The 57,671-nt window shown below is 64.0% G+C and carries 50 protein-coding genes (2 of these 50 only partly in view); 30 read left to right on the forward strand and 20 right to left on the reverse strand.

All coding sequences use genetic code 11. The features are described from left to right. Window positions 1–1,741, reverse strand: partial view of a bifunctional [glutamate--ammonia ligase]-adenylyl-L-tyrosine phosphorylase/[glutamate--ammonia-ligase] adenylyltransferase gene (gene glnE / locus B0G77_RS03740; protein ID WP_133660898.1) — the 5' portion only. Its footprint begins 1,052 nt before the window's first position; only the first 1,741 of its 2,793 coding nucleotides appear in the window; its start codon is at window positions 1,739–1,741; the stop codon falls past the left edge of the window. 205 nt (window positions 1,742–1,946) lie between these two features. On the opposite strand from glnE, the gene B0G77_RS03745 reads away from it, so the two are divergent. From B0G77_RS03745 to B0G77_RS03770, 6 genes are all read left to right on the forward strand, one after another. Further along, a complete protein-coding gene (locus B0G77_RS03745; protein ID WP_133660899.1) occupies window positions 1,947–6,125 on the forward strand; it encodes a YhdP family protein in 4,179 nt (1,392 codons plus the stop codon). Between the two features lie 123 nt (window positions 6,126–6,248). Beyond that, window positions 6,249–7,076, forward strand: coding sequence for a carbon-nitrogen hydrolase family protein (locus B0G77_RS03750; RefSeq protein ID WP_133660900.1), 828 nt, complete (start codon window positions 6,249–6,251; stop codon window positions 7,074–7,076). Window positions 7,077–7,263: 187 nt separating this feature from the next. Next, on the forward strand, window positions 7,264–8,730 hold the full coding sequence (tldD, locus tag B0G77_RS03755; protein WP_133660901.1) for a metalloprotease TldD: 1,467 nt from the start codon (window positions 7,264–7,266) through the stop codon (window positions 8,728–8,730). A 431-nt stretch (window positions 8,731–9,161) separates the two neighbouring features. After that, window positions 9,162–10,235, forward strand: a complete 1,074-nt coding sequence (gene aroG, locus B0G77_RS03760; RefSeq protein ID WP_133660902.1) for a 3-deoxy-7-phosphoheptulonate synthase AroG — start codon at window positions 9,162–9,164, stop codon at window positions 10,233–10,235. Window positions 10,236–10,414: 179 nt separating this feature from the next. Further along, window positions 10,415–10,759, forward strand: a complete 345-nt coding sequence (locus B0G77_RS03765) for a type II toxin-antitoxin system RelE/ParE family toxin (RefSeq protein ID WP_133660903.1) — start codon at window positions 10,415–10,417, stop codon at window positions 10,757–10,759. Then, window positions 10,756–11,088: an XRE family transcriptional regulator gene (locus B0G77_RS03770; protein WP_133660904.1), complete on the forward strand. Its 333-nt coding sequence runs from the start codon at window positions 10,756–10,758 to the stop codon at window positions 11,086–11,088. Before B0G77_RS03765 ends, B0G77_RS03770 begins: the two co-directional genes overlap by 4 nt. Before the next feature lie 97 nt (window positions 11,089–11,185). Here the strand turns inward: B0G77_RS03770 and B0G77_RS03775 are convergent, their stop codons facing one another. After that, entirely contained in the window at window positions 11,186–11,740 is a 555-nt protein-coding gene (locus B0G77_RS03775) for a cob(I)yrinic acid a,c-diamide adenosyltransferase (RefSeq protein WP_133660905.1), read from the reverse strand. A gap of 166 nt (window positions 11,741–11,906) precedes the next feature. On the opposite strand from B0G77_RS03775, the gene B0G77_RS03780 reads away from it, so the two are divergent. From B0G77_RS03780 to proC, 6 genes are all read left to right on the forward strand, one after another. After that, window positions 11,907–13,322 (forward strand): FAD-linked oxidase C-terminal domain-containing protein, encoded by a 1,416-nt coding sequence (locus B0G77_RS03780; protein ID WP_133660906.1) that lies wholly within the window; start codon window positions 11,907–11,909, stop codon window positions 13,320–13,322. Between the two features lie 52 nt (window positions 13,323–13,374). Next, entirely contained in the window at window positions 13,375–14,868 is a 1,494-nt protein-coding gene (locus B0G77_RS03785; RefSeq protein ID WP_133660907.1) for an FAD-linked oxidase C-terminal domain-containing protein, read from the forward strand. A gap of 256 nt (window positions 14,869–15,124) precedes the next feature. Further along, complete coding sequence (glcE, locus tag B0G77_RS03790) at window positions 15,125–16,213, forward strand: glycolate oxidase subunit GlcE (protein WP_133660908.1); 1,089 nt, start codon at window positions 15,125–15,127, stop codon at window positions 16,211–16,213. 8 nt (window positions 16,214–16,221) lie between these two features. After that, window positions 16,222–17,448, forward strand: a complete 1,227-nt coding sequence (glcF, locus tag B0G77_RS03795; RefSeq protein ID WP_133660909.1) for a glycolate oxidase subunit GlcF — start codon at window positions 16,222–16,224, stop codon at window positions 17,446–17,448. Between the two features lie 92 nt (window positions 17,449–17,540). After that, window positions 17,541–18,239 carry a YggS family pyridoxal phosphate-dependent enzyme gene (locus tag B0G77_RS03800; protein WP_133660910.1) on the forward strand — a complete coding sequence of 233 codons (699 nt, stop codon included), beginning with the start codon at window positions 17,541–17,543 and terminating at the stop codon, window positions 18,237–18,239. A 17-nt stretch (window positions 18,240–18,256) separates the two neighbouring features. Then, complete coding sequence (proC, locus tag B0G77_RS03805; protein WP_133660911.1) at window positions 18,257–19,072, forward strand: pyrroline-5-carboxylate reductase; 816 nt, start codon at window positions 18,257–18,259, stop codon at window positions 19,070–19,072. A gap of 86 nt (window positions 19,073–19,158) precedes the next feature. Here proC and ubiA read toward each other — a convergent pair whose 3' ends face one another. The 7 genes from ubiA to recG form a co-directional block, all read right to left on the reverse strand. Next, window positions 19,159–20,022 carry a 4-hydroxybenzoate octaprenyltransferase gene (gene ubiA, locus B0G77_RS03810; protein ID WP_133660912.1) on the reverse strand — a complete coding sequence of 288 codons (864 nt, stop codon included), beginning with the start codon at window positions 20,020–20,022 and terminating at the stop codon, window positions 19,159–19,161. A 218-nt stretch (window positions 20,023–20,240) separates the two neighbouring features. Continuing rightward, complete coding sequence (locus B0G77_RS03815) at window positions 20,241–20,729, reverse strand: Dps family protein (RefSeq protein ID WP_133660913.1); 489 nt, start codon at window positions 20,727–20,729, stop codon at window positions 20,241–20,243. A gap of 136 nt (window positions 20,730–20,865) precedes the next feature. Next, window positions 20,866–21,024 carry a hypothetical protein gene (locus B0G77_RS43075; RefSeq protein WP_166656117.1) on the reverse strand — a complete coding sequence of 53 codons (159 nt, stop codon included), beginning with the start codon at window positions 21,022–21,024 and terminating at the stop codon, window positions 20,866–20,868. Window positions 21,025–21,085: 61 nt separating this feature from the next. Next, window positions 21,086–22,570 carry a catalase gene (locus tag B0G77_RS03820; protein ID WP_133660914.1) on the reverse strand — a complete coding sequence of 495 codons (1,485 nt, stop codon included), beginning with the start codon at window positions 22,568–22,570 and terminating at the stop codon, window positions 21,086–21,088. 86 nt (window positions 22,571–22,656) lie between these two features. Continuing rightward, window positions 22,657–22,785 (reverse strand): hypothetical protein, encoded by a 129-nt coding sequence (locus B0G77_RS45230; protein ID WP_279571272.1) that lies wholly within the window; start codon window positions 22,783–22,785, stop codon window positions 22,657–22,659. 171 nt (window positions 22,786–22,956) lie between these two features. Next, window positions 22,957–23,916: a hydrogen peroxide-inducible genes activator gene (locus B0G77_RS03825; RefSeq protein WP_133660915.1), complete on the reverse strand. Its 960-nt coding sequence runs from the start codon at window positions 23,914–23,916 to the stop codon at window positions 22,957–22,959. Between the two features lie 145 nt (window positions 23,917–24,061). Next, a complete protein-coding gene (recG, locus tag B0G77_RS03830; RefSeq protein WP_133660916.1) occupies window positions 24,062–26,293 on the reverse strand; it encodes an ATP-dependent DNA helicase RecG in 2,232 nt (743 codons plus the stop codon). 177 nt (window positions 26,294–26,470) lie between these two features. Between recG and queA the strand changes: the two genes are divergently transcribed. The 5 genes from queA to secF all read left to right on the forward strand — a co-directional run bounded on the left by queA (window position 26,471) and on the right by secF (window position 32,546). Continuing rightward, a complete protein-coding gene (queA, locus tag B0G77_RS03835; RefSeq protein WP_133660917.1) occupies window positions 26,471–27,520 on the forward strand; it encodes a tRNA preQ1(34) S-adenosylmethionine ribosyltransferase-isomerase QueA in 1,050 nt (349 codons plus the stop codon). Between the two features lie 99 nt (window positions 27,521–27,619). After that, window positions 27,620–28,837: a tRNA guanosine(34) transglycosylase Tgt gene (gene tgt / locus B0G77_RS03840; RefSeq protein ID WP_133660918.1), complete on the forward strand. Its 1,218-nt coding sequence runs from the start codon at window positions 27,620–27,622 to the stop codon at window positions 28,835–28,837. A gap of 233 nt (window positions 28,838–29,070) precedes the next feature. Then, window positions 29,071–29,394, forward strand: a complete 324-nt coding sequence (yajC, locus tag B0G77_RS03845; protein WP_133660919.1) for a preprotein translocase subunit YajC — start codon at window positions 29,071–29,073, stop codon at window positions 29,392–29,394. Between the two features lie 140 nt (window positions 29,395–29,534). Further along, the gene (gene secD, locus B0G77_RS03850) at window positions 29,535–31,577 is read left to right on the forward strand and encodes a protein translocase subunit SecD (RefSeq protein WP_133660920.1); all 2,043 of its coding nucleotides are present in this window, start codon (window positions 29,535–29,537) and stop codon (window positions 31,575–31,577) included. An 18-nt stretch (window positions 31,578–31,595) separates the two neighbouring features. After that, window positions 31,596–32,546 (forward strand): protein translocase subunit SecF, encoded by a 951-nt coding sequence (gene secF / locus B0G77_RS03855; RefSeq protein WP_133660921.1) that lies wholly within the window; start codon window positions 31,596–31,598, stop codon window positions 32,544–32,546. A 141-nt stretch (window positions 32,547–32,687) separates the two neighbouring features. Here the strand turns inward: secF and B0G77_RS03860 are convergent, their stop codons facing one another. The 4 genes from B0G77_RS03860 to B0G77_RS03875 form a co-directional block, all read right to left on the reverse strand. Further along, a complete protein-coding gene (locus tag B0G77_RS03860) occupies window positions 32,688–33,965 on the reverse strand; it encodes an MFS transporter (RefSeq protein WP_133660922.1) in 1,278 nt (425 codons plus the stop codon). 278 nt (window positions 33,966–34,243) lie between these two features. Next, window positions 34,244–34,810, reverse strand: coding sequence for a YceI family protein (locus B0G77_RS03865; RefSeq protein ID WP_133664031.1), 567 nt, complete (start codon window positions 34,808–34,810; stop codon window positions 34,244–34,246). 62 nt (window positions 34,811–34,872) lie between these two features. Beyond that, a complete protein-coding gene (locus B0G77_RS03870; RefSeq protein WP_133660923.1) occupies window positions 34,873–35,436 on the reverse strand; it encodes a YceI family protein in 564 nt (187 codons plus the stop codon). A gap of 8 nt (window positions 35,437–35,444) precedes the next feature. Continuing rightward, the gene (locus B0G77_RS03875) at window positions 35,445–36,005 is read right to left on the reverse strand and encodes a cytochrome b (RefSeq protein WP_133660924.1); all 561 of its coding nucleotides are present in this window, start codon (window positions 36,003–36,005) and stop codon (window positions 35,445–35,447) included. Between the two features lie 423 nt (window positions 36,006–36,428). Here B0G77_RS03875 and B0G77_RS03880 point away from each other — a divergent pair, with 423 nt between their 5' ends. From B0G77_RS03880 to B0G77_RS03915, 8 genes are all read left to right on the forward strand, one after another. Then, complete coding sequence (locus B0G77_RS03880) at window positions 36,429–37,109, forward strand: paraquat-inducible protein A (protein ID WP_133660925.1); 681 nt, start codon at window positions 36,429–36,431, stop codon at window positions 37,107–37,109. A gap of 7 nt (window positions 37,110–37,116) precedes the next feature. Further along, a complete protein-coding gene (locus B0G77_RS03885) occupies window positions 37,117–37,770 on the forward strand; it encodes a paraquat-inducible protein A (protein ID WP_133660926.1) in 654 nt (217 codons plus the stop codon). Then, a complete protein-coding gene (locus tag B0G77_RS03890; RefSeq protein ID WP_133660927.1) occupies window positions 37,763–39,382 on the forward strand; it encodes an MlaD family protein in 1,620 nt (539 codons plus the stop codon). The genes B0G77_RS03885 and B0G77_RS03890 overlap by 8 nt, the downstream gene beginning before the upstream one ends. Next, complete coding sequence (locus tag B0G77_RS03895) at window positions 39,379–40,188, forward strand: PqiC family protein (protein ID WP_133660928.1); 810 nt, start codon at window positions 39,379–39,381, stop codon at window positions 40,186–40,188. Before B0G77_RS03890 ends, B0G77_RS03895 begins: the two co-directional genes overlap by 4 nt. A 319-nt stretch (window positions 40,189–40,507) precedes the next feature. Beyond that, on the forward strand, window positions 40,508–42,604 hold the full coding sequence (locus B0G77_RS03900; RefSeq protein WP_133664032.1) for a site-specific recombinase: 2,097 nt from the start codon (window positions 40,508–40,510) through the stop codon (window positions 42,602–42,604). A 131-nt stretch (window positions 42,605–42,735) separates the two neighbouring features. Further along, window positions 42,736–44,028, forward strand: coding sequence for a class I SAM-dependent RNA methyltransferase (locus B0G77_RS03905; protein ID WP_133660929.1), 1,293 nt, complete (start codon window positions 42,736–42,738; stop codon window positions 44,026–44,028). Between the two features lie 192 nt (window positions 44,029–44,220). Continuing rightward, window positions 44,221–44,604, forward strand: coding sequence for a VOC family protein (locus B0G77_RS03910; RefSeq protein ID WP_133660930.1), 384 nt, complete (start codon window positions 44,221–44,223; stop codon window positions 44,602–44,604). 64 nt (window positions 44,605–44,668) lie between these two features. Beyond that, window positions 44,669–45,415: a YafY family protein gene (locus B0G77_RS03915; protein ID WP_133660931.1), complete on the forward strand. Its 747-nt coding sequence runs from the start codon at window positions 44,669–44,671 to the stop codon at window positions 45,413–45,415. A gap of 60 nt (window positions 45,416–45,475) precedes the next feature. Here B0G77_RS03915 and B0G77_RS03920 read toward each other — a convergent pair whose 3' ends face one another. The 3 genes from B0G77_RS03920 to B0G77_RS03930 are packed head-to-tail and all read right to left on the reverse strand — an operon-like array spanning window position 45,476 to window position 48,434. After that, complete coding sequence (locus B0G77_RS03920) at window positions 45,476–46,930, reverse strand: NAD(P)(+) transhydrogenase (Re/Si-specific) subunit beta (RefSeq protein WP_133660932.1); 1,455 nt, start codon at window positions 46,928–46,930, stop codon at window positions 45,476–45,478. Continuing rightward, window positions 46,931–47,257, reverse strand: a complete 327-nt coding sequence (locus B0G77_RS03925; protein ID WP_133660933.1) for an NAD(P) transhydrogenase subunit alpha — start codon at window positions 47,255–47,257, stop codon at window positions 46,931–46,933. It abuts the gene before it with no gap. Window positions 47,258–47,282: 25 nt separating this feature from the next. Beyond that, complete coding sequence (locus B0G77_RS03930; RefSeq protein ID WP_133660934.1) at window positions 47,283–48,434, reverse strand: Re/Si-specific NAD(P)(+) transhydrogenase subunit alpha; 1,152 nt, start codon at window positions 48,432–48,434, stop codon at window positions 47,283–47,285. A 268-nt stretch (window positions 48,435–48,702) separates the two neighbouring features. On the opposite strand from B0G77_RS03930, the gene B0G77_RS03935 reads away from it, so the two are divergent. The 3 genes from B0G77_RS03935 to B0G77_RS03945 all read left to right on the forward strand — a co-directional run bounded on the left by B0G77_RS03935 (window position 48,703) and on the right by B0G77_RS03945 (window position 52,188). Continuing rightward, window positions 48,703–49,200 carry an NUDIX hydrolase gene (locus tag B0G77_RS03935; protein ID WP_133660935.1) on the forward strand — a complete coding sequence of 166 codons (498 nt, stop codon included), beginning with the start codon at window positions 48,703–48,705 and terminating at the stop codon, window positions 49,198–49,200. 10 nt (window positions 49,201–49,210) lie between these two features. Next, on the forward strand, window positions 49,211–50,383 hold the full coding sequence (mnmA, locus tag B0G77_RS03940; protein WP_133660936.1) for a tRNA 2-thiouridine(34) synthase MnmA: 1,173 nt from the start codon (window positions 49,211–49,213) through the stop codon (window positions 50,381–50,383). A gap of 194 nt (window positions 50,384–50,577) precedes the next feature. After that, window positions 50,578–52,188 carry an FMN-binding glutamate synthase family protein gene (locus tag B0G77_RS03945; RefSeq protein WP_133660937.1) on the forward strand — a complete coding sequence of 537 codons (1,611 nt, stop codon included), beginning with the start codon at window positions 50,578–50,580 and terminating at the stop codon, window positions 52,186–52,188. A gap of 107 nt (window positions 52,189–52,295) precedes the next feature. Here the strand turns inward: B0G77_RS03945 and B0G77_RS03950 are convergent, their stop codons facing one another. Genes B0G77_RS03950 through B0G77_RS03960 form a run of 3 tightly spaced genes read right to left on the reverse strand, consistent with a single transcriptional unit; the run spans window position 52,296 to window position 55,047 of the window. Then, on the reverse strand, window positions 52,296–53,156 hold the full coding sequence (locus B0G77_RS03950) for an ABC transporter permease (protein ID WP_133660938.1): 861 nt from the start codon (window positions 53,154–53,156) through the stop codon (window positions 52,296–52,298). A 25-nt stretch (window positions 53,157–53,181) separates the two neighbouring features. Further along, complete coding sequence (locus tag B0G77_RS03955; RefSeq protein ID WP_133660939.1) at window positions 53,182–53,976, reverse strand: ABC transporter ATP-binding protein; 795 nt, start codon at window positions 53,974–53,976, stop codon at window positions 53,182–53,184. Window positions 53,977–54,024: 48 nt separating this feature from the next. Next, on the reverse strand, window positions 54,025–55,047 hold the full coding sequence (locus B0G77_RS03960) for an ABC transporter substrate-binding protein (RefSeq protein ID WP_133660940.1): 1,023 nt from the start codon (window positions 55,045–55,047) through the stop codon (window positions 54,025–54,027). A gap of 232 nt (window positions 55,048–55,279) precedes the next feature. On the opposite strand from B0G77_RS03960, the gene B0G77_RS03965 reads away from it, so the two are divergent. Further along, the gene (locus B0G77_RS03965; protein ID WP_133660941.1) at window positions 55,280–55,957 is read left to right on the forward strand and encodes a response regulator; all 678 of its coding nucleotides are present in this window, start codon (window positions 55,280–55,282) and stop codon (window positions 55,955–55,957) included. Continuing rightward, a complete protein-coding gene (locus tag B0G77_RS03970; protein WP_133660942.1) occupies window positions 55,947–57,335 on the forward strand; it encodes a sensor histidine kinase in 1,389 nt (462 codons plus the stop codon). The genes B0G77_RS03965 and B0G77_RS03970 overlap by 11 nt, the downstream gene beginning before the upstream one ends. Here B0G77_RS03970 and B0G77_RS03975 read toward each other — a convergent pair. After that, a protein-coding gene (locus tag B0G77_RS03975) for a glutathione S-transferase C-terminal domain-containing protein (protein ID WP_133660943.1) crosses the window boundary here: on the reverse strand, window positions 57,327–57,671 show its 3' portion. The gene runs 267 nt beyond the window's last position; only the last 345 of its 612 coding nucleotides appear in the window; the start codon falls outside the window, past its right edge; its stop codon occupies window positions 57,327–57,329. The genes B0G77_RS03970 and B0G77_RS03975 overlap by 9 nt on opposite strands.

Consider the following 57,671-nt stretch of genomic DNA (forward strand, 5'->3'; position numbering starts at 1 on the left):
CGTCGAGCAGTTCGTCGAGCAGTTGCGGATGCCGGATCAGGTAGCCCGCCGCCCAGCGCGAGCCGCCCAGTACCGACAGCACACGATGCAGCGCGACCGGATATTCGGTCAGCAGCGCGAGATACACGCCCCGCCGGCTCACGGCTTCGAGCAGGTCGAAGAAACGCGCGATCGTATCCGCGCGCCGCCCGGTCGGCTCCAGCGTGCGCGCCGCTTCCAGCGCCCGCTGCGCAACGATGTCGAAGCGCTGCCGGCTCCGCTCGCCGAGCCCCGTGTAGCGCGATGAGCGCCAGACCGCGCGCAGCCGGTCCAGCAGTTCCGCGGGCTCCGCGATACCGAGTTCGACGAGACGCGCCCGCAACGCCTCGTCGGCGCTCTCGTCGTCGAGCGCGCTGCTCCACACCCACACTGCCGCGCCGTCTTCGGGCGCACCGCAGCCGTCTCGGCCGTTTACCTTGTCGGCGAAAATCTGGTCGAACTGCAGCTCGACACGTTCGCGATGGCCGTTGAGTACCGTGATCAGCGCGGCGTAATCGTCAAAGCCCATCGTGTGCGCGAGCTGTTCGCGCTGGCCGGCGTCGACGGGCATCGCGTGCGTCTGCGCGTCGTTGCGGTATTGCAGGCGATGCTCGAGTTCGCGCAGGAATCGATAGGCCTGCGAGAGGTCAGCGCAGACCGAAGGCGCGATCAGCCCCTGCGCGGCTGCATGCCTCAGCACAGCGAGCGTCGGGCGCACGCGAAAGCCGGCATCCTGGCCGCCGCGAATCAGCTGGAACACCTGCGCGCTGAATTCGATCTCGCGGATGCCGCCGCGGCCAAGCTTGATGTCATCGGCCTTGTCCGGCCGCATCGACGCGCGGCGTTGGGCTTCCTGGCGAATCTGCAGGTGCAGTGCCCGGATCGCGGCGATCACTCCGAAATCCAGATACCGCCGATAGATGAATGGCGTGACGATGGAGTCGAGCTGTTTCGACAGACGCTGTGCGGCTTCGCTGCCGCCCTCGGAAACGAGCCGCCCCTTGATCCAGGCGTAACGCTCCCATTCGCGGCCCTGCACATAGAAATACTCCTCGAGCATGCCGAGGCTGCCCACCAGCGGCCCGGAATCGCCGTTCGGACGCAGACGCATGTCGACGCGAAACACGTAGCCATCCGCGGTCACTTCCGCGAGCGCAGCGATCAGCCGCTTGCCGAGACGCGCGAAGAAATCCTGCGTCGCAATCGGCGAGCGCTGGCCGCCGGCCGTCTCGCCGTCGTCTTCGTAGACGAAGATCAGGTCGATGTCCGACGATACGTTCAGTTCGCGCCCACCCAGCTTGCCCATCCCCACCACGCCGAGTGCGAGCCGCTCGCCCTCAGGGCCGCGCGGCTCGCCGTAGAGCACTAGGAGATCGGTAGACAGCACCGCGAGCGCACGCTGGATCGTGGCTTCGGCCAGATCGGTCATCGTACCGGTCACTTCGGCGACATCGGCCTTGCGTGTCAGATCGCGCTCCATCACGGCACAAAAGACCTCCGTGCGCAGCTGGCGCAGGGCTTTTTTAAGCGCCTCCTCGGTAAGCGGGGCATCGGACGCGGCGCGCAACGCGTGACTGAGTTCATCCAGCCGCCCGTCGATCCGCTCGCGCGTAACAGGTGCCTCCGCCAGCGCCGCCACGTGCGACGCGAGTTCGGGACGGCCGGCGAGGACGCGCGCAGCGTATTGTGACCAGGTGGAACTCGTCAGAGTGAAGTCAGTCATCAAAGGTCAGGCTCGCTCGTTGCTTCGGTGGTTGTGACACACGCGAGGCGCAGGCGAAGCGCGAGTCGTGCGGACATAAGTCCCGAACGTCGCGAGCCACGCTGGCCGGACCTTTCAAAGGATTCAAGGATGCCCGTAGGCGCTGGCCCGTGTGTTACATTTCGTCGTCAGACAGCAAAACTACCATACGCCCACCCGTCGCAGCATGTCCGAGCGAAACGATTCCGCCGACCCGCCAGAAGCCGGACGTGCCAGGCCCAGTAGCGGGAGCGACCATGCGGTGCTGCGGCACACGTTGCGAGTGGTGCTGGCGCTCGCACTCGTCCTCTACTTCATCGTGGCGGGGCTTTTCCTCAGCTTGCGCTATGTCGTACTGCCGCGCGCCGACGCGTTCCGCCCGCGCATCGAAGCCGTCGTCTCGGACAAGCTGCACGCGGAACTGAGAATCGGCAGGCTCGCACCGCACTGGACAGGCTTCCAGCCTGGCCTCGACATCACCAATCTCACCATCCGCGACCGCGGCGGCAATACCGCGCTAACGATCCCGCACGCCACGGCCACGCTTTCGTGGCGATCGCTCGCGCAACTCGCGCCAGTGCTATCGAGCCTCGTCGTCGACAAGCCGGACCTGCTGGTTGCACGGTCGAGCGACGGCGCGCTGTCGGTAGCCGGCGTCCTGCTTCCGACCCGGCGCACGGGCAACGCCACGTTCACCACCTGGTTGCTTCAGCAACAGGCGATCATTCTGCGTGGCGGCACGCTCCGCTGGCGCGACGCGCGGCACAACGCCCCGGAGCTTGCGCTGCAGGACATCCGGCTTGCGATCCTCAACGACGGTTACGAACACCGCTTCGCACTCCAGGCCCCCGCCGAGGGTACGGTGCTGCACGGCCCGCTCGACTTCCGGGCGCACTTCCGTCACGCGCCGCTGACTTCCGCCGGCAAGCCGGTCAACTGGAAAGGTGAGGCGTATCTGTCCACCGGCCCCGTCGATCTGCCCACGCTGGCACGCTACGTGGGTTTCCCGTTCGAAGTCTCCGCGGGCCGCATCGACAATTCAATCTGGATTGACTTTGCGCAAGGCAGTATGAGGACCGCGGAGGGCCAGCTTGCAGGCAGCGACGTCGCCTTGCGCGTGCGCGCAACACAACCGAAACTCGACGTGCCCGTTGCAACTTTCACCTGGAAAGTGAATCTGGAGCAGCGCGACTTTAACCTCCAGCTCAGCGACTTCAACGCCGAACTCGGCCAGCCGCCACTCGATGACGGCACGCCGGTCACGCGCAATCTGGCGCTGTCGACGCTGACCGCCCGCTACCGCATGCCGAGCGTGCAGGTTGGCCAGCTGATGAGCGTCAAGGGCGATCGTGTCGACCTTGGTGTGCTCGCGGAATTCAGCCGCGCGCTGCCGCTGCAGGGCAAACTGTTAAGCGAACTCGTGCGTTTCAATCCGCGCGGGCTGGTATCGAACTATGTGATCGAAGTCGAGCGCGAAAAACCCGAATCCGGCGAGGCCATTGCCGAGCAGCGTGCGAAAGGTGGCCAACCGATCTTGCGTTACCGGTTCAAGGGCGATCTGCAGGGCATCAGCATCGCGGCCCAGGAACCGCCGCCCGGCCTGACGAAGCTCAACCACCCGCGTGCGGGCGTTCCGGGGGTCGAAAATCTGTGGGGCAACGTCGACGCCGACGAAAACCACGGCGCGCTGGTGCTCAACTCGGCCAATGTGGCCGTGACGATGCCAGGTGTTTTCGACGATCCGCGCCTCACGTTCGACCGTATGAGCGGCCACGTCAGGTGGGAAATCAAGCCAAAGGCACCGGGCGAGCAGCACCTGTCCGTTGCGATAACCGTGCCCGACTTTCATGTTTCCAACGCCGATACTGCCGCGAAGCTCACCGCCTACTACACGAACCCGGGCCACGGGCGCGGCGCGCTCGAACTGAAGGCCGATTTCGAGCGGGCGGCAGTGCCGCGCATCGTCCGCTACCTGCCGACCAGCATCAGCGAAAAACTGCGCATCTATCTGGGACACGGGCTGCAGGCCGGCACGTCACAAGGCGCGACGATCGAGGTGCATGGCAATCTCGACAAGTTCCCCTACTCGCGCGATCCGACCGCCGGCATCTTCCGCATCGTCGCGCCGTTCAGGAACGCAACGTTCGACCCGTCGCCCTATCCGCCGAGGACACTCAAGAACGGCACGCCGAACGTCTGGCCGGCGCTCGACAACATCAACGGCACGTTCCAGCTGAAGGAAAATGTGCTGCAATTCGACGTCGACAGCGCGCGCTACAAGCGGGTCGCACTCGGGAAGGTGGCAGGGAAGATCGACGATCTCGGAACGAAAGCGTCGAGCCTTGTGATCACGGGCAACGCCCGCGGTCCGCTCGCCGACATGCTGGACTACGCAAACAACAGCGCGCTCGGCGGCCTCTCGAAACACGCCGGCGAAAAGGTCCGCGCCGAAGGCGGTGCATCGCTCGCCCTCAAGCTCACTGTGCCGCGCACGCCGAAACCGCATATCGCTGTCGAAGGCGCGATCGGCTTTCAGAACAACCGGCTGACGATGAATCACGTACCGCCGTTATCGCAACTCAACGGCCGTGTCCGGTTCACGGAGCACACCGCAGCGACCGACCGGCTGTCCGCCCGCTTTCTCGGCGGCGCGGTGCACGCGAACGGAGGCCTGCGAGAGGACGGCACCTATGCATTCGATATCAACGGCCAGATTGCCGTCGAGGCGGCGCGTGGCCTCGACCTGCACGGCCCGGCCGAACAGGCGCTCACGCACATGAGCGGCAGCGCGCCTTATCATCTGAATATGCGCGGCGCCAGAGGCCGCCTGCCCGACATCACCGCGAACTCCGACCTGACCGGCCTCGCGCTCAACTTCCCCGCACCTTTCAACAAGCCGCTCGGCGAGCGGATGCCCCTGCACTTCACGTTCCACCCGCCCACCAGCCCCACCGACGCAGGTCTACAGCACGCCGACCTGACTTTCGGACAGATCAAGGCCGCGTACCTGCTGCGCCACGAGCCGAACCGGCCGTTGACCGTGGTGCGGGGCGCGATCGGCGTGAACAGGCCGGCTGATCCGCCGTCCGAGGGCGTCACCGCAGCGGTCGACCTCGACGAGTTGGACGCCGACGCGTGGCGCGCGCTTTTTGCCCAGATGCGCAGCGGCAGCAAGGACGCGGTACAGCCCGGCATCCCCAACAGCACGGCCGTGCAGTTCATGCCGACGCGCTTCGCGGTCCACATCGGCACACTGACGCTGCTCAAGCGTCACTGGGAAAACCTGATCGTCGGCGCATCGACCGAAGATCACAAGTGGCAGGCGAACATCGCATCGAATCAGGTTTCGGGCCATGCATCGTGGCTGCCGGGCGCCACGCCGGACTCGCCCGGCACACTGCAGGCACGCCTCGCGCGCCTCGTGATTCCCTCGGCGCCAGAGAACGACCTGCTCGGCCGGGCCATGTCCGCGCCCGCGAGAAACATGCCGTCGATCGATCTGATCGTGAACGAGTTGATCGTCCGCGAACACAACTTCGGTCGGCTTGAAGTCGATGCGCACAATTTCGAGGAAGACGGCGTACCCGTCTGGCAACTGGACAAGCTCGACGTCACCAATCCGGATGCGTCGCTGATCGCCACGGCGAACTGGCGCACCGAGCGCAGCCTCGGCGCCAATACCGACGAGGTCCCGCCGCACCACACCGAACTCGATTTCGTCCTTCACGTCAACGACGCTGGCGCGTTGCTCGAGCGCGCCGGCCGCCCGCGGGTGCTCAAGGGCGGCTCCGGCGTGCTGTCGGGCGAGCTCAACTGGCGCGGCAGCCCGAACGTGATCGATTTCCCGACGCTGAACGGCAACCTCGCCGTCGACCTGCGGCACGGACAGATCCTGAAAGTCGACCCGGGTCTCGCGAGGCTGCTCGGCGTGCTGAGCCTGCAAAGCCTCTCGCGCGTGGCGACGCTCAATTTCCGCGATGTGATCGGTGAAGGCCTGCCATTCTCGACTGTGACGGGCACCGTGGGCATCGAAAACGGCATCGGCCGCACGGACAACTTCCAGATGATCATGGCGCCTGCCCGCACCCGGATGGCAGGCACCATCGACCTCGCACAGGAAACGCAGGATCTGCGCGTCCACATCATCCCGACGGTGGACATCGGCGCCGGCGTGGTCGCGGCCGCGATCGTCAACCCGCTGTTCGGACTCGGCGCACTGATCGCGGACTTCGCGCTATATCACTCGGTCAGCAGGATATTCGCCATGGAGTATGCGATCACCGGCTCCTGGGCGCATCCGCACGTCGAGCGGGTCAGCGACGATCGCGGTAATATGACCGCTCCGGCTCCGACGGTCTTCCATTGAGCGCTGATCGGGCCCCTGCTGCACGGTCCTCTCGCGGTGGGCGGGCCGTTCATGACATAGCCATGGTTTGCAGTCCGCGGCGCGCCGTCCGCGTCGCCTTGCCGGGAGTCTTTCAAAACGCTCATGAGCGACCAATACGCCCCAACATCGACCTGTCGCGTCGCTGCGCTGCAGATGGTCAGCACGCCCGAGCGCGACCGGAACCTTGCCGAGGCCGAACGGCTTATCGCGGAAGCCGTCGCGGATGGCGCGCAACTTGTGCTGCTGCCCGAATATTTCTGCTTTATGGGCTTCAAGGACACGGACAAGCTGACAGTCCGCGAAGCATACGGCGATGGCCCGATCCAGCGTTTTCTGACGGATGCGGCGCGGCGCCACGGCGTCTGGATAATCGGCGGCACACTGCCGCTGACGGCGCCGGAAGCTTCGCGCGTACTGAACACGACACTCGTATTCGACCCGCAGGGTAACGAGGTCGCACGCTACGACAAGATCCACCTGTTCAGCTTCGAGAAAGGCGACGAATCGTTCGACGAGGCGCGCACGATCTGTCCCGGTGAAGATGTGCGCACCTTCGAAGCTCCGTTTGGCCGGGTGGGCCTGTCCGTCTGCTACGATCTGCGCTTTCCGGAGCTGTACCGGCGCATGGGCGACTGCGCGCTGATCGTGGTGCCGTCCGCCTTCACCTATACAACCGGCCGCGCGCACTGGGAAACGCTGCTACGCGCGAGAGCGGTCGAAAACCAATGTTATGTGCTCGCCGCCGCACAGGGCGGCAAGCACGAAAACGGTCGCCGTACATGGGGCCACAGCATGCTGATCGACCCCTGGGGCGAAATTGTGGCTGTACGTGACGAAGGTGCGGGCGTCGTCGCCGGCAATCTCGATCGCACCCGCATCGACGAGGTCCGCCAGAGCCTGCCCGCGTGGCGGCACCGCGTCCTCACGTGACCTTTAGCTGACCTTTAGCTGACCTTTAGCTGACCTTTAGCTGACCTTTAGCTGACCTTTAGCTGACCTTGGGCTGACCTTGAAAGCGGCGCGCCAACCATCCATCTAGCGACTGTGAAGTGACCCTGACGTGAACATGAGGCACGCTCCCAACCGAATCCCTCGCATCGAGAAGAACTGACCCCGCATGAATATCATCGAACCCGGTATCCGTAACCTCGCGACCGCCAAGGACGTGCTCCTCACGCCGTATGGCCTCGACGAAGGCGTTTTGACCCGCACGCTCGCGGAAATCTTCACGCATCGCATCGACTACGCCGACCTGTATTTCCAGGCGACCCGCAGCGAAGCGTGGAGCCTCGAGGAAGGCATCGTCAAATCCGGTAGTTTCAGCATCGATCAGGGCGTCGGCGTGCGCGCCGTGTCCGGCGACCGGACGGCGTTCGCCTATTCGGACGACCTGTCGCCCGAAGCGATCCGCCAGGCCGCGATCGCCACCCGCGCGATTGCGAAGGCCGGCGGCGGCAAGCAGAAGGTGAAGGTGGCGTCGTCGCTGACCGGCATCGCCGGGCGCGATCTGTACCTGCCGTCCGACCCTCTGCATTCCCTCGACGCAACCGCCAAGGTCAAACTGCTCGAACGCATCGAACAGATGGCGCGTGGCCGCGATCCGCGCATCAAGCAGGTGATGGCGGGCCTCGCCGGTGAATACGACGTCGTGCTGGTCGCGCGCAGCGACGGTGCGCTGGCCGCCGACATTCGCCCGCTCGTGCGGGTGTCGGTCACGGTCATCGCCGAACAGAACGGCCGCCGCGAAATCGGCAGCGGCGGCGGCGGCGGACGCTTCGACTACGGCTATTTCACCGACGCAGTGCTGTCGCGCTACGTCGACGACGCCGTGCACGCGGCGCTGGTGAACCTCGACGCGCGCCCGGCGCCGGCGGGCGCCATGACCGTTGTGCTCGGACCGGGCTGGCCGGGCGTGCTGCTGCACGAAGCGATCGGCCACGGCCTGGAAGGCGACTTCAACCGCAAGGGATCATCGGCGTTTGCCGGCCGTATCGGCGAGCAGGTCGCAGCGAAGGGCGTCACGGTCGTCGACGACGGCACGCTGCCGAACCGCCGCGGCTCGCTCAACATCGACGACGAAGGCAACCCGACCCAGTGCACGACGCTGATCGAAGACGGCATCCTGAAGGGCTACATCCAGGACACCCTGAACGCGCGCCTGATGAAGATGCCGGTGACCGGCAACGCGCGCCGCGAGTCGTACGCCGCGCTGCCGATGCCGCGCATGACCAACACCTACATGCTCAACGGCGACAAGGATCCGCAGGAGATCATCGGGTCGGTAAAGAACGGCCTGTATGCGGTGAATTTCGGCGGTGGACAGGTCGACATCACGAACGGCAAGTTCGTGTTTTCGGCCTCCGAGGCTTACATGATCGAGAACGGCAAGATCAGCTATCCGGTCAAGGGTGCGACGCTGATCGGCAGCGGGCCGGAATCGCTCAAGTTCGTCAGCATGATCGGCAACGACATGGCGCTGGATACCGGTGTGGGTGTCTGCGGCAAGGAAGGCCAGAGCGTGCCGGTCGGCGTCGGCCAGCCGACGCTGCGCATCGACCGGATGACGGTCGGCGGAACGGTCTGATCGAATGATCACGCACATTTCGCGCAAATTTTGCGCGAAATGTGCGGATTATCCGCATTTTTTGATGCCCTAGCTTGTCACCCGAGCCTGAGCAGGTTATAAAGCCAGTCAACCTTTTTCGATGAGCGACCTTTTTCTCGCCATGTCCGCCACCAGGTTTTACTTTTATTTTTTCTGGCATCTCAGACCGCTGGCGGATCGAGAGGGGTGTTAGTGCACGCAAGACACCGAGAATTCCCGAAAAACCGCCAGCGAGTCTGGCGGTTTTTTTTCGTCACTCACAACCGCTGTTAGCTGATTTTTCGCCAGTTTCCGCTTTTGTTGTCGAACCTTTTTTTGCATTTTTGAACCGAATTTTGAATTGAGTCCGCTGCGGCCGTCCTGCTTGTGTCCGCACGAACACGCTACAAACCAGATCCAGGAGAACGACCATGCCCCCGCACAATACTGACGATGTCCGCATTCGCGAATTGAAAGAACTGACGCCGCCCGCGCATCTGATCCGCGAATTCGCGCTCGACGAAAACGTGTCGAACCTGATCTACAACGCACGTCAGGCGATGCACCGGATCCTGCACGGCATGGACGACCGGCTGATCGTGATCGTCGGGCCGTGCTCGATTCACGATACGAAGGCTGCACTCGAGTACGCGGGCCGTCTGGTCGAGCAACGCAAACGCTTCGCAGGCGAGATGGAAATCGTGATGCGCGTGTACTTCGAAAAGCCGCGCACCACGGTGGGCTGGAAGGGTCTCATCAACGACCCGTACATGGACAACAGCTTCAAGATCAACGACGGCCTGCGCACCGCACGCGAACTGCTGCTGCGTATCAACGAACTCGGCCTGCCGGCCGGCACCGAATACCTCGACATGATCAGCCCGCAATACATCGCCGACCTGATCTCGTGGGGCGCAATCGGCGCACGCACGACCGAGTCACAGGTGCATCGCGAACTTGCTTCGGGACTGTCCTGCCCGGTCGGCTTCAAGAACGGCACCGACGGCAACGTGAAGATCGCCGTCGACGCGATCAAGGCCGCGTCGCAACCGCACCATTTCCTGTCGGTCACGAAGGGGGGCCATTCGGCCATCGTCTCGACGGCCGGCAATGAGGACTGCCATATCATCCTGCGCGGCGGCAAGACGCCGAACTATGACGCGGACAGCGTGAATGCCGCGTGCGCCGACATCGGCAAGGCCGGGCTCGCCGCGCGTCTGATGATCGACGCAAGCCACGCGAACAGCTCGAAGAAGCACGAAAACCAGATTCCGGTGTGCGCGGATATTGGCCGCCAGATCGCGGCGGGCGACGAACGGATCGTCGGCGTGATGGTGGAATCCCATCTTGTCGCGGGTCGCCAGGACCTGCAGGAAGGCTGCGCGCTGACGTACGGTCAGAGCATCACGGACGCCTGCATCGGCTGGGACGAAAGCGTCGGCGTACTGGAAGGGCTCGCCGAAGCGGTAAAACAGCGCCGTGTCGCACGCGGAAGCGGAAACTGAGCGCGGTCAGCGCCTCATCCGGCAGTAACAGGCCCGGCCCCCCGCCGGGCTTTTTGTTGGCCGGATGGGCGAATTGTTGCCCATGCATCGCCCCTTTATCGTGACTGCCAATGGTCGGATCGGATGTTTCTTGACCGTATCCGGAGTCGCGTATAAGATTTTATACATAGAGGGTGTCCATGGAGCAGGAAAAAGAGATTCGCTGGGTGGGCTCCGCTTATGCCGACCTGCTGGCATTCCCCGATGAGCCACGGCGGCAGGCCGGATTCCAGTTGGGTAAGGTGCAGGCGGGTCTGGATCCAGACGACTGGAAGCCTTTCGATGCGGTCGGTGCCGGCACCCGCGAAATACGCATCAGGGAAAGCGACGGCATTTATCGCGTGATGTATGTAGCGAAATTCGTGAAAGCGGTGTACGTCCTGCATTGCTTCAGGAAAACCACGCAGGCAACCAGCAAACAGGACAGGGATATTGCCGCGGTGCGCTATCGCGCCGTGGCCAACTTTAGAGAGGTACAGCAATGACGATCGACACCAAGGTCCGCCACGTCACGAAGCCGGGGACAAATCTGTTCCTGGAGCTCGGCTTCCCGCCGGACGAGGCAGAGCGTCTTCACGCCGCATCGCAGAAGCAGATCAACGACACCCGGCTGTTGAAAGAACAGTTGATGACCGAGCTGTCGAGCTGGATCGAACAGCATCATCTGAAGCAGGCAGAAGCCGCAGAGATTCTCATGGTCTCGCGGCCACGTGTCTCCGATGTGGTCAACAGGAAGACGGCAAAATTCACCATTGACACCCTCGTGGAAATGATGAGCCGCATCGGCAAGCCGGTCACGCTCGCGATCGGTTGATTCGCGCCCTGCGACGCGGCCGATCTGGACTGTTCTAGTACCTTCACTGATGACTCGCCGCTACCTCGCGCCCGCCATGCAGTTGCCGCACGCCTGCCTATGTCGCCCCGCGGTCATGCTGCCAAAGCACATCGGTGCCACCATCCACGCGGTTCAGCACGCGAGCCAGCACGAACAGCAGATCCGACAGACGATTCACATACTGACGCGGCGCCGCGTTGACCGTCTCGACCTGGCCAAGCGCGACAATCGATCGTTCAGCACGACGGCACACGGTCCGGCAGACGTGCGCGAGTGCAGCGCTGCGGGACCCGCCGGGCAGGATGAATTCCTTTAGTGGCGGCAAAGCCGCGTTGTAGTCGGCAAGCCAGGTGTCGAGCTGGGCCAGATGTGTGTCGGCGATCATCGTATGGCCGGGTATGCAAAGTTCGCCGCCCAGATCGAACAGGTCATGCTGGATGGCGATCAATGCGTCACGCACATCCCCTGGCAGCTTTTCGCACAGCAACACGCCGATGTTCGAGTTCAGTTCGTCAACGTCGCCGACGGCGGCAATGCGCGCGTCGTCCTTGCGTACGCGGCGACCGTCGCCAAGACCAGTGGTGCCGTCGTCGCCAGTGCGAGTGGCGATCTTGCTCAAACGGTTGCCCATGATGCCTCCTGTCGATACGCTGCCTGTCGGAAGTCGATGCATTGCGCACACGCATCGTGCCGTCGCCGCCATTATAGGTTCCCCGCCGGCGGCCGCGCCCGCCGCAAGGGTATCGGCGTAAAATGAACCAACCAGCACCATAGCTGCCCGCCTTCAGGAGACATGCGTGAATCATCCCGTGCCGCCGGCATCGCTGCGCCGTCCGTTCCCCGCTGAACTGCTTGCTTCGCTCAAGGCTGCTTTTGCCGAACGCGTTTCGATTTCCGACGCCGTGCGCGCCCATCATGGCCGCGACGAATCACCATTCGATCCGCAGTTACCCGACGCTGTCGTCTTCGCACGCACGACGGAAGAAGTGCAGACCATCGTGAAGCTGTGCGCCCGGTACAACGTGCCGGTCATCCCCTACGGCAATGGGTCTTCGCTCGAAGGGCATCTGCTGGCGGTGCAGGGTGGTGTGTCGGTCGACCTGTCCGGGATGAATCAGGTGCTGTCGATCAATGCGGAAGATCTGACTGTCACCGTCGAACCCGGCATCTCGCGCAAGCAGCTCAATGAAGCGTTACGCGAAACGGGCCTGTTCTTTCCGATCGATCCCGGGGCGGATGCGAGCATCGGCGGCATGTCGGCGACGCGAGCGTCGGGCACCAATGCCGTGCGCTACGGCACGATGCGCGAGAATGTCCTGGGGCTGACGGTCGTGCTTGCGGACGGCCGTGTCATCAAGACCGGCACGCGTGCCCGCAAATCATCGGCGGGCTATGACCTGACGCGCCTTTTCGTCGGCTCCGAAGGCACGCTTGGCATCATCACCGAAATCACCGTGCGGCTCTATCCGCAGCCCGAGGCCGTTTCGGCGGCGGTGTGCACGTTCCCGTCGATGGGCGACGCGGTGCGCGCCGTCATTGAAACAATCCAGATCGGCGTGCCGATTGCACGCGTCGAGTTCGTCGATTCGCTTGCGATCCGCTCGATCAACCGGCATTCGAATCTGACGCTGCGCGAGGCGCCCACGCTCTTCTTCGAGTTTCACGGCACCGAAGCCGGCGTAAAAGAACAGGCCGAACTCGTACAGGAAATCGCCGCGCAGAACGCCGGCGAAGGCTTCGAATGGGCCACGCGCCCCGAAGACCGCAGCCGCCTGTGGAATGCGCGCCACAACGCCTACTTCGCGATGCTGCAGCTCAAGCCTGGCTGCCGCGCGGTCACGACCGACGTCTGCGTGCCGATCTCACGCCTCGCGGAATGCGTCGTCGAGACCGAGCACGACCTGAAGGCGTCGCCTCTGCCCTGCCCGATCGTCGGCCACGTCGGCGATGGCAATTTCCACGTTGCAATCCTGATCGACCCGAACAAGCCCGAGGAACTCGTCGAGGCAGAACGGCTCAATCACCGGATTGTGGAGCGGGCGTTACGGATGGACGGCACCTGTACTGGCGAGCATGGCGTCGGGTTGCACAAGATGGATTTCCTGCTCGAAGAACACGGAGAAGACACGGTTGATACGATGCGCGCCATCAAGCACGCACTCGATCCGCACAACCTGATGAACCCGGGCAAGATTTTTTCCTGGGCGGCATGACCCGACGGGCGAACCGGCTTCACACGACCGCGCGCCCATAGAAGGAGGAGACATGAACGCACCCGGCGAACTCTCACCCGAAGTGCTCGCGCAACGCCAGCGCGACGTCGTGCAGGCGCTGATGGCCGTGCTGCCGACACATTGCCTGCTGTACCGCGAAGAAGACACGGTCGCCTACGATTGCGACGGCCTCGCCGCATACCGGAGGCTGCCGCTCGCGGTCGTGCTGCCGGAAACCGAGTCGCAGGTGCAGCGGATCGTGCAGATCTGCCACCGGCTCGACGTCCCCATCGTGCCACGCGGTGCGGGCACCGGCCTGTCGGGCGGCGCACTGCCGATCCGGCACGGGGTCGTGGTATCGCTCGCGCGTTTTCGTAAGATCGTCGAGGTCGATCCGTATGCACGCACCGCGACAGTCCAGCCCGGCGTGCGCAATCTCGCGATCTCAGAAGCAGCCGCGCCTTACGGGCTGTACTACGCGCCCGACCCCTCGTCGCAGATCGCCTGCACGATCGGCGGCAATGTCTCGGAAAATTCGGGCGGCGTGCACTGCCTGAAGTACGGCCTCACGGTACACAACGTGCTGCGCGTACGCGCCGTCACGATGGAAGGCGAAATCGTCGAATTCGGCTCGCTCGGACCCGATGCGCCGGGGCTGGATCTGCTGGCGGTGCTGATCGGCAGCGAGGGCATGTTCGCGATCGTCACCGAAGTCACGGTCAAGCTGATCCCGAAGCCGCAAACCGCGCAGGTCATCATGGCCAGTTTCGACGACGTCGTGAAAGGCGGCGATGCAGTCGCCGGCATCATCGCGGCAGGCATCATTCCCGCCGGCCTCGAAATGATGGACAAGCCTGCGACGCGCGCCGTCGAGGAATTCGTCAACGCGGGCTACGACCTCGATGCGGCGGCGATCCTGCTATGCGAATCGGATGGCACGCCTGAGGAAGTCGCTGAAGAAATCGTCCGCATGACCGCGGTCCTGCGCGAATGCGGCGCAACGCGAATCCAGATTTCCCGCACGGAAAGCGAGCGGCTCAAGTTCTGGTCGGGACGCAAGAATGCGTTTCCAGCTGCCGGGCGCATCTCACCGGATTATTACTGCATGGACGGCACCGTGCCGCGCCGCGCAATCGGCCCGCTTCTCGCGCGGATAGAAGAGATGGAGCGCAAGTACGGGCTGCGCTGCATCAACGTCTTCCACGCCGGCGACGGCAACATGCACCCGCTGATCCTCTTCAACGGCAACGATCTGGACGAATGGCACCGCGCGGAGGCGTTCGGCTCGGACATTCTCGAGACCTGTGTCGAGCTGGGCGGCACGATCACGGGCGAACACGGCGTCGGTATCGAGAAGATCAATTCGATGTGCGTGCAGTTCTCACCGGAGGAGCGCGACACGTTCCATGCGGTGAAACGCGCGTTCGATCCACCCGGCCTCCTGAATCCGGACAAGGGCATCCCGACGCGCGCCCGCTGTGCCGAATACGGCAAGATGCACGTGCGCGGCGGCTTGCTGCCGCACCCGGAACTGGAGCGCTTCTAGCGGCCGCAGCGGTTTGCAGGAAATACTGTGGCGGGGGTTTCCGCGAGTCCCTTCGTGGGCTCGCGCCAACCCATGCGCGCCGGTTCCGCACCAGACAACCGGCCCGACCCACACGCGGCCCGCGCCGTCGTGACGGCAGCCCCACACGCGTCATCTCTGCCGTTTTGTCGCCTGATTACCCGATGCGGGTCCGCTCCGGCTTGCCAGACCGGCCCCGCCCGGTACAATCGAACGAAACACAACGACGCAGGACGCCATGGAAGAGGACGACATCGTCGCCGTCTGGTCCGAACGGATCCGTTCGGCCAGCGACGAAGGACGCGCGCTGCGCATTCGCGGCGGGGGCACCAAAGACTGGTACGGGCAGACCCTGGAAGGCGATATCCTCGACACGCGCGCGCATCGCGGCATCATTGCGTACGATCCGGCCGAACTGGTCATAACCGCGCGCGCGGGCACGCCGCTCCTCGAGATCGAAGCCGCGCTCGCCGAGCATCATCAGATGCTCGCGTTCGAACCGCCGCACTTCGGCCCGCAGGCCACGCTTGGCGGCTGCATCGCGGCCGGCATCGCCGGGCCGCGCCGGCCGTCTGCGGGGGCTGCGCGCGACTTCGTGCTTGGCGCGGTCGTCATGAATGGCCAGGGCCAGGTGTTGCGCTTCGGCGGGCAGGTCGTGAAGAACGTCGCGGGCTACGACGTCGCGCGGCTGATGGCCGGCTCGCTCGGCACACTTGGTCTGATCCTTGAACTGTCGGTGAAGGTGCTGCCTCGCCCGGTCGCCGAAGCTACGCTCAAGTTCGACATGAACGGCACGGACGCCGTCCGCAAGCTCAACGAATGGGGTGGCCATCCGTTACCCATCACCGCAAGCGCCTGGCGCCACGGAACCCTGGCGCTGCGACTGGGCGGCGCCGAAGCGGCGGTCAAGTCGGCACGATCGGCGCTCGGTGGTGAAGTGGTCGACGCGGTCGAGGCGGAGCGCTTCTGGGCCGGCCTGCGCGAACAGACCGATCCGTTTTTTGCGGCGATCGCGCCGAAAGCCGCGTTATGGCGGCTCGCACTGCCCTCCATCACCGAGCCGTTGCAGCTGCCCGGCGCGCAACTGATGGAATGGGGCGGCTCACAACGCTGGTGGATCACCGACGCCGATGCTCAGACCGTGCGCATCAGTGCCAAACAGGCGGGCGGCCACGCGACGATCTTCCGCGCCGGCCACGGCTTCGATCGCAACGCAGGCGTATTTACCCCGCTGCCCGCTCCGCTGATGAAAATCCACCGCGGCCTGAAGACCGCCTTCGACCCCGCCCGCATCTTCAATCGCGGACGGCTCTACCCCGACTTCTGAGCGACGCGATGCAAACAAACCTCGCGGACTTCATTCGCAACACACCCGACGGCGTCGAAGCCGACGCCATCCTGCGCAAGTGCGTGCATTGCGGTTTCTGCACGGCAACCTGCCCCACCTATCAACTGCTGGGCGATGAACTCGACGGCCCGCGCGGACGCATCTACCTGATCAAGCAGATGGTGGAAGGCGCCCCGGTGACACGCAGCACGCAAACTCACCTCGACCGCTGCCTGACGTGCCGCAACTGCGAATCGACGTGCCCGTCGGGCGTGCAATACGGGCGTCTTGTCGAGATCGGCCGCAAGGTCGTCGAAGAGCAGGTGACGCGACCGCCCGGTCAACGGCTGCTGCGCCGTGTGCTGGCGAGCTTCGTGCCCAACAGCGCGCTCTTCACGCCAGCGATGCGGCTCGGCCAGCGCATCCGTCCGCTGCTGCCAAAGAAGCTGCGCGACAAGGTGCCCGCGCGCCAGCGTCTACTCGAATGGCCGAGCGCAAAGCATCCGCGCAAGATGCTGATGCTGGCCGGCTGCGTGCAACCCTCGATGATGCCGAACATCAACACCGCGACTGCGCGCGTGCTCGATGCGCTGGGTATCGAAACGGTCGTCGCGCCCGAGGCCGGCTGCTGCGGCGCGATCCGACTGCACCTCGGCTACAACGACGAAGCCCTCGACGACATTCGCGCCAACATCGACGCGTGGTGGCCCCACGTCGAGCAAGGCGTGGAAGCGATCGTGATGAACGCGTCCGGTTGCGGCGCAACCGTGAAGGAATACGCCCACCTGTTGCGCGACGACCCCGCATACGCCGACAAGGCGCGCCGCATCGTCGAGCTGACGCGCGACATCTGCGAAATCCTGCCCGACTTCGAGGAATCGCTCACTGCGCTCACGCGCCGCCGCGCGATCCACACCGTTGCGTTCCATCCGCCATGCACGCTGCAACACGGCCAGCAGATTCGCGGCAACGTCGAGCAACTGTTGGGCGCGCTCGGCATCGAAGTGCGCCTGCCCGCCGACAGCCACCTGTGCTGCGGCTCGGCGGGCACCTACTCGCTGACGCAGCCAGCGCTCTCCTACCGGCTACGCAACCAGAAGCTCGAACGGCTGCATGCAGTGGAGCCGCAGATAATCGTGTCGGCGAATGTGGGCTGCATCGCACATCTGCAAAGCGGCACGTCGATACCGGTCACGCACTGGATCGAACTCGTCGAGCATATGCTGTCCGCGTGACGCTTTGCACCTGGCCATCCGGCCAGGTCGGCATGGCGGAGCGGCGTCCGTATAATCCGGTACATCGCTCTCGCCGTCTGTTCTTCTGCTTTATGCCTGATCTCGCACACAATCTCGACGCGGTACATCAGCGCATCGCCCTCGCCGCCCAGGTCGCCAGCCGTGACCCGCGCTCCGTGGTCCTGCTCGCCGTCTCGAAGACGTTTCCCGCCGAAGCCGTACGCGCGGCTCACGCCGCCGGTCAGCGCGCATTCGGCGAAAACTATGTCCAGGAGTCGATCACCAAGATCGAAGCGCTTGCCGATCTGCGCGCCGCGCTCGAATGGCATTTCATCGGTCCTCTGCAATCGAACAAGACGAAGCCGGTTGCACAGCATTTCGACTGGGTTCATTCGGTCGACCGGCTGAAAATCGCCGAGCGTCTTTCGGAACAGCGTCCGCACGACCTGCCGCCGCTCAACGTGTGCCTACAGGTCAATGTCAGCGGCGAAGCGTCGAAAAGCGGCGTCGCGCCCGCTGAGGCCCCGGCACTTGCCCGCGCCATTGCCACGCTGCCAGGGCTGCGCCTGCGCGGGCTGATGTCGATTCCGGAACCGGCCGGCGGCATCGAGGAGCAGCGCGCACCCCATCGCAGGCTGCGCGAACTGTTCGACCAGCTGCGCGCGGACGGACTCGCGCTCGACACGTTGTCGATGGGCATGTCGGGCGACCTCGAAGCCGCCGTACTCGAAGGCGCGACTCTCGTCCGGGTGGGCACGGCGATCTTCGGCGCACGCGACTACTCAAACTGAACTCATCACGGAACATCATGAAAATTGCCTTTATTGGCGGCGGCAATATGGCTGCTGCGCTCATCGGGGGTCTGGTCAAGCGCGGCGTCGCGCCGGCGGACCTGTATGCGATCGACCCGAACGAAGACGTACGCAGGCGCAATGAGCAGCAGTTCGGCATTCGCACCGGTGCCTCCGCAGACACCGCACTGGGGTCGTTCGACGCCGTCCTGCTGGCCGTGAAACCGCAAGTCCTGAAGAGCGTCGCCGAAAGCATCGCACCGCATCTCTCGACCACGCAACTCGTCATCAGCATCGCTGCAGGCATCCGCGTCGAGGACATGTCTCGCTGGTTGAACGGGCACGCGCGCATCGTGCGCACGATGCCCAATACGCCCGCGCTGATCGGCATGGGCGCAACGGGTCTGTTCGCTTCTGCAGGCGTGGATGCAGCGGGCCGTGCGCTGGCGTCGCAGGTGCTCGGCGCAGTGAGCGAAACCGTGTGGTTCGACGATGAAGCGAAGATCGACGCCGTCACTGCCATTTCCGGCAGCGGCCCGGCGTATGTGTTCTATTTCATCGAGGCGCTGGAAGAGGCCGCGCGCCAGCTTGGCATGGACGAGGCGCAAGGCCGTGCGCTCGCTGTCGCAACGTTCACCGGCGCTGCGCAACTCGCCGCGCAGTCGGACGAGCCGCCCGCTGTGTTGCGCGAGCGGGTGACATCGAAGGGCGGAACGACAGCCGCCGCGCTCTCATCGTTCGATGCGTCGGGCGTGAAAGATGCCATCGTGCGTGGCGCACTGGCTGCCGACGCGCGGGCGAGAGAAATGGGCGACGAGTTCGGGCGCCAGTAGGCCGTCATCGGCCCGCCTGATCGGGTCAAAGTCGATCAGGCCCACTGTTCAGATTCCGAAGCACGCTACAAGGCAACAACGAGGCGTCAGAAAGTGGCGGCCGCGTAGTGCGCGGCAATGCCCACGAAAAGCGCGCCGCCAAGCCAGTTGTTATGGCGGAAAGCGGCGAAACACGGCATCCGCTCGCGGTTGCGGATCAGCGTGTAGTGGTAGATCGAACAGCCCAGGGCAGCCGCCCAGCCTAGCCAGTACAGCACGCCGAAGCCGAGCACGATGCCGATGCCGACGTAGATAGCGAGCGTGGCCGCATAACAGAGCATCACGGCAAGCACGTCGAAGCGGCCGAAGGTCAGCGCGGATGTGCGGATACCGATCTTGATATCGTCGTCGCGGTCGACCATCGCGTATTCGGTATCGTACGCAACCGACCAGAACACATTGGCGAGCAGCATCACCCACGCGAGCATCGGCACGTGGTTCTGTATCGCGGCAAACGCCATTGGAATGCCAAAGCCAAATGCGATGCCGAGATACGCCTGTGGAATCGCAAAGAAACGCTTCGTGAACGGATACGTGCCCGCGACGAACAGCGCCGCCACCGAAAGCTCCTTGGTGAGCGTGTTGAGCGGCAGGATCAACAGAAACGCGAGCAGCGACAGTCCCGCCGCCAGCGCGACCGCTTCCCACGCCTTGATCTTGCCCGACGTGATCGGACGGTTTTCGGTGCGCTTCACGTAGCGATCGAAATCGCGATCCGCGTAGTCATTGATCGCGCAGCCCGCCGAACGCATCAGCACGGTACCGACCATGAAAACGACCAGCAGCCACAGCGACGGATGACCATCCGATGCAATCCACAACGCATTGAGCGTCGGCCAGAGCAGTAACAGGCTGCCGATCGGCTTGTCCATGCGGACAAGGCGGAGATAGAGCGGAAGTCGAGCGAACATGGGCATGCAGGTGTAGGCAATCCCGATATTCTAGAGCAGTGCGGATGACGGCGGCTCGCAGCGCGGCAGTCTGGAAATGAAAACGGCCCGACGGACGTCAACCGTCGGGCCACTCTGTTTCGCGCCTCAGGGCCGTGATTCGGCTCTATGACCCAGCGCTATGCCCCAGCGCAACGACCGGCAATCCAGCCACCGGCCGCCACTGCGAAACCTCAAACTCAAGCCAGCATCGAGCGCAGCATCCACGCAGTTTTTTCATGCGTCTGCATACGTTGCGTCAGCAGATCGGCGGTCGGCTCGTCGTTAGCGGCTTCCGTCGACGGGAAAATCCCGCGGGCGGTACGCACCACGGCTTCCTGGCCTTCCACCAGCTGGCGGATCATTTCTTCCGCGGCCGGCACGCCGTCCGCTTCGGGAATCGACGACAGCTTCGCGAATTCCTTGTAGCTCCCCGGGGCATGCACACCCAGCGCACGGATGCGTTCGGCGATCAGGTCGACGGCCATCGAGAGTTCCGTGTACTGCGTCTCGAACATCAAGTGCAGCGTGTTGAACATCGGGCCAGTCACATTCCAGTGGAAGTTGTGGGTCTTGAGGTAGAGCGTGTACGTATCAGCGAGCAAGCGCGACAGCCCTTCCGCGATCTTCTTGCGATCCTTGTCGCTGATACCGATATTGACATGCTGTACGGCTTCTTTCTTGGCCATGACGACTCCTTTTAAGAGTGATACGAACCGTCGGCTGGTTCGGGATTGCGTATGCATCCGGGACGCTGGAACGCCCGTCAGTGTAGCGTAGACGCGTGCTACCCGGGCATTGGCAAACCGTCGCGTGCCTGTCGAGCTAGCCGCCAGACAGGTGCTGCAGACCTTGCGCGGCAAGCACGGCAAAACCGCTGCCGACGATCGAGAGTCCGAACATTTTCCTGACGAGCGTACTCGTGCGTGCGTGGCTGCGCCGTGCAAAGCCTTCGCCACCGATACTCAACATCATCTGGATCATGATCGCTCTCCGTTGATCCATCCTCGTCCGGCGGGGCGCCGATGCACCCCGCCCCGGTACGTTACTTCGCTGCCGCCGCTTCATCGAGCTTCACGAGCGCAGCCACCACTCCGTCCGCATACGCCGGATCGATCCTGCGGAAATGCTCGATCTGACGCGCGACGATCTCATCCGGCACACCATGCATATGCCGCGCGATGTTGCCGAAGAACCGCTCGCGCTGCGCAGCATCGAAGAGGCGAAACAGCGCGGCCGGCTGGCTGTAGTAGTCCTCGTCTTCGCGGTGGTCGTAGCGATCGACTGCGCCGCGCAGGAAGTCCCCTTGGGGAGCGCCAACGGCAAGCGGCGGCTCCGACGCATTGCGATCCTGCGCAAAGTCACCGAAGCGGTTCGGCTCATAGTTCACCGTGCCACCCAGGTTGCCGTCCGTGCGCATCGCGCCGTCGCGATGGAACGAATGCTGGACCTGCACGCGCGACGCGTTCACCGGAATCTGGTGATGGTTGATGCCAAGGCGGTAACGCTGGGTGTCGCCGTAGGAGAACAGACGTCCCTGCAACAGGCGGTCAGGCGAGAAGCCAATCCCCGGCACCACGTTTGCCGGCGTAAACGCAGCCTGCTCGACGTCCGCAAAGTAGTTCTGCGCATTGCGGTTCAACTCGATGACGCCGACGTCGATCAACGGATAGTCCCTGTACGGCCAGACCTTCGTGATGTCGAACGGATTGTAGCGGTAGGTGGCCGCGTCCGCCTCCGGCATCACCTGGATGCAGAAGCGCCATTTCGGAAAGTTGCCGCTGTCGATACTGCCGACGAGATCACGCTGCGCGCTCTCACGGTCGCTCGCGATCACCTGCGCCGCTTCGGCATCGGTGTAGTTTTCGATGCCCTGCATCGACTTGAAGTGGAACTTCACCCAGAATCGCTCGTTGTTCGCGTTGATGAACGAAAACGTGTGCGAACCGAAGCCGTGCATCTTCCGGTAGTTCTTCGGAATGCCGCGATCGCTCATCAGGATGGTCACCTGATGCAGCGACTCCGGATGCCGCGACCAGAAATCCCACGCCGCGATGTTGCTGCGCATGTTCGTGTACGGATCACGCTTCTGCGTGTGAATGAAGTCCGGAAACTTGAGCGGGTCGCGGATAAAGAACACCGGCGTGTTGTTGCCGACCACGTCCCAGTTACCCTCTTCCGTGTAGAACTTGATCGAGAAACCACGCACGTCGCGTTCCGCGTCGGCTGCGCCGCGCTCGCCCGCTACCGTCGAGAAGCGCATGAAAAGCGGCGTTTCCTTGCCGACTTCCGCGAAGACCTTCGCTTTCGTATAACGCGTGATGTCGTGCGTAACCTTGAGGGTGCCGAACGCGCCGGAGCCCTTCGCATGCACGCGCCGCTCCGGAATCACCTCGCGGTCGAAGTGCGCCAGCTTCTCGATCAGCCACACGTCCTGCAAGGCGACCGGGCCGCGCGCCCCGGCCGTCATCGAGTTCTGGTTGTCGGCGACGGGCGCGCCGGCTGCCGTGGTGAGTTTGCGTTCGGACATCTTTGAACTCCTCGGTTTTATGTTTGAAAGAGAATCGCGTAAACGCCGCTGACGACGTCGTGGCAGAAATCGACGGGAGCAGGGAATCAGGCCGCGAGCGCGCGGTCGACGAGCAATGCGAACGCGACCGTGCGCACCGACGCAACGATGCGCGCAGCAGACTGTGCGGGTGGCGAAATGGACTGGTGGAATTGCCGTGGTTCGGCTTGCTTCATGGTTTCCTCCGGCGTTGTCGGATCGGGCGATCCATGGAGGAAACTATATCAATAGCTATCTACTTTTTTAATTTGATTAAATAAATCTATTCGATAGCGCTCACCCGTGTCATGCAAAGCCTTGGGCGAAGCCGGCCGCGGATGCCTCACGGCCACTACTACCGGCCGCGATCAGTTCACCGCGACCGGCAGATCGAGCTTCTTCACGCCGGAAAGATCGCAGGCGGCGATTGCGTCGGAGATGGCATCGATTGCCGGCATCCGGGTAAAACTCTTGCGCCACGCGAGCACGACACGGCGATCCGGCACGGGCTCGTCGAAAGCCACGTAGCTCAGCAAGCCGGAGTCGACCCCGCCCGCGTGCGGCTTGACTTCCTGCACCGACATACGCGGCAGCACGGTAATGCCCACGCCGCTCGCCACCATATGGCGGATCGTTTCGAGCGACGAGCCTTCGAAAGTCTTCTGGATGCCGTCCGCGTTCTGGGAGAAGCGCATCAGTTCGGGGCACACGCCAAGCACGTGATCGCGGAAGCAGTGCCCGCTGCCCAGCAGCAGCATGGTTTCCTGCTTCAGATCGTCCGGATCGATCTTGGGACGCGTTTCCCAGGCATGTCCGGACGGCAGCGCGACAACGAAAGGCTCGTCATACAGCGGACGCAGCATCAGTCCCGTCTCCGGGAACGGCAGCGCCATGATCGCCACGTCGATTTCGCCCTGCTTTAGCAGTTCGATCAGCTTCAGCGTGTAATTTTCCTGCAGCATCAGCGGCATTTGCGGGACGCGCCGGATCATCTGCTTGACGAGCGTCGGCAGCAGGTAGGGCCCGATCGTGTAGATCACGCCGAGGCGCAGCGGTCCGACGAGCGGATCCTTGCCTTGCTTGGCGATTTCCTTGATGGCGAGCGTCTGTTCCAGCACGCGTTGCGCCTGCGTGACGATCTGCTCGCCGATTGGCGTGACGCTGACTTCGCTCGTACCGCGCTCGAAAATCTGCACGTTGAGCTCGTCCTCGAGCTTCTTGATCGCCACCGACAGCGTCGGCTGGCTGACGAAACACGCTTCGGCCGCCCGGCCGAAGTGCCGCTCGCGCGCAACCGCGACGATGTATTTCAATTCAGTGAGCGTCATTGGGGACCAATCAGCGCGATGGATTCGATAGGTTTCTGTTATACACCTATGGGGCCAATTCGCCAACCAGGATTGCCCTCGAATGAGGGGCGGAGCGCCCTGGCGCGCGCTCACTCACCTAACGCCCCAGTCCACCCCGCCAGGGTCAGGCCTTCAGGTACTGCTCGCGCGCGCCGAGCCAGCGCGCCAGATGCTGTGTGACCACCTGCGGATACTCCGCCAGCAGCCGTGCGGCGGCTTCACGTGCCGGCTCGATCAGCCAGCCGTCCTGCTGGAGATCGGCAAAACGCAGCATGGCGGCGCCCGACTGCCGCGCCCCGAGGAATTCGCCCGGTCCACGGATTTCGAGGTCGCGGCGCGCGATCTCGAAACCATCGGTGGTTTCGCGCATCGTCTGGAGGCGCGCACGAGCCGTCTGCGACAGCGGTCCGGTGTACAGCAGCACGCACACCGACGCCGCGCTGCCTCGCCCGACGCGCCCGCGCAACTGGTGCAATTGCGCCAGACCAAAGCGCTCGGCGTGCTCGATCACCATCAGCGATGCGTTCGGCACGTCGACGCCCACTTCGATCACCGTGGTCGCCACAAGCAACTGTACTTCGTTGCGTGTAAACGCCCCCATCACCGCGGCTTTCTCCGCAGGCGCCAGCCGGCCATGTACCAGTCCGACGTTCAGTTCGGGGAGCGTGGCCACCAGCGTTTCCCAGGTTTCGACGGCAGTCTGCAGTTGCAGCGTCTCGCTTTCCTCGATCAGCGGACACACCCAGTACACCTGACGCCCCGTCAGCGCCGCCTCGCGCACGCGACCGATGACCTCTTCACGGCGCGCATCGGATACGAGTTTCGTCAGGATCGGCGTGCGGCCGGGCGGCAGTTCGTCGATGGTCGAGACGTCGAGATCGGCGTAATAGGTCATGGCGAGCGTGCGCGGGATCGGCGTCGCCGACATCATCAACTGGTGAGGCTGAAAATCGCGCGCGCCGTCGGCCGCGTTCTGCGCCTTCGCACGCAACGCGAGCCGCTGCTCGACGCCGAAACGATGCTGTTCGTCGACGATCACGAGCCCGAGCCGCGCGAACTCGACCGCGTCCTGGATGATCGCGTGCGTGCCGATCACGAGGTGGGCGGTGCCAAGCGCCGCCGCCTCCAGCGCGGCGCGCTTCTCCTTCGTTTTCAGACTGCCGGCAAGCCACGCGACGCTCACGCCAAGCGGTTCGAGCCAGCCACGCAGCTTGCGCGCGTGCTGCTCGGCGAGAATTTCAGTGGGCGCCATCAGGGCGGCCTGGTAGCCCGAGTCGATGGCCTGCGCGGCGGCGAGCGCCGCGACGACCGTCTTGCCGCTGCCGACGTCGCCTTGCAACAGACGCTGCATCGGATGCGGCTGGGTCAGATCCCGCGAGATTTCGGCGCAGACGCGCTGCTGCGCGCCGGTCAGCGCAAACGGCAGCGCGGCGAGCAGGCGGGCGACGAGCGAGCCGGAATCCGTCGGCGCACGACGCGGCATCTCAGGCGCTGTGCGCATGCGCCGCTCTTCATGCGCGCGTTTGAGCGACATCTGCTGCGCGAGCAGTTCCTCGAACTTGATGCGCAGCCAGGCCGGGTGCGTGCCATCGATCAGCGCGGTTTCGTCGGAATCGACACTCGGGTGATGCAGCGTGCGCACCGCTTCGGCAAGCGGTGGCAGTCCAAGCGGCTGAACAAAGGCCTGTGCGATCGGCTCCGGCAACAGTTCGGGCAACGCGGTGCGCGACAACGCGTTGTCGATCGACTTGCGCAGATACGCCTGCGTGACGCCCGCGGTGGCGGGATAAACCGGCGTGAGCGCCTGCGGCAGCGGCGTATCCTCTTCGACCACGCGCACCGCCGGATGCACCATTTCCATCCCGAAGAAGCCGCCGCGGACATCGCCGCGCACGCGCAGACGCTGGCCGACGGCCATCTGCTTGACCTGCGAGCCGTAGAAGTTGAGAAAGCGCAGCACGAGTTCATCGCCGGCGTCGTCCCTCAGCTTGACCAGCAACTGGCGGCGCGGCCGGTAGGCGATCTCATTGTCGAACACGACGCCCTCGCTCTGCGCCATGCCGCCCGGCAGCAGTTCGCCGACCGGCGTCAGCATGGTTTCGTCTTCATAGCGCATCGGCAGATGCAGCACGAGATCGATGTCGCGGGTCAGGCCGAGCTTGGCCAACTTGTCGGCGGTTCTGGTCAGCGCCGGGGCGGCCCTTTTCGCGTCGCCGGCTCCGCTCGGTGACGAAGTCGCCGCCTTGCCCCGCGCCGCGCGGCGCTTCGGCTCGGCGCTTGCATCCGCGCTTACTTCCGCGCTTGCATCGTCGGCATCGTCGGCATGGGCTAAGAGGCGGCGGTCGGACAGGGGCATGAGTCGCTTCGCAAGTACAATATCGGCTTTCAGGGGTATCGCAACGATGCCGCGCGCCGCCGGAACAGGGTATTCAACGTCGGCGGCCCGCACAGCAACGTTCCGCAATCATAGCCGCTCGCCGCCAGGCGCCGGTTCAATTCAGCATCGTTTCCAGAGTTGTTACAGCCAGTCCGCATGTTCACGCTTTCCGATTTCGATTTCGCGCTGCCGCCCGAGCTGATCGCGCAAACCGCGTTGCCCGAACGTAGCGCTAGCCGTCTGCTCGAAGTGGACAGCGAGGTGCAGCCCCCGCGTTTCATCGACCGCCGCTTCGCCGAACTGCCGGAGTGCATCGCTCCCGGCGATCTGCTGGTGTTCAACGATACCAAAGTGCTGAAGGCACGCTTCCTCGGCCAGAAGGCCAGTGGCGGCAAGATCGAAGTGCTGGTCGAACGGCTGACTGGCGAGCGCACGGCGCTCGCACAGATCCGCGCCAGCAAGAGCCCCGGTCCGGGCACGAAGCTGCGCCTCGCCGACGCGTTCGACGTCACCGTCGGCGAGCGCGTCGAACCGTTCTACACGCTGCATTTCCCGGCCGACTGCCTGACGCTGATCGAGCAGTACGGCCGTCTGCCGCTGCCGCCCTACATCGAGCACGATCCGGACGCGACCGACGAAACCCGCTATCAAACGGTGTTCGCGCAGAATCCTGGCGCCGTGGCCGCACCGACCGCCGGTCTGCACTTCGACGATTCGCTGCTGGCGAAGCTCGACGCCAAAGGCGTCGAACGCGCGACGCTGACGCTGCACGTGGGTGCAGGCACGTTCCAGCCGGTGCGCGTCGAAAACCTCGCCGAGCACAAGATGCACAGCGAGTGGTATCAGTTGCCGCAGACGCTGGTCGACCGGATCGGGGCAACGCGCTCGCGCGGCAACCGCGTGATCGCGGTGGGCACGACGTCAATGCGCGCGCTCGAAGCCGCGGCGCGCGACGCCGAAGCCGCCGGCCGTCCGCTCGCTGCAACGAGCGCCGAGACGGATATTTTCATCACGCCGGGCTACCGGTTCCGCGTCGTCGACCGGCTGGTGACGAACTTCCATTTGCCGAAGTCGACACTGCTGATGCTGGTCTCGGCGTTCGCCGGCGTCGACACGATCCGCGCCGCTTACCAGCACGCGATCGACGAGCGTTACCGTTTCTTCAGCTACGGCGACGCCATGCTACTGACGCGCCGCGACGCGTAACCCGCTTTACGCTTTAAGCTATCACCTCCGCCGCCGCGCCTCGCGCGACGGCGTTCATCATTTGCGCCGGACTGTTTTCCGGTGGCACAGGAGCCATCCATGACCGACGGTCATACCCACAACCCGAACGATTCGCACACCGCCCACGATAGACAGGCGGGCGAGCGCCCCGCCAACGGCCTCGGATTCGACCTGCTCACCACCGACGGCCAGGCACGCCGCGGACGTCTGACGCTCAATCACGGCGTCGTCGAAACGCCGATCTTCATGCCGGTGGGCACCTACGGCACCGTGAAGGCGATCCAGCCTCGCGAACTCGACGAAATCCACGCGCAGATCATCCTCGGCAACACGTTCCATCTGTGGCTGCGTCCGGGACTCGATACCGTCGCCGCACACGGCGGCCTGCATCGCTTCATGGGCTGGAACAGGCCCATCCTTACCGACTCAGGCGGCTTTCAGGTCTTTTCGCTGGGGGATCTGCGCAAAATCACCGAAGATGGCGTCACGTTCGCATCACCGATCAACGGCGACAAGCTGTTTCTGTCACCGGAGGTGTCGATGCAGATCCAGAAGGTGCTGAACTCGGACATCGTTATGCAATTCGACGAGTGCACGCCGTACGCGACGAACAATGTCCCGACATCGCACCCGGAAGCGGCCGGATCGATGCGCATGTCGATGCGCTGGGCGAAGCGCTCCATCGACGAATTCAACCGGCTCGGCAATCCGAATGCGCTGTTCGGCATCGTCCAGGGCGGCATGTTCGAAGACCTGCGCGACGAATCGCTCGCGGGCCTGTCGGAGATCGACTTCCACGGCTTCGCGATCGGCGGGCTGTCGGTCGGCGAGCCGAAGGAAGACATGATGCGCGTGCTGAACCACATCGGCCCGAAGCTGCCGGCGAACAAGCCGCACTACCTGATGGGCGTCGGCACGCCCGAAGACCTGGTGGCGGGCGTGGCGGCGGGCATCGACATGTTCGACTGTGTGATGCCGACCCGCAATGCACGCAACGGCTGGCTCTTCACCCGTTTCGGCGACATCAAGATCCGCAACGCGACGCACAGGAACTCGCTGCGCCCGCTCGACGAGCATTGCGGCTGCTATACCTGCCGCAACTTTACGCGCGGTTATCTGCACCACCTGCACCGTGTCGGTGAGATTCTGGGCGCGCAACTCAACACGATCCACAACCTGCACTACTACCTCGAACTGATGCAGGAAATGCGCGACGCCATCGAAGCACACCTGTTCGATACGTTCCGCAAGCAGTTCCATGAGAACCGCGCACGCGGCGTCGAAGCGCCCGCGTAACGCCCAGAAATTACGCCGAAGCCCGCCCATGGCGGGCGCCAGCGGATTATCCTGAAGATTCGCGCTGCCCCGGCCAGCATAACCTTACAATTATCTTTCGCGACATCTCGATCAAGCCGTTTCTGTCGCAATAACAGCTTGATCGCAAAGCGCATTTTGCTGTGCCGTCGCGGCCAGGGCAGATGGTAGAATAACCGGCTGCTTTTTTTGATCGTTATAACGGAGAGACCAACGTGTCGTTCATTTCCAACGCCTTCGCGCAAGGCACCGGTGGCGCAGAATCGAGTCTGATGAGCTTTCTGCCGCTGATCCTGATGTTCGGTGTTCTGTACTTCATCATGATCCGCCCGCAAATGAAGCGCCAGAAGGAACATCGCAACATGCTCTCCGCCATGGCGAAGGGCGACGAAGTGGTCACCAACGGCGGCATCGTCGGCAAGGTGACCAAGGTGAGCGATGCCTATGTCGGCGTCGAAATCGCCGAAGGCACGGAAATCACCGTGCAGAAGGCATCGGTTACGCAGATTCTCCCGAAGGGCACGATCAAGTCGCTGTAAGGCCTGCTCTCTCGCGTCCGGCGCGGCCTCGCTGGAACCTGAACGGCTTCCTGAGTCGTCACTGACCTGATACCCACGGTTCCCGCGCTCATCGCCGGACGCATCGCTTCCAAGCCAACCTTCCCGTTGGGCCCATCCCCATGAATCGTTACCCCCTCTGGAAATATGTCGTGATGCTGGTGGCGCTCGTCATCGGCCTCGTGTACACGTTGCCCAACTTCTTCGGTGAAGCGCCGGCGGTCCAGGTGTCGAGCGGCAAGGCTACGGTCAAGCTCGACTCGACCACGCTATCGCAGGTCGAAGCCGCGCTGGCGTCGGCCCAGATCAAGCCCGCCGCCATCACGTTCGACAATTCCCAGACCAACGCGAACATCCGCGTGCGTCTGACGGACACCGACACGCAACTGCGCGTGAAAGACCTGCTGCAGAAGTCGCTGAACGCCGATCCGACGGATCCGCAGTTCATCGTGGCGCTGAACCTGCAAAGCGCGTCGCCCAGCTGGCTCACCGCGCTTCGCGCATTGCCGATGTACCTTGGTCTCGACCTGCGCGGCGGGGTGCACTTCCTGCTGCAGGTGGACATGGCAGGCGCGCTGAACAAGAAGCTCGACTCGGATGCGTCCGACGTCCGCACCTTGCTGCGTGACAAGAACATCCGCGATGGCGGCGTGAACCGCGTCAACCAGTCGGTGGTAGTGAATTTCGCCGATGCGGACACGGCCAATGCGGCGCTCAAGCTCCTGAATACGGGCATCACCGAACTCCAGTGGGCCACGCAGCCGAATCCGGTAGGCGGTGTGCAGGTCGTTGGCACGTTCACGCCGGCGGTGCAGAAAGCCGTTCAGGAAGCCGCAATCAAGCAGAACATCACGACGCTGCATAACCGCGTGAACGAACTCGGCGTGGCCGAACCGGTGATCCAGCAGCAAGGCTCCGACCGTATTGTGGTCGAACTGCCGGGCGTGCAGGACACGGCGAAGGCGAAGGACATCATCGGCCGCACGGCGACGCTCGAAGCGCGCCTTGCCGATCCGGTGAATACCCATCCGAACCCGAACGATCCGGTGCCGCCGGGCGACGAGCTCTTCACCCAGGGCAACCAGACGCCGGTGCTGCTGCGCAAGCAGGTGATCTTCACCGGCGACCGCATCATCGACGCCTCCGCCGGCTTCGACGAACACCAGCGTCCGTCAGTCAACATCCGCCTCGACTCGGCGGGTGGCCGGGCGGTGCGCAGCGTGTCGCGCGACAACATCGGCAAGCCGATGGCGATGGTGCTGTTCGAAAAGGGCAAGGGCGAAGTGTTGACGGTCGCGACGATCCAGTCGGAACTGGGTGACCGCTTCCAGATCACCGGCCAGCCGACGCCGCAAGCCGCCGCCGATCTCGCGCTGCTGCTGCGCGCCGGTTCGCTGGCAGCGCCGATGGAGATCATCGAGGAACGCACGATCGGCCCGAGCCTTGGCGCCGACAACATCAAGAAGGGCTTCCATTCGGTCGTGTGGGGCTTTGCGGCGATCGCCGTGTTCATGATCGCGTACTACATGCTGTTCGGTGTGATCTCGATGATCGGGCTGTCGGTCAACCTGTTGCTGCTGATCGCGATTCTGTCGATGCTGCAGGCCACGCTGACGTTGCCGGGTATCGCCGCTATCGCCCTCGCGCTCGGTATGGCGATCGACGCGAACGTGCTGATCAACGAGCGTGTGCGTGAAGAACTGCGCAACGGCGCACCGCCGCAACTCGCGATCCAGAACGGCTATGCGCACGCATGGGCGACGATTCTCGACTCGAACGTGACGACGCTGATCGCTGGTCTCGCGCTGCTCGCGTTCGGCTCGGGCCCGGTGCGCGGCTTCGCGGTCGTGCACTGTATCGGCATCATGACGTCGATGTTCTCTGCGGTGTTCTTCTCGCGCGGTCTCGTGAACCTGTGGTACGGCGGCAAGAAGAAGCTGAAGTCGCTGGCCATCGGTCAGGTGTGGAAGCCGACGCCGGCAGGTGCGGCCGCCGCGCTCACCGACGACGACGCGGCAACCGACACCGCAAGGGCCATCGTTGCCAACAACGCTGCCGCAGCGAAGGCCAATGCGGCCAAAGCGCCGGCGCGCAGCGGCAAGCCGGTGGTACGTCGCCGAAACGATCCTGGCAGTGCGCCCAGGAAACCGGGTTCATCCCGCTGAGTCCCGGAGAAAAAGATCATGGAATTTTTCCGTATCCGCAAAGACATTCCGTTCATGCAGCGCGCGTTGCTGTTCAACGCGATTTCGCTCCTGACGTTTATCGCTGCCGTGTTTTTCCTCGTGCACCGCGGGCTGCATCTGTCGGTGGAATTCACGGGCGGCACGGTCATCGAAGTGCAGTATCCGACGGCCGTACCGCTCGAACCGGTGCGTAACACGCTCGACAAGCTCGGTTACGCCGACGCGCAGGTGCAGAACTTCGGCACCTCGCGCGACGTGCTGATCCGCCTGCCGCTCAAGCAGGGGCTTACGTCCGCGCAGCAGAGCGACCAGGTGATGAGCGCACTGAAAGCCGAAAACGCGCAGGCGCAGTTGCAGCGCGTCGAGTTCGTCGGCCCGCAGGTCGGCAAGGAACTCGCCACCGACGGTCTGCTCGCGCTTGCCTGCGTGGTCGTCGGCATCGTGATCTACCTGTCGTTCCGCTTCGAATGGAAATATGCCGTCGCCGGCGTGATCGCCAACCTGCACGACGTGGTGATCATTCTCGGTTTCTTCGCGTTCTTCCAGTGGGAGTTCTCGCTGTCGGTGCTGGCTGCCGTGCTCGCGGTGCTCGGTTACTCGGTGAACGAATCGGTCGTTATCTTCGACCGGATTCGCGAAACCTTCCGTCGCGAACGCAAGATGACGGTGATCGAAGTCATCAACCATGCAATCACGAGCACGATGTCGCGAACCATCATCACGCACGGCTGTACGCAGATGATGGTGCTGTCGATGTTCCTGTTCGGCGGCCCGACGCTGCACTACTTCGCGCTGGCCCTGACGGTCGGTATCCTGTTCGGTATCTATTCGTCGGTGTTCGTTGCGGCGGCGCTCGCGATGTGGCTGGGCGTGAAACGCGAAGACCTGATCAAGGACAAGAAGGAACGCCATGATCCAGGCGACCCGAACGCCGGCGCACAGGTTTGATATCCACTGAGCGCTGGACGTAGAAGCACCAAAGACAAAGGCCGGTTCGAAAGAACCGGCCTTTGTCTTTTACCGCGCCTGACATGCTCAACATGGCTGTCGCCGCCTGCAACGGCAACCCACGTTAGCGCTCCCGACGGATTATTTGAAGCCCAGCTTGCGCCGCGCCGCAATCAATGCGCTCAGGCTGATCACGGCGGCGAAGATCATATAGAAGCTCGGAGCCGCTTTCGTACCGGTTGCGCTAATGAGCCACGTAATGATGAACGGTCCGAAGCCGCCGAAGATTGTCACCGCGATGTTATACGCAAGCGACATGCCGGTCGTACGCGTCTGCACGGGAAAGATCTCAGACAGAAGGCCGGGCAGCGCGCCAAAGTATCCGGTCATCAGGAAACCGAACACGATCTGCATGACAATCAAGGTATCAAACGTCGGATGAGCGACGAGCCGGGCGAAGGCCGGATAGATGAGCAATAGTAGAAGCACCGCCGACACCAACATGATTCCGGTTCGCCCATGCCGGTCCGACAGATGACCGACCACCGGCGCGAACACCAGCTGGATCACGCCCACCAGCAGGATCGCCGCGAACGACACCGACTGCTGCAATCCTAACTGCTTCACGCCATAGGTCGGCATGAAAAGCACCAGATAGGTCGACACGGTGCCCAGCACCACGATGCCCATCGCGATGAGAAGCCGCGCCTTCTGGCTTGCGAACGTATCGCGTACCGGCGTCGGGGTAGTTTCGGCGGCGAGGAATTCGGGCGTTTCGTCGAGCTTCGTGCGGATGTACCAGGCTACTGGCCCGATCAGCAGACCAAACAGGAACGGCACGCGCCAGCCCCACGAGACCATCTGCTCCGGCGACAGCTTGTCCGTCAACACGAAGCCAAAGAGCGCGGCGAGCAGCGTGGTGAGGCCCTGACTGGCGATCTGCCAGCTGGCGAAGAAGCCGCGCCGCCCCGGCACGTGCTCGGCGAGAAACGCCGTCGCGCTGCCGAACTCCCCACCTGCCGAAAAGCCCTGCATCAGCCGCGCCGCGACGAGGATCAGCGGCGCCGCAACGCCGATGGTCTCGTACGTGGGCAAGGTCGCGATGATCAGCGTGCCGGCCATCATCAGGAGAATCGAGAGCGTCAGCGCGGCCTTGCGCCCCGCGCGATCGGCGTAAGCGCCGAGCACGACGGCCCCGAGCGGGCGCATGAAGAACGTCAGGCCAAACGTGCCCAGTGTGAGCAATAGCGAAACTGTATCGTTCCCTGCGGGGAAGAACAGCTTCGAGATGAACACTGCGAAGAACCCGTAGACTACAAGATCAAACCACTCCAGCGCGTTACCGATCGACGCGGCGACCACGACACGCCACGGACTGTGGCGCGCCTCCGCGACGCTTGCAGCTGTCGTTGCATTCATTCAGATCTCCGGTGCGCGCTGGATGGTTATGGTCACCCGGCCCGACTGGATGCGCGCACAACCAGTCGGGTTGTAGCGCCACTATGTACCTGAAAAACAATAAATTTGCGAGCGGCAGGATTACGCGCCCGCCGCCGCGATCCACCGCGCGCGCAATAAAAAGCCGCTTCGTCGCAAAGCGAACGAAGCGGCTTTTTTGCCCGGCAGTACCCGCACCACCCCGCTGGCGCAGCTTCCGGGGGCCGAGGAAAGGCCCGGGGCAGCGATCGTCGGGAAGCTTACTGCTTGATGCCTTCCGACTGGATATGAAGCTTCGTGTCCATGCTGAAGCCGTACGACTTTCCGAAGTCCATGCCAAAGGCTGAACGGTCGAATGACGTGCTTGCTTCCACACCGCACACTTCGCGCTTCAACACCGGATGCTGCATGCACTTGAACGATTCGATCTTCAGGTTCACCGGCTTCGTCACACCGCGAATCGTCAGGGCGCCGACCACTTCGACAGGCTTGTCGCCGTCGAACTTGATTTCGGTGCCCCTATAGGTCGCCGCCGGGAATTTCGTGACGTCGAAAAACGTGTCCGACCTCAGGTGATCGTCGAGCTTCGTGTTCCCTGTCTGGATCGATGCCGGATCGATCGTGACGTCGACGGTGCCCGTCTTCGCGGCGCGATCGAGCGTGACCGTGCCCGAGGTCTTCGTGAACTTGCCGCGCCACACCGACAGGCCGCCGAAGTGATCGGCCTCGAAGCTCGGGAACGTGTGGTTCGGGTCGAGTTGATAGGTATCGGCGGCAAACGCGCCGAACGAGAGCGTCGAGGCCACTACGCCTGCGGCGATGAGCAGATGTTTCTTCAAGTCATTCTCCTTCAGATATCCAGTTACATTGCGCGCGACAGCGCAAAAGACTACTTGTGTGCAGCAATGATGTGAAACTTGATAGCCACCTCGTCGGCGACGACCGACGTGTCTTTCCATTCGCCCAGCCCGATATCGAACTGCAGGCGTTTGATCGGCAGTGCGCCGTCAAAGCTCTGTGTGGCGCCCTGCTGCGTGACCGTCACCGGCACGACGACCGTCTGCGACTTGCCCTTGATCGTCAACTTGCCGGTCACCTTGAACTGGTTGCCGCCGGCCGGCGCGATTGCGCTCGATGCGAACGTGGCGTTCGGATACGTCTTCGCGTCGAACCAGTCCTTGCCGCGCACTTCGCTGTTGTAGCTTTCGTCGCCGAGGTCATAGCTGCCGACGTCGACCGAGAACTGCGCATTGCCTTCGGTCGGTTTGGCCGGATCGAACGCAACCTGCGCGGTGAACTTGTTGAACTTGCCCTCGACCGGCACGTTCATCTGCTTCGACGTCGCAGTGATGGTGCTCTTCGCGAGATCGACCTGGGCGAACGCGCTGCCTGCGGCGGTCAGCGTCACGGCCGTGAAGGCGGCGAGCAGGGCGCGGTGAAACGAAACCTTCATGTTTTTCCTTATTTGATGAAAGGGATCATGCGCGACAGCAGGCCGTCGCGATCCACCCATTGATGCTTGATGGCCGCCGCGACATGCAGCACGACCAGCGCGAGAAGTCCATAGTTCAGGGTCACGTGGACGACCTTGAGCACGGCCTTCAGATGCGGATCGGGTGAGATCAGCATCGGCAGGCGCACGAGCCCAAGATAGACCACCGGAATGTTGGACGCCGAGCTGTACAGATAGCCGGAGGCCGGAATCGCGATCATCAGCACATAGAGCAGCACGTGGACGAGCTGCGCTGCCGCCCGTTGCCAGGCGCTCATGTCGCGCGGCAGCGGCGGCGCCGCGTGGGTCGTGCGCCAGAGGATGCGCAGCACGGCCAGTCCGAACACGGTAACGCCGATCCACTTGTGCCAGGAAAAATAGCGCAGCTTGGTGGGCGTGAAGCCCGGAATGTCGGTCATCACCCAGCCAAGCGCAAAGCCGCAAACGATCAGCAAGGCGATCAGCCAGTGAAACGCGATCGCGGTCCGCGAGTACGAATCGGGGCCGGCTAGCGAAGGACGAGTTGCCATGACGGATCAGCGCAAACAGGGTTAACGGAGCGGCCGGGGCAGTTATTCCGGTCCCGCAAATGAAGCATTTGGGCGCGCGAGATGTTCGCCGGAATGCCGCGACATACGCCAAGGCCGCCATGCTACCGCAAGCATCAAAGGCTGGCTCGGCACACCTTCGCAACGCACTGTCGCAGAAATGGAACGAATTGGGGCCGGAAAGCGTCCTATTCCTTTGCCGGCCGGCGTTGCACGGTGGCGTAGACAACCTCAGAAACGCAATGTATGACGCGTTTGGTAACATTGCGCGAAACCTCGCCAAGAGAGGCATGCACCGGCCGCGCAGGCTCCGCCCGCATTTGGGCGCGCTGCCGCAGCCCGTGCGACCGCCAGGCCAGCCGGCACGGCGCGTTCCTGTCCACGTTGTTTTGTCTTTGCTACTCCATGGAACATGACAACCTGATTGCGTGCCACGAGTGCGATGCGCTATTCCGCAAGCCGCGCCTCGAACGTCGCACCGTCGCGCGCTGCCCGCGCTGCAAGGCAACGCTCTACCGGAGCGCTTCGACGCAACTCGACGCCATTGTCGCGATGACGCTCGGCGCGCTGATCACGTTCCTGATCGCGCAGGCATTCCCGATCGTCGAGCTCGAAACGGGCGGCATCACGTCGCAAACCACGCTGTTCGGCGCGATCGTAGCACTGTGGAACGAGCAGATGGAGATCGTCGCGGTCATGGTCTTCTGCTCCACCACCCTCTTCCCGCTGGTCGAGCTTCTTGCGCTTCTCTACGTGCTCGTGCCCGTGCGCGCCGGTTACGTGCCGCCCGCTTTCAACCTCGTGCTGCGTTCGATCCAGTTCGTGCGGCCGTGGGGCATGATCGAAGTATTCATGCTCGGCACGCTGATCACGATCGTCAAGATGTTGAGCCTCGCGCGTGTGATTCCCGAAGCCGCGCTATTCGCGTTCGGCGCGCTCACGCTGATGATCGCGGTAGTCGTCACCTTCGATCCGCGTACGCTGTGGGATGTCGCCGATGCGCTGCCGCGCGAGCGCCTGCGGCGCATCCGGAAGATCTCGGCGGCGCGTGCGGCGGCCCGCGTGAGCGAGCCGCGCCGCGGATGACCGCCCGATGAAATACATCACGGCAAAACGCGCGGGGCTGGTCGCCTGTCACGCGTGCGGACGGGTCGAGCGCTGGCTCGGGTCCGCGCAACCGCAGCACTGCAAGCGTTGCGGCGCCGTGCTGCACCGGCGCAACCCGGACAGCCTGATGCGCACCTGGGCGCTGCTGATCGCGGCGGCGTTGCTGTATATTCCGGCGAACCTGTTGCCGGTGATGCACACCGCCTCGCTGGTAGGCGCCGAAGACGACACGATCATGAGCGGCGTTGTCTACTTCTGGACCTCAGGCGACTGGCCGCTTGCCGTGATCGTGTTCATCGCCAGTATCCTCGTGCCGATGCTCAAGCTGAGCGTGCTCGTGCTGCTCACCGTGAGCGCGCAGCGCCACTCCAGCTGGCGTGTCGAACAGCGCATCAAGCTCTTCCGGATCGTCGAGCGCATCGGCCGCTGGTCCATGCTCGATGTGTTCGTCGTGACCTTGACCGTCGCGCTCGTGCGTTTCAAATCGCTCGCTGTCATCACGGCCGGACCGGGAGCGCTGGCGTTTGGCTCGGTAGTGATACTCACGATGGTGGCTTCGATGCAGTTCGATCCCCGCCTGATCTGGGATTACGTGGACGAAGGCAACACAGAAAAACTTCAGGAATCGAAACATGACTAGCCCGCAAGGACCGACCCTGCCGCCCGATCTGCCCGATCCCGACATCGAGCGCCCGAGCCGTAGCTGGCTGCCGTCGCTCGTCTGGGTGATTCCGCTTATCGCCGCGCTGATCGGGGTGGCGCTCGTCATCAAGTCGGTGTCCGACAAAGGACCGACGATCACGATCAGCTTCGTGAGTGCGGAGGGCCTCGAACCCGGTAAGACCAAGGTCAAGTACAAGGATGTCGACGTCGGCTCCGTGAAGACGATCATGCTGTCGAAGAACCTGTCGCATGTAATCGTCGAAGTCCAGCTGACGAAAGAAGCCGAAGACTTCGCCGTCAAGGGCACGCGCTTCTGGGTCGTGAGGCCGCGCATCGGCGCAAGCGGCGTGTCGGGGCTGACTACCTTGCTTTCGGGCGCGTACATCGGCGTGGACGCCGGGCGCACCGGCGAGACCCGGAAAGACTTCGTCGGCCTCGAAACGCCGCCGCCGGTCACAGGTGACCAGAAAGGCCACCAGTACACGCTGCGCGGCGATTCGCTCGGTTCGATCGACATCGGCTCTCCCGTCTATTACCGGCGCGTGCAGGTCGGCCAGGTCGTCGGCTTTTCGCTCGACAAGGACGGCACCAGCGTGACGATGCAGGTGTTCGTCAGCGCGCCGTATGACCAGTACGTGGGCATCAATTCGCGCTGGTGGAATGCGAGCGGGGTCGACGTCCGGCTCGATTCGAGCGGCTTCAAGCTGAACACGCAGTCGCTTGCGACGGTGATCGTCGGCGGCCTCGCGTTCCAGTCGCCGCCAGGGCAGCCGGTCGGCAAGCAGGCGCCGAACAACACGATCTTCCGCCTCGGCAAGGACGAGGCCGATGCGATGCGCGAGCCGGACGGCGAGCCGTTGCGCGTGGTGATGAGCTTCAACCAGTCGCTGCGCGGGCTCTCGGTCGGCGCGCCGGTCGACTTTCGCGGCATCGTGCTGGGCCAGGTGACGGGCATCGGGATCGACTACGATCCCAAGGAACGCAACTTCACGATGCCGGTGACGATGAACGTGTATCCGGACCGCCTCGGCAAGCGCTTCCGCGAGTCGGTGCGCAAAGAGGATGTGGTCGCCGGACGCGAACTGCTCGAAAACCTCGTCAAGCACGGGCTGCGCGGCCAGTTGCGCACGGGCAACCTGATCACGAGCCAGCTGTACGTCGCGCTCGACATCTTCCCGAAGGCTCCGGCCGCCACGGTGGATGTCGCGAGCGACCCGCTCGAGTTGCCGACGATTCCGAACTCGCTCGAAGAACTGCAGTTGCAGCTGGCCGACATCGCGAAGAAGCTCGATCAGGTGCCGTTCGACCAGATCGGCAACAACCTGAACATCGCGCTGAAGAACGCCGACAAGCTCTTCACGCGACTCGACTCCGAAGTGTTGCCGCAGGCACGCGACACGCTGGCGGCGGCGAAGCAGACCTTCGGATCGGCCGAAGCGACGCTGCAGCAGGATTCGCCGCTGCAATCGGATGTTCATCAGGCGCTGCAGGAACTGACGCGCACGCTGCAATCGTTGAACGCGCTGTCCGACTACCTCGAACGCCATCCCGAATCGTTGGTGCGCGGTAAATCAGGAGACAAACCATGATGTTCGCCCGCCTCCCTTATCCGGCGCACGGGCTGGCACGCGCCGCTCTGCGTCCTCCCATGCGCGCGGCTGCCCGCGCATTCGCCCTGACCGGTCTCGTTGCCGGGGCGGGTTTGATGGCGGCCTGCTCGTCGCCGCCCAGCCACTTCTATACGCTCAATGCGGACGACACAGCGGGCAACTCATCGGGCAACTCAGCGGCAGCCACGCGCACCGCGGCAAGCCCGGCGATGCTGATCGAAGTGCCGCCGGTCGACGTACCGCCACAGGTCGCGAAGAACCAGTTGGTCGTGCAGACCGGGCCGACCCAGGTCCAGGTGCTCGAACAGGAACGGTGGGCCTCGCTGCCGGGTGACGAGATCCGGCGTGCGTTGTCGTCGGATCTCACTGCCCGGCTGGGCGCGATCGACGTGTATGGCACGCCGCATCCGGATGGCGTCCCGCTCTTTCGCGTCAAGGTCACGGTCCAGCGCTTCGAGTCGTGGCCCGGTTCGCACGCGCTGATCGACGCCGTGTGGAGCGTGCGCACCATGCGCACGCAGGCGGTGTTGACCTGCCGCAGCGTCGTCAGCCAACCGGTGGGGGGCGGGTACGATGCGCTTGCCGACGGCCACCGTCGCGCGGTTCAGGCGATCTCGCAGCAAATCGCCGCCGGCGTGCAGGCGCTGGCCGCCGCACCGCAGGCGCGAGTGGCCGCGCCGGCGAAGGGCGTGTCGTCCGGTGCGACGACTGCGCCCGCTGCCATGGTTCCGTGTCCGTCGCCGGTCGAACCGTCCGCTGCTTCGTCCGGTAACGGGAACGGCTGAAGTTTGTACGGCTCTCCGGGAAGCGCGCGTTTCGCTGGCGTGCGTTCCCGGGTTTCGCCGCGCTTACTGCCCTCTTACTGCCCTTAATGCGCTTCTTGCGTTTTCGGATTAGCGCAGTGTACGGGCACGGGCAGTCGCTCGCCACGCAGCGCCAGATTCCGTCATTGGACGATGCGTTTGCCTCGCCGCTGGTCGTCACATGGCACGGGACGCGATCGTCTACCATCGGCCGTCAGGCCAGCTTGCCCTGCTCGCGCCGCCCGGCGATCCTGATCGCATCGCGCTCGTCGCAACGCGCCCGGCATCCCTCTGGAAAAACATGTTTCGTTACCTCTCAACCGTCATCAAGAAGTGGCGCGCCTCGCGCAGCAGCGGGCATCAGCTCGATGCCCTGCTCGCGATTGCCGACGCGAAAGCGCCCTACGCCGAGCGCAGCGAATGGCTGATCGAGCTTGTCCATTGGATTCATCGCCGCGGCGCATTGCAGGCGGAGCCCAGCGAATCTGCCGAAGATGAAGCGCGTTCGGTCCCGGCGCACACCCGTCTGCGCTACGCACTGCATGTGCTCGACCGCAATCCGGCTTGGAAGACCAACGTGGCGGGCATCCTGCGCGCACTGCTGCGCGAAAGCGACGGCATTTCGCTGTTGTGCGATGCCGGTATGCCTGTCCATTCCGGCTTTTTCGGGGCGCTGACGGAGCGCTTCCAGGCATCGCTGATTCCGCCAGCGCCTAACCGCCGTGAACTGGGTGCGCTGTTCAGGCTGATGTTCACGTCGAAAGACGATGTCGACTGGATCGGCAAGTTGCCTGTCGACCTGCTCGAACGCATCCGGGAGCTGTTCGACTACGGCGCCGCCGATGATCAGCGGCCAATCAGCGCGTTCTCGCTCGATCTGCTTGCCGCGCTGCATAACCTGACCTGCCAGATCAGTTCGACAGGCCTGTCGCAGACGGTGCGCACCCGCCTTGGCGACCCCGACGCGCGCACCGCGACCGAATCGCAGCCTTTCTACCGACTCACGCGGGCGATGCTTGCGGTCGAGGCGGCGCATCAGGCGGTCGAAGAAGGCGCGGAGCCGGGCCGGCTACTCCATGAGGTCAACTATCTGCGATTGCTGCTGGACCAGTGCCGCGTCGCCATCGACGATGTGTTCAGCCACCTCTACCGCAACGGCGTCAGTGTCGACATTGTGTTCCAGGTGGAGCGCATGCGCATGCGCATTGCCCGCGCGGAACATCTGCTGGACACATGGATGGCGCCCGATGACCTGCGCGCCGCCGCGCGCCTCCTCGCAGAACTCGTGCAGGCGAACCAGGCAAGTCAAAGCATCTCGCACCTGCTGCACGGCAATTTTTCGCTGCTCGCCCGCAAGGTCGTCGAATACAGCGCCGACACCGGCGAGCACTACATCGCGCGCGATCGTGAGGAGTATCTGAAGATGCTGCGCATGGCCGCGGGCGGCGGCCTCGTCACCGTGATTACCGTGTGCGTGAAATTTGCGATTACCGGCGCACATCTGTATTCGATGCTCGAAGGGCTGCTGGCTGGCATCAACTACGCCACGAGCTTTCTGCTGATGCACTTCCTGCATTTCTCGCTCGCGACCAAGCAGCCCGCCATGACCGCGCCGACGCTCGCCCGCGAACTCGACTCAGCAGGCACGCCGCACGGCGTGGACGCGTTCGTCACGTCGGTGATCGCCTTGATCCGCACGCAGGCGGCAGCGGTGCTCGGCAATGTGCTGGTGGTCTTGCCGGTGTGCCTCGGCGTGCAACTGCTGTGGCGCTTCGTGTTCCATGCGGACATCATTTCTCCGGAGAAGGCGCATGCCACGCTGCGCTCGTTCTCGCTGCTCGGGCCGACGCCGCTCTACGCTGCGCTGACCGGTGTGCTGCTGTGGTCGTCGAGCCTGCTGGCGGGCTGGGCGGACAACTGGTTTGTGCTGCATCGGGTCGGCGACGCGCTCGCGTACAACCGCCGCCTGCGTCTCACGCTCGGCGCGGCCGGCGCTGCCCGGCTGGCCAGGTTCTGCCGCTCGAACATCGCGGGCGTGGCCGGCAACATCTCGCTCGGGCTGATGCTGGGACTGGTCCCGGCGCTTCTCGCCGCCTTCTTCGCCTTCGGCTTCGAGGTACGACACGTGACACTAAGCGCCGGTTCGATCGGCGTGGCGCTCGGCGTGCTGGGCAAGGCGCCACTACGTACCGCGGAGCTGTGGTGGGCGGTCGCCGGCGTATGCAGCATGGCGGTACTGAACGTCGCGGTGAGTTTTGCGCTCGCGTTCCATATGGCCGTGCGCTCTCGCGACTTGCGGCGTACTCACGTCCGCTCCTTGCATCACGCGGTGTGGCGTCGCGTATTCAGCCGTCCGATGGCGCTCGTCTGGCCGGTCGGCACACGCCGCGATGGCTGATCGCATGGGCTGCGGAACAGCGAGCGTCGCCGCGCGTGCGCCGCTATGGCACAGCGAGCGTTGCGGCGCCCGGAATACGGACGCCGACCGCGTACAATGACGCCTTGTCCTCCAGCCTTCCGGCAACCTCAATGTCCTTCGATTTTTTCGTCCCCTGCCCACGCGGCCTTGAAGCCGCCCTGGCGTCCGAACTCGCCGGCATCGGCGCGCGGCATCTGGACGGCGCACCGTTCGAAGCCGGCGCGCAAGTCCCCGGCGGTGTGCATTTCCGCGGGGGATGGGCCGCCGGCATGGCAGCCAACCTGCATTCGCGCATCGCGAGCCGCGTGCTCCTCAAAATCGCCCAGCGTCCATACCGGACCGAACAGGATATCTACGCACTCGCAGTCGAGCAGCGCTGGGAACAGTGGTTCTCCGCGAACGAAACGCTGCGTGTCGACGTCACTGCAATCAAATCGCCGCTTCGCAGCCTCGAATTCACGACGCTGCGCGTGAAGGACGCGATCTGCGATCGTCTGCGCGAAGTCAGCGGCGCACGGCCGAGCATCGATACGGCTGTCCCCGACGTGCGCGTATTCGCATTCCTCACCGCCACCGACTGCACGCTCTACCTCGACACGTCAGGCGACCCGCTCTTCAAGCGCGGCTGGCGGCTCGACAAGGGCGCGGCGCCGCTGCGCGAAAACCTCGCGGCCGGCATCCTGTCCCTCACCGGCTGGACACCCGGCACGCCGCTCTACGATCCGATGTGCGGCAGCGGTACCTTCCTCGCTGAAGCCGCGCAGGTTGCGCTGAACATCGCGCCCGGCGTCGACCGTCGTTTCGGCTTCGAGAAGCTGAAGCAATACGACGTCAAAGTCTGGCAGTCGTTGAAAGCGGCGGCCATCGATGCAAAACGCGCCGCGCGCGCGTCGCGCACCGATCTGCAGATTTTCGGCAGCGACATTTCCGGCGACATGCTTGACAAGGCCCGCGCAAACTTCGAACGCGCCGGCCTGCCGGCCGTGCCGCTCAAGCAGGTGGATGCCCGCGGCATGACGCCGCCGGTCACGACGCCCGGTATCCTCGTTGCCAATCCGCCGTATGGCGAGCGGATCGAAGTGCGTGGCCGCGGTCCGCGCGGCGAGATCCGCAACACGGGCCGCGAAAACCGTGAAGGCCGTGATGACGAAGGGTTCAAACGCGTCCATACCGATACGCCGGACAGCGAGTTCTTCCAGTCGCTGGGCGACGCTCTCAAGCAACGCTTCACTGGCTGGCATGCGTTCATTCTCACGTCGGACCGCAAGCTGCCGGGCCAGTTGCGGCTCAGGGAATCGGCCAAGACGCCGCTCTTCAACGGCGCGCTCGAATGCCGTCTGTTCCGCTTCGATCTGATCGCAGGCAGCGTCCGGCAGCGCCCCGCCGCCGATACGCAGGGCTGATCCGCGTCGACGGGCATCAGTCCCGTCCCGCGTCCGGCTTGTCCGTTCAATCTTCCCGCGCATTCTTCCGCGCATTTTCCATTCACCCATGACAGCTCGTGCTACTGACAGAACGCTGTCAGTAGCCCACCAGCACACTCCAGTTACGCCATCCGGCACATTGCCAGCTGGTAACCCCCACAGGAGAGTGTCATGTCAGCAACTGCTTCCCGCGTCATCGCCTGGTTCGAGATTCCGTCGACCAATTTCGACCGCGCCGTCCGTTTCTACGAAACCATCCTCGGAACCACGTTGCGGCGCGAAGACTTCGGCCAGCCCATGGCGGTTTTCAACTACGGCGAGCAGGCAACCGGTGGCTGCATCGTCGGCGGCGATGCGCTCAAGCCCGCCGCTTTGGGCACGCTCGTTTATCTGAACGCCGAACCCACCGTGGATGCCGTACTGGCGCGGGTCGAAAAGGCAGGCGGCAAGGTGGAAGGACCGGCCATCCAGCTCCCTCAGGATATTGGCTTCATTGGATTCTTTACCGACACCGAGGGCAACCGCGTCGGCCTGCATTCACCGCACAATGGCTGAGGAAAGGCCGCTAGCCGGTAGATAAGCCACTGGCGATTCGTCCAAACGCGTCCAGGGGCGCACCATGCGGCGCTATCATCGCGGCATCGCCCCTGCCCCGCTCAACTTACGCCAGACACCCACGATGTCGCGTCGCGCCGACCGTCTGTTCCAGATTGCCGAACTGCTGCGCGGCCGGCGTCTGACCACCGCGCAGCAACTGGCCGAATGGCTGAACGTCTCGCCACGAACGGTTTATCGCGACGTGCGTGATCTGCAGTTGTCGGGCGTGCCGATCGAAGGTGAAGCGGGAATCGGCTACCGGCTGAGCCGGACCGCAAGCCTGCCGCCGCTCACGTTTACCGCCGACGAACTCACCGCGCTCGCCGCCGGTGCCCGCATGCTCGAAACGTGGGGCGGTGCGAGCTTTGCCTCGGGTGCTCGCGGCGCGCTGGCGAAGATCGCCTCGGCGATGCCCGCCGACAAGCGCGCAACGCTCGAACGTGCGCCCTTCTTCGCGCCGTCGTTTCACGTCAAGGGTGAGTTCCAGGAGAAGGTCGACGCGCTGCATCGGGCGATCGACGGGCGCCGTGTCGTGAGCTTCGCCTACCACGACCGGAACGACGCGCACACGGAGCGGCGCGTGTGGCCGCTCGGCCTCGTGTACTGGGGCGCACGGTGGACGGTGGGCGCGTGGTGCGAACTGCGGGAGGGGTTTCGCAATTTCGACGTCGAGCGCATGCGGGAGGTCGAATTGTGCGAGGCGTTTCCCGATATGGAAGGACGCAGGCTTGCGGATTTCCTTCGGCATGTGAGGGCGGAGACCCGTTGAATGCTGCGTGCGGCCACTTTCGCGCCGGCCCGGCGGACCGACGCGAAATGGGCAGCGCCATCATTCCACCGACTTCACCATATCCTCGATCACCTTCTTGGCGTCGCCGAAGACCATCATCGTCTTGTCCATGTAGAACAGATCGTTGTCGAGCCCGGCATACCCCGCCGCCATCGAGCGCTTGTTGACGATCACAGTCCGCGCCTTATAGGCCTCGATGATCGGCATGCCCGCGATCGGCGACTTCGGATCGTTCTTCGCGGCCGGGTTCACCACATCGTTCGCACCGAGCACCAGCACCACATCGACCTGGCCGAATTCGCCGTTGATGTCCTCCATTTCGTACACCATGTCGTACGGCACTTCGGCCTCCGCCAGCAGCACGTTCATGTGCCCCGGCATGCGGCCCGCGACCGGGTGAATCGCGTACTTCACCTCGATGCCCTTCTCGACCAGCTTGTCGGTCAGCTCCTTCAGCGCATGCTGCGCGCGCGCCACCGCAAGACCGTAACCCGGCACGATCACGATGGTTTCGGCATTGCCCATCATGAACGAGGCATCCTCGGCCGACCCAGACTTCACCGGCCGCTGCTCCTGCGCACCACCCGCCGCAGCCGCACCGCCTTCGCTGCCAAAGCCGCCCAGCAGCACGTTGAAGAACGAGCGGTTCATCGCGCGGCACATGATGTACGACAGGATCGCCCCCGATGACCCCACCAGCGACCCCGCGATGATCAGCATCGGATTATTCAGCGAGAAGCCGATGCCCGCCGCGGCCCAGCCCGAGTACGAGTTGAGCATCGACACGACCACCGGCATGTCCGCGCCGCCGATCGGGATGATGATCAGCACGCCCAGCGCAAACGCGATCAGCGTCATGATGATGAACGGCAACCACGCCTGCGTGAGGAAAAAGATGACGCCGAAGCCGAGCATCCCCAGCGCAAGCAGAAGGTTGATCAGATGCTGGCCGGCATACACGACCGGCGCGCCCTGAAAGAGCCGGAACTTGTACTTTCCTGACAGCTTGCCGAACGCGATCACCGAGCCGCTGAACGTGATCGCCCCGACGAACGTGCCGATGAACAGCTCCACCCGGTTGCCGTAGGGCAGGAAGCCTTCGTACGGCGCGTCCTCGACGCCGAGCCCGAACGCCGCCGGTTCCGACACCACCGCATACGCGATACACACGGCAGCCAGACCGATCAGCGAGTGCATGGCCGCGACCAGTTCGGGCATCTTCGTCATCTCGACGCGGGCGGCCACGAACGCGCCGACCGCACCGCCGACAATCACACCCGCGCCCAGCAGCACCAGCCCGAGCTCGAGATTCGAGCCGAGTCCGGCCGCCTGCTTCACGATCAGCGAGACAGTCGTGAGGATCGCGATGGTCATCCCGACCATGCCGAACACATTCCCGGCGCGCGCGCTTTTTGGATTGGACAGCCCCTTGAGCGCCTGGATGAAGCACACCGACGCAACGAGGTATAGCAGCGTGACGAGGTTCAGGCTCATTTACGCACCCTCCTTGCCTGCCGCCGGCAATTTCTTCGGTTCTTTCTTCCTGAACATCTCCAGCATTCGTCTTGTCACGAGAAACCCGCCGAACACGTTGACCGCCGCGAGCGCCACTGCAATGGCGCCGAAGAACTTCCCGGCCCCACCGAGCGTCAGTCCCGCCGCCAGCATCGCGCCGACGATCACGATGGCCGAGATCGCGTTGGTTACCGCCATCAGCGGCGTATGCAGCGCCGGTGTGACGTTCCAGACGACGTGGTAGCCGACGTAGATCGCCAGCACGAAAATGATCAGGTTGATTACGGTGTGGTTGATGACTTCCATCGCCGCTCCTTGGTAGTAACTCGCTTTAAGCCTTGCGCGTGACTTCGCCGTCGCGGGCCAGCAGCGTGGCCGCGACGATATCGTCCGCAAGATCGATGTTGAGTGCGCCTTCCTTCGTGATGATCAGCTTCAGGAAGTCGAGCAGGTTGCGCGCGTAGAGCGACGACGCGTCGGCCGGGACCATCGACGCCAGGTTCGTATAGCCGGCGATCTGCACGCCATGCCGGGTGACGACCTGGTCGGCCTCGGTCAGCGGACAGTTGCCGCCACGCCGGCCACCTGCACCGTCCACTTCCGGCCCACGTCCCGCAGCCAGGTCGATGAGCACGGAGCCCGGTTTCATCGACTGCACGGTTTCGGTGGAAATCAGCGTCGGCGCCGGGCGCCCGGGAATCAGCGCCGTCGTGATCACGATGTCGGCCTGTTTGGCCCGTTCGTGCACCAGCGCCGACTGACGAGCCAGCCACGAAGGCGGCATCGGCCGCGCATAGCCGCCGACGCCTTGCGCTGCGTCGCGCTCCTCGTCGGTTTCATAGGGAACATCGAGGAATTTCGCGCCGAGCGATTCGATCTGCTCTTTCACGGCCGGTCGCACGTCGGACGCCTCGATCACTGCGCCAAGGCGTTTGGCCGTCGCAATCGCCTGCAAACCCGCGACGCCCGCGCCCAGAATCAGCACCCGGGCCGCCTTCACGGTGCCGGCGGCCGTCATCAGCATCGGCATGAAGCGCGGGTAGAGTGTCGAGGCCAGCAGCACGGCCTTGTAACCGGCGATGTTGGCCTGCGACGACAGAACATCCAGGCTTTGCGCCCGGGTGGTCCGCGGCGCGGCTTCCAGCGCGAATGCGGTCACGCCGGCAGCAGCGAGCTGCGCGGCATTGTCGGCATTGAAAGGTTCGAGCATGCCGACCAGCACTGCGCCGCGCTTGAAGAGCGGCAGTTCGGCAGCAGTCGGCGACTGGACTTTAAGAACGAGATCGGCGCCGAACGCGGTTTGCGCGTCGACAATTTCCGCCCCGGCGGCCGCAAAAGCGTCGTCGGGGAAGCTGGCGCCGCTGCCGGCACCGCTCTGGACCGTGACCCGATGGCCTTGGAACACGTACTTTTTGACCGTCTCGGGCGTCGCGGCAACGCGGGTTTCGTAGGCGCGCGTCTCGGCTGGCACTCCGATGTGCATCGTTGAATCCTCCTCGACCTTCCTGTTATTTCACACAGATCTGCCGACGAGGCACGCCGGCTTGCGATTTGCAACAACGGCTAAACGCCTCACTTTAACCGAAACCGGGGGGCGAATCGGAATTAGGGACGATCCGGGTTACGGAAAGCCCGAATGGCCGGGCCAGCCGGCTTTGGGCGACCGACCGGCTGACCGGCTTGCCGGCGGTTTTCCAGCCGCCTGTCCGGCTCCCGGCAGCCATGCCCCATAGACGGTAAAATGCCGTCCCATGAAACCGGAAACCTGGGCTCCGCATGTCACAGTGGCGGCCATCGTCGAGCGCGACGGGCGCTTTCTCGTGGTCGAGGAACATACGTCCGACGGAGCGCGGCTGAATCAGCCCGCCGGCCATCTGGAGGCGGGCGAAACGCTCGTCGAGGCGGTGATCCGCGAAACCCTCGAAGAAACAGCGCATCCGTTCGCGCCCGAGGCGCTCGTCGGCGTCTACATGACGCATATCGGGCGTCCGCAGTCCGAGGGCGTCACCTATCTGCGCTTCACGTTTTGCGGCGCGAGCCGCGAACCGGCGGCGGACCGCGCGCTCGATCCCGATATCGTCTGCACGCTGTGGATGAGCGCCTCCGAACTGCGTGCCTGCCAGGAGAGGCACCGCACGCCGCTCGTGATGCAATGTATCGACGACTACCTCGCAGGCCGGCGTTTCCCGCTCGACTTCGTGCACACGCACTCGGTCGGGCCATCCCGATCAGGTAGCAACCAGAAGTAGCAGGAAGATAATGAGCAAGCAGAAAGTCGTAGTGGGCATGTCGGGCGGCGTGGATTCGTCGGTTACCGCGTGGCTCCTCAAGGAACAGGGATACGACGTCGTCGGTCTTTTCATGAAGAACTGGGAAGACGACGACGACAGCGAATACTGTTCGACCCGGCAGGACTGGATCGACGTGGTGTCGGTGGCCGACCTGATCGGCATCGACGTCGAAGCGGTCAACTTCGCCGCCGAATACAAGGACCGCGTGTTCGCCGAATTTCTGCGCGAATACTCTGCCGGCCGCACGCCGAATCCGGACGTGCTGTGCAATGCCGAGATCAAGTTCAAGGCGTTCCTCGATCACGCGATGTCGCTCGGCGCCGAAACCATCGCGACGGGCCACTATGCGCGCGTGCGCCAGAACGGCCAGAGTGGCCGCTTCGAGCTTCTGAAGGCCAAAGACCACACGAAGGACCAGTCGTACTTTCTGCATCGGCTGAACCAGGCACAACTGTCGAAGACGCTCTTCCCGCTCGGCGAGATTCCGAAGACGAAAGTGCGTGAAATCGCTGAGCAGATCGGCCTGCCGAACGCGAAAAAGAAGGATTCGACCGGCATCTGTTTCATCGGCGAGCGGCCGTTCCGTGATTTCCTGAACCGCTATCTGCCGACCCAGCCCGGCCCGATGAAGACACCCGACGGCAAGCTCATCGGCGAACACATCGGGCTCGCGTTCTATACGTTCGGCCAGCGCAAGGGCATCGGGCTTGGCGGCAGCCGGTCAGGCAGCGGCGAGCCGTGGTTCGTTGCAGGCAAGGACATCGCGTCGAACACGCTTTATGTCGTGCAGGGGCACGATCATCCGTGGCTGCTCAGTCATTCGCTGAGTGCAGGCAATACAAGCTGGGTTGCGGGTGAACCGCCCACGGAAGGCTTCGCGTGCGGCGCGAAAACGCGCTATCGCCAGGCCGATGCGGCGTGCACGTTCGCGACGATGAACCTCGTGGGCGGCCACGCCGGTCCGGGCTATTTCGGCCTCGATTTCGACGCGGCCCAGTGGGCTGTCACACCCGGGCAATCTGCGGTGCTCTACGATGGCGACGTGTGCCTCGGCGGCGGCATCATCGAGCACGCCGCGACTGCGCAACCCGTAGCGCGCCAGCCACAGACGGCAGCGCTCCTCACGGCGCGCCGTGCCTGACGCGGCAAGGCGGCCGCTCGTCACGCCGTCACGCGCCGTGGCGGGAAGTCCTTGCTGCACCAGCAGTCCGATTACCCCGACGCATCGACAGACAGTTGTCAATCTCACCCCGCAGCGGATCCCGGCCGCGCCAAAGCTCGCGTTTCAGGCGCGGCCCATCCCGCTGCGGTGATCTTCACTGCAATGGAGTCTCCATGTTCTCTCGACGTTATCTGGCCATGTGGTGCGCGGTCCTGCTGCTGGTCGCGTCCGTGGCGCTCGCCGCGCTGCATCACCTGTCGTGGTTCTGGATCATCGTGCCGCTCGCGCTGGTCGCGCTCGGTGTCTTCGACCTGACCCAGGAGCGGCACGCGATCCTGCGTAACTACCCGCTGTGGGGTCACTTCCGGTTCCTGTTCGAATTCATCCGTCCGGAAATCCGTCAGTATTTCGTCGAGAACGATACCGACGAGAAACCGTTCTCCCGCGCCCAGCGCAGCATCGTCTACCAGCGCGCGAAGAACGACGTCGACAGCCGCCCCTACGGCACCGAGCTCGACGTGAAAGCGGTCGCACACGAATGGATCAGCCACTCGCTCGCCCCGACCACGCTCGACGGACACGACTTCCGCATCGTCGTCGGACCCGGGCGCGCCCAGCCTTATTCGATGTCGATCTTCAACGTGTCGGCGATGAGCTTCGGTTCGCTGTCGGCGAACGCGATCATGGCGCTCAACCTGGGCGCAAAGAAAGGCAACTTCGCGCACGACACCGGCGAAGGCTCGATGTCGAAGTATCACCGCGAGCACGGCGGCGACATCATCTGGGAAATCGCGTCGGGCTACTTCGGCTGCCGCAACGACGACGGCGCCTTCAACGCGGAAAAATTCGCGAAGCAGGCGCAGGAGCCGCAGGTGAAGATGATCGAGATCAAGCTGTCGCAAGGCGCGAAGCCGGGCCACGGCGGCGTGCTGCCGGCTGCGAAGATCACGCCGGAAATCGCCGAGACGCGCGGTGTGCCGATGGGCCGTGACTGCATCTCGCCCGCAACGCATTCCGAATTCTCGACGCCGCGCGGCCTGCTCGAATTCGTCGAACGGCTGCGCACGCTATCGGGCGGCAAGCCGACCGGCTTCAAGCTGTGCATCGGCCATCCGTGGGAATTCTTCGGCATTGCCAAGGCCATGCTGGAAACGGGCATCCTGCCTGACTTCATCGTGGTCGACGGGGCCGAAGGCGGCACCGGTGCGGCGCCGCTCGAATTCACCGATCACGTCGGCGTGCCGTTGCAGGAAGGCCTGCTGCTCGTGCACAACACGCTCGTCGGCATCGGCCTGCGCGACAGGATTCGCGTGGGAGCAAGCGGCAAGATGATCACCGCGTTCGATATCACCAAAACACTCGCGATCGGCGCCGACTGGGTCAATGCGGCGCGCGGCTTCATGTTCGCGGTGGGCTGCATCCAGGCGCAGACCTGTCACACCGGCCGCTGCCCGACCGGTGTCGCGACCCAGGATCCCGTGCGCCAGCGCGCGCTCGTGGTGCCCGACAAGTCGGATCGCGTGTTCAGCTTCCATCACAACACGTTGCATGCGCTACAGGAAATCATTCAGGCTGCGGGCCTCCATCACCCGTCGGAGCTGCGCGCGCATCACATCGTGCGGCGCGTGTCCTCGCATGAAGTGCGGCTGATGTCGGAGCTGCTGAAGTATCTGGAGCCGAACGATCTGTTGAACGGCAACTATCGTTACTCGCTGTACGAAAAGTGGTGGCCAGTCGCGCGAAGCGATTCGTTCGCGGCAAAGCTGGAGCCTGCTGCGGTGTAATCCGGCAAGCGACGTCACGCCAAACGAAAAAAGCGCCTGCAGTTCACATGCAGGCGCTTTTTCTTTGCCACCAGGTAATCAGGCGTCGCATACGCCCGAGGCGCAAATCATGCGCCAGCCGGCCGCCACTTCAGCAGGCGCTGCTCGACAGCCGTCAACAGATAATCTGCGGCCAGCGCCACCACCGCGAGCACGATCATCGCCGCGAACACACCACTCGCGTTGAACGCGCCCTGCGCGGTCGAGATCAGCAGCCCGATGCCCTGCTTCGAACCCAGGAACTCGCCCACCACCGCACCGACCAGCGCGAAGCCAAAGCTCACGTGCAGGCTGGCCAGAATCCAGCTGAGCGCCGACGGAATCACCACCGATGTCGTCACCTGACGGCGCGACGCACCCAGAATCTGCGCGTTCGCGATCATGTAGCGATCGGCTTCACGCACGCCCTGGAACGCGTTGGCGAACACGACGAAGAACACCATCACGACCGCGAGCGCCACCTTCGACGCCATCCCGAGACCCAGTGCAATCACGAACACCGAGCCGAGCACGACGCGCGGAATCGAGTTGGCAATCTTGATGTAGAGGCTGAACACGTCGGACAGCAGCTTGTTGCGGCCCAGCACGATGCCGCAGAAGATGCCCGCCACCGAGCCGATGATGAAGCCGAGACCGGTCTCTTCGAGCGTCACCCAGACCTGCGTCAGAAGCGGCCCTTGCGAGGTGCCGTTCACGAACCAGTCGATGATCTGCGCGAAGATCGCCGAGGGCATCGAGAAGAAGAACGGATCGATCCACTTGAGCCGCGCGGACAGCTCCCAGCCGCCGAGCACGACGACCAGCACGAGAATGCGCAGCGAAATCACCAGCGCATGACGCTGACGGATGCGCCTCTGCGCGACAAGCTCGACCTGTGCGAGCGACCTGGGGTCGATGCCCGACGGCATCGTTTGTTGAGGGGTAGACATGCCTGATGTACTCCGCTTTGCTTGATTAACCGATCTGCACTTCTTCGCGCAGGTCGTGCCAGATATCGCGCGAGATCTCGATGAAGCGCGGCTCGTAGCGGATCTCCGAGGTGACGCGCGGACGCGGCAGGTCGATCTCATACACCTTCTTGAGCGTCGCGGGCCGTGCGGTCAGCACGAACACACGGTCGGCGAGCGCAATCGCTTCCTCGAGATCGTGCGTGACGAACACGACCGAGCCCGTGCCCGACCACAGCTGCAGCAGCTCATCCTGCATCAGCGTGCGGGTCTGCATGTCGAGCGCGGAGAACGGCTCGTCCATCAGCAGGATTTCCGGCTTGTTGATGAAGGTCTGCGCCAGCGCGACGCGCTTGCGCATCCCGCCCGACAGTTGATGCGGATAGTGCTTGCCGAACTTGTCGAGACCCACGCGGCGCAGCCATTCATTGGCCTCGTCGTAGGCCGCCGATTTCGAGCGCCCGCGATACAGCGGACCCGCCGCGACGTTATCGAGCACCGAACGCCACGGAAACACGGCGTCCGCCTGAAACACGAAGCCGATGCGCGGATCGATGCCATCGACCGGCGCGCCCATGATGCGCACTTCGCCGGTGGTCGGCTTCAGGAGGCCGGTGATCATGCTGAGCGTCGTCGACTTGCCGCAGCCCGTCGGTCCGACGACGGCGACGAATTCGCCTCTCGCCACCGACATGCTGAAATCGCGTAACGCGATCGTCGCCTTGCCGTCCGGGGAAATGAAACGGCACGACACGTTGCGCAGCTCGATAGCCGGTGTGCCGCGTGACAAAGGTTGATTCATCGCCTGCTGCCTCATTCCTTGCGTGATTGTGTGGATTGGTCCGTTGCCTTACTTCGACGCCGTGCTGACGGCTGGCGTTGACACGTAGTCGTTCGTCCAGGTCTTCGCGAGGTCGATGTGCTTGCCCTTCACCGAAGGATTGAATGCGGACAGCACCTTCAGCACCGTGTCAGGACCATCGGCGGGCATCTTCCCGTCCTTCGTGAACATCGGCAGCGACGACTTCAGCGCGGCCACGTACAGGTCCTTGTTGTTGCCGTAGTAGTCCTTCGGCATCTTCGCGGCGATGTCTTCGGCGCTGTGCGTCGCGATGAAGTTGAGCGTCTTCGCGAATGCGCGTGACAGCTTCGCGGCCTCATCCTTGTGCGACTCTGCCCACGCACGCTGCACGTAGAAACTCGACGCCGGATAGGTGCCGCCGAGCGCAGCCCGCGTGCCTTCGAGGGTGCGCATGTCGACCAGCACCTTCGCGTCGCCGGTCTTCAGCAGTTGCGAGACGGTCGGCTCCGTCGTCATGCCGGCGTCGATGCGGTTCTGCTTGATTGCGGCGATAAAGCTGTTGTCCGCGCCGACCGGCAGCAGCGTGTACTGCGTCGACGGCACGCCCGCGCGCTGCGCGAGGTATTGCGTGAGGAAGCTCGTCGACGAACCGAGACCGGTCACGCCAAGCGTCTTGCCCTTCACGTCGGCCATGGTCTTCAGCGTGTCGGCGGCCTTCGTCGATACCATTTCGACTTCGCCCGGCACCTGGCCGAAGATCACCAGCGCCTGCACTTCCTTGCCCTTGCTCTGCAGGTCGATCGTGTGATCGTAGAAGCCAACCACGCCCTGCACCGCGCCCGCGAGCAGTTCGTTTTCTGCGTCGACGCCGGCCGGTTGCGACAGGATCTCGACGTCGAGCCCTTCGTCCTTGAAATAGCCGAGCTGTTCGGTGAGTTTGGCCGGCAGATAGATGATCTTGGTGGCCCCGCCGACCATGATCGTGAGTTTTTCGGCATGAGCGGTAGCCGAAGCGGCCGCCAGGGCAAACGCAACACCCGACACAGCGGCAATCTGGCGCAAGGTACGCATCAAGCAGTCTCCTGAGGTTGGGTCGCCGCTATCCTGCGGCGCTTTCTGGGTGAATGTGGCGGATTATAGAAATGCCAAACCTTCTGCTAGCTTTCGGTACCGTTGGCAAATCATGGGTGTTAACCCGCAGTCATGGCGCAGGCCCGCTTTCTGTCCGGCAAACACGGCCGAAAGCGCGCAAAGCCCACGTTTTACGGCACAATCGACGGCCTGATTGACGGCTCTCCCCACCATGAAACTCCTGCTGATTGAAGACAATCCGACGCTCGCGCACTGGCTCGCGAAGATGCTCGAACAGGAGTCGTTCACGCTCGACTCGGTTCAGGACGGCGACGCCGCCGACTATCTCCTGCGCACGAATCACTACGATGTCGTGCTGCTCGACCTGAACCTGCCGAAGCTGTCGGGCAAGAACGTGCTGCGCCGCCTGCGCCATCGCGGCGACGCGACGCCCGTGCTGATCCTGACCGCGAGCGGCTCGATCGATGAAAAGGTCGAACTACTCGGCGCCGGTGCCGACGACTATCTGGTGAAACCGTTCGAAGTACGCGAACTCGTTGCGCGCATCAAGGTGCTGATCCGCAGGCAGTCGCCGTCGAAAGCGGACGAAGTGATGTGCGGCGATCTGGCGTTCGATATCGACACGCGTCAGTTCACGCTCAAAGGCGCGCCGCTGAACGTTACGCCCCGCGAGCGGACGGTGCTGGAAACGCTGATCCTGCGGCTCGGCAAGACGGTCTCGAAACCGGCTCTGGTAGACGCGATCTTCACGCTCGCCGACGAACCGAGCGAAGACGCCGTGGAAATCTACATCTCGCGGCTGCGCAAGAAGCTCGATGGCAGCTCGGCGGCGATCGTCACGCTGCGCGGGCTCGGTTATCTGCTGCGCAAAAAAGAAGATGACCAATAGCCTGCGCGTGCGCCTGTTGTGGTGGCTGCTCGTACCGCTTGCGCTGTACGTCTTCGTCACCGGCAAGGCGGAGTTCGACAATGCCCGGCACACCGCGGATCTCGTGCAGGACAACAAGCTGGTTTCGTCGGCGCGGATGATCGCGGGCGAAGTGGAATGGGTGGACGGCTCGCTCACCGTCGATGTGCCGCCCGCCGCGCTCGAAGTGTTCGTCTCGCCGTATCGCGATCAGGTGTTCTACAGCGTGACCGTCGACGACGGCCGGCTGCTTGCCGGCACCCCGGATTTTCCGCACAGCGCAAGCCAGCCATCCGACGAACCCGAGTACTACGACGCCAGCCTGCATGGCCATCCCGTGCGCGCGGCCGGCGTCGTGCGGCAGATGTACGACAACGGCGTGACGCGGCGCGTGCTGGTATCGGTCGGCACGACCGTGCGTTCGCGCGATGCAATGGCGGAGCAGCTCTGGCGACCGCAGCTGGTGCGGCAGATCGAGATGATCGTGCTGGCGGTGGCGCTCGTGTGCATCGGGCTCACGTTCGAACTGCGGCCGCTGATGAAAGTCAAGGACGACGTGGCCGACCGTGATCCGATGCAGCTCGAGCCGATCCGGGTCGAGCGGCTGCATACGGAATTGCGGCCCATCGTCGAGGCGATCAATCAATGCATCGCACGGCTGGCTGTGCAGGTCGCCGCGCAGCGACGCTTCATCGCTGATGCCGCACATCAGTTGCGCACGCCCCTGACCCTGCTCGGCACGCAGCTGCAGTTCGCGCGACAGCACGGCGGTATCGGGCCGGAACTGGCGGAGGCGCTCGCGGCGATGCACCGGAGCAACCGGTCGATGGTCGGACTCACCAACAAGCTGCTCCTGCTCGCCCAGGCCGAGGCGGCCGACTACACGCAACTCGCGAATGAACCAGTGGATCTCGCCGCGCTGGCGATGGAGGTCGTCGAGGATCTGGCGCTGCTCGCGCAGACCCGCGAGATCGATCTGGGCGCTGAACTGACGGGCCCCGCGCCCGTAACCGGACACCAGGGACTGCTGTCGGCGCTCGTCGCGAATCTCGCGGAAAACGCGATTCGCTACACACCCGCGGGCGGGCACGTCACCGTCGCCGTAAAAGACGACGGCGCAACCGTCACGCTGACCGTCTCGGACGACGGCCCGGGTATTCCGGCCGAAGCACGCAGCCGTGTGTTCGAGCCGTTCTATCGCGCGTCGGCGGACACCGAAGGCACCGGTCTCGGGCTCGCTATCGTCCGCGAGATCGTCGTGGCGCACCGGGGCGAGATCACGCTGGAGCCAGGCGCAGGCGGCCGCGGCGTCACGGCGACGGTGACGCTCGCCTCAGCCCGCCCCGGCAGGTCAGTCTGACGGGACCGTATCGATGAACGACTGGCGCTGCGACAGCTTCTGGAAGTGCTTGTCGAGGTTCGGATACGCTTCGCGCCAGTTCAGCTGCGGCATGCGGAAGTCCAGATAGCCGAGCGCACAGCCAAGCGCGATATCGGCAAGCGTGTAGTGATTGGCCGTACACCAGTTCTTGCTGCCAAGACCTTGCGACATCGCCACGAGACCGTCGTGGATCTTGCGCTGCTGGCGCGCAACCCATGCTTCGCTGCGATGCTCGGCCGGACGCTGCGTCCCTTCGAGGCGGATCAGCACGGCCGCATCCAGGATTCCGTCGGCGAGCGCTTCCCAGCAGCGCAC

It is taken from the genome of Paraburkholderia sp. BL10I2N1 (assembly GCF_004361815.1).
Classification (GTDB): domain Bacteria; phylum Pseudomonadota; class Gammaproteobacteria; order Burkholderiales; family Burkholderiaceae; genus Paraburkholderia.

Excerpts from the sequence above, each read along its gene's own strand:
- B0G77_RS03915 (WP_133660931.1), top strand. The coding sequence starts at position 44,669 with ATGCGGCGCTATCATCGCGGCATCGCCCCTGCCCCGCTCAACTTACGC.
- B0G77_RS03885 (WP_133660926.1), top strand. The coding sequence starts at position 37,117 with ATGAAATACATCACGGCAAAACGCGCGGGGCTGGTCGCCTGTCACGCG.
- B0G77_RS03935 (WP_133660935.1), top strand. The coding sequence starts at position 48,703 with ATGAAACCGGAAACCTGGGCTCCGCATGTCACAGTGGCGGCCATCGTC.
- mnmA (WP_133660936.1), top strand. The coding sequence starts at position 49,211 with ATGAGCAAGCAGAAAGTCGTAGTGGGCATGTCGGGCGGCGTGGATTCG.
- B0G77_RS03965 (WP_133660941.1), top strand. The coding sequence starts at position 55,280 with ATGAAACTCCTGCTGATTGAAGACAATCCGACGCTCGCGCACTGGCTC.
- B0G77_RS03880 (WP_133660925.1), top strand. The coding sequence starts at position 36,429 with ATGGAACATGACAACCTGATTGCGTGCCACGAGTGCGATGCGCTATTC.
- B0G77_RS03895 (WP_133660928.1), top strand. The coding sequence starts at position 39,379 with ATGATGTTCGCCCGCCTCCCTTATCCGGCGCACGGGCTGGCACGCGCC.
- tldD (WP_133660901.1), top strand. The coding sequence starts at position 7,264 with ATGAATATCATCGAACCCGGTATCCGTAACCTCGCGACCGCCAAGGAC.
- B0G77_RS03745 (WP_133660899.1), top strand. The coding sequence starts at position 1,947 with ATGTCCGAGCGAAACGATTCCGCCGACCCGCCAGAAGCCGGACGTGCC.
- B0G77_RS03750 (WP_133660900.1), top strand. The coding sequence starts at position 6,249 with ATGAGCGACCAATACGCCCCAACATCGACCTGTCGCGTCGCTGCGCTG.
- B0G77_RS03920 (WP_133660932.1), bottom strand. The coding sequence starts at position 46,930 with ATGAGCCTGAACCTCGTCACGCTGCTATACCTCGTTGCGTCGGTGTGC.
- B0G77_RS03890 (WP_133660927.1), top strand. The coding sequence starts at position 37,763 with ATGACTAGCCCGCAAGGACCGACCCTGCCGCCCGATCTGCCCGATCCC.
- B0G77_RS03860 (WP_133660922.1), bottom strand. The coding sequence starts at position 33,965 with ATGAATGCAACGACAGCTGCAAGCGTCGCGGAGGCGCGCCACAGTCCG.
- B0G77_RS45230 (WP_279571272.1), bottom strand. The coding sequence starts at position 22,785 with ATGAAGCAAGCCGAACCACGGCAATTCCACCAGTCCATTTCGCCACCC.
- secF (WP_133660921.1), top strand. The coding sequence starts at position 31,596 with ATGGAATTTTTCCGTATCCGCAAAGACATTCCGTTCATGCAGCGCGCG.
- recG (WP_133660916.1), bottom strand. The coding sequence starts at position 26,293 with ATGCCCCTGTCCGACCGCCGCCTCTTAGCCCATGCCGACGATGCCGAC.
- B0G77_RS03800 (WP_133660910.1), top strand. The coding sequence starts at position 17,541 with ATGCCTGATCTCGCACACAATCTCGACGCGGTACATCAGCGCATCGCC.
- B0G77_RS03955 (WP_133660939.1), bottom strand. The coding sequence starts at position 53,976 with ATGAATCAACCTTTGTCACGCGGCACACCGGCTATCGAGCTGCGCAAC.
- tgt (WP_133660918.1), top strand. The coding sequence starts at position 27,620 with ATGACCGACGGTCATACCCACAACCCGAACGATTCGCACACCGCCCAC.
- queA (WP_133660917.1), top strand. The coding sequence starts at position 26,471 with ATGTTCACGCTTTCCGATTTCGATTTCGCGCTGCCGCCCGAGCTGATC.
- B0G77_RS03970 (WP_133660942.1), top strand. The coding sequence starts at position 55,947 with ATGACCAATAGCCTGCGCGTGCGCCTGTTGTGGTGGCTGCTCGTACCG.
- B0G77_RS03815 (WP_133660913.1), bottom strand. The coding sequence starts at position 20,729 with ATGGCCAAGAAAGAAGCCGTACAGCATGTCAATATCGGTATCAGCGAC.
- B0G77_RS03875 (WP_133660924.1), bottom strand. The coding sequence starts at position 36,005 with ATGGCAACTCGTCCTTCGCTAGCCGGCCCCGATTCGTACTCGCGGACC.
- B0G77_RS03785 (WP_133660907.1), top strand. The coding sequence starts at position 13,375 with ATGAACGCACCCGGCGAACTCTCACCCGAAGTGCTCGCGCAACGCCAG.
- B0G77_RS03910 (WP_133660930.1), top strand. The coding sequence starts at position 44,221 with ATGTCAGCAACTGCTTCCCGCGTCATCGCCTGGTTCGAGATTCCGTCG.
- B0G77_RS03900 (WP_133664032.1), top strand. The coding sequence starts at position 40,508 with ATGTTTCGTTACCTCTCAACCGTCATCAAGAAGTGGCGCGCCTCGCGC.
- B0G77_RS03960 (WP_133660940.1), bottom strand. The coding sequence starts at position 55,047 with ATGCGTACCTTGCGCCAGATTGCCGCTGTGTCGGGTGTTGCGTTTGCC.
- B0G77_RS03905 (WP_133660929.1), top strand. The coding sequence starts at position 42,736 with ATGTCCTTCGATTTTTTCGTCCCCTGCCCACGCGGCCTTGAAGCCGCC.
- proC (WP_133660911.1), top strand. The coding sequence starts at position 18,257 with ATGAAAATTGCCTTTATTGGCGGCGGCAATATGGCTGCTGCGCTCATC.
- B0G77_RS03765 (WP_133660903.1), top strand. The coding sequence starts at position 10,415 with ATGGAGCAGGAAAAAGAGATTCGCTGGGTGGGCTCCGCTTATGCCGAC.
- B0G77_RS03770 (WP_133660904.1), top strand. The coding sequence starts at position 10,756 with ATGACGATCGACACCAAGGTCCGCCACGTCACGAAGCCGGGGACAAAT.
- B0G77_RS03930 (WP_133660934.1), bottom strand. The coding sequence starts at position 48,434 with ATGCACATCGGAGTGCCAGCCGAGACGCGCGCCTACGAAACCCGCGTT.
- B0G77_RS03820 (WP_133660914.1), bottom strand. The coding sequence starts at position 22,570 with ATGTCCGAACGCAAACTCACCACGGCAGCCGGCGCGCCCGTCGCCGAC.
- B0G77_RS03775 (WP_133660905.1), bottom strand. The coding sequence starts at position 11,740 with ATGGGCAACCGTTTGAGCAAGATCGCCACTCGCACTGGCGACGACGGC.
- glcE (WP_133660908.1), top strand. The coding sequence starts at position 15,125 with ATGGAAGAGGACGACATCGTCGCCGTCTGGTCCGAACGGATCCGTTCG.
- glcF (WP_133660909.1), top strand. The coding sequence starts at position 16,222 with ATGCAAACAAACCTCGCGGACTTCATTCGCAACACACCCGACGGCGTC.
- B0G77_RS03945 (WP_133660937.1), top strand. The coding sequence starts at position 50,578 with ATGTTCTCTCGACGTTATCTGGCCATGTGGTGCGCGGTCCTGCTGCTG.
- B0G77_RS03925 (WP_133660933.1), bottom strand. The coding sequence starts at position 47,257 with ATGGAAGTCATCAACCACACCGTAATCAACCTGATCATTTTCGTGCTG.
- ubiA (WP_133660912.1), bottom strand. The coding sequence starts at position 20,022 with ATGTTCGCTCGACTTCCGCTCTATCTCCGCCTTGTCCGCATGGACAAG.
- B0G77_RS03825 (WP_133660915.1), bottom strand. The coding sequence starts at position 23,916 with ATGACGCTCACTGAATTGAAATACATCGTCGCGGTTGCGCGCGAGCGG.
- B0G77_RS03870 (WP_133660923.1), bottom strand. The coding sequence starts at position 35,436 with ATGAAGGTTTCGTTTCACCGCGCCCTGCTCGCCGCCTTCACGGCCGTG.
- aroG (WP_133660902.1), top strand. The coding sequence starts at position 9,162 with ATGCCCCCGCACAATACTGACGATGTCCGCATTCGCGAATTGAAAGAA.
- secD (WP_133660920.1), top strand. The coding sequence starts at position 29,535 with ATGAATCGTTACCCCCTCTGGAAATATGTCGTGATGCTGGTGGCGCTC.
- B0G77_RS43075 (WP_166656117.1), bottom strand. The coding sequence starts at position 21,024 with ATGATCCAGATGATGTTGAGTATCGGTGGCGAAGGCTTTGCACGGCGC.
- B0G77_RS03950 (WP_133660938.1), bottom strand. The coding sequence starts at position 53,156 with ATGTCTACCCCTCAACAAACGATGCCGTCGGGCATCGACCCCAGGTCG.